This window comes from Cereibacter johrii, assembly GCF_001720585.1.
Classification (GTDB): domain Bacteria; phylum Pseudomonadota; class Alphaproteobacteria; order Rhodobacterales; family Rhodobacteraceae; genus Cereibacter_A; species Cereibacter_A johrii.
In genome coordinates this window covers 1-42,002 of record NZ_MABH01000242.1, presented here as the reverse complement: position 1 = coordinate 42,002, position 42,002 = coordinate 1, and the positions used below count along the sequence as shown (strand labels likewise).

The following is a 42,002-nucleotide window of genomic DNA, read 5'->3' as shown; positions in this document are numbered from 1 at the left end:
GGCCTCGGCGGCACCGTCGGCCGGGCGGGGGCGCGGCGTCGGCGGGTCGGTCTGCGGCCGGCCCGACCAGGGCTGCGGATATTCCAGCCACTTCTGGATGAAGTTCCACGACTGCAGATAGCCGTCGTGCGGCAGCGTGCAGGACGAGCAGTCCTTGCGCACCAGCCCGTTGCGGTCGGTGTAGGTCTGGTAGGGCCCGGGGCATTCATAGGCGATCAGCGGGCAGTAGCAGAACAGGCAGTTGAACGCGCGCTTCACGCCCGGATGACAGGGCAGGAAGGGACAGTCGCGGTTGGTGAAGCCCTTGAAGGCCTCGTTGAGGGTGGTGTCTTTCGGCTCCATGGCCACTCCTTCGGTCCTTTGACCGGAAGGCGGAAGGTGGCTGATCCCGGCGCGGAGGCACGGGCCCATGCCTCCGGGCCCGCCGCCCGGGATGGTCGTCAAGGCCCGGCAGGTCTCCTGGCTCGCGGCTCGGACGCCGGCTGCCCCTTCCCGGCCCGGAGGGCCAGTGGCATGGCAGATGGCTCGCCGCTCACAGTTGCGGGGGCAGCGCCGGACTTGCACCGGCTTCCCTCTTCGCCCGCGGGATCACCGCGGGAACCAGGGCCCGCCGACGATGCGGCGCGGCGCCGGCCCTGTCAACCGGAGCCGCGGTGCCCTCGCGCCGCAGTTGACAGCCGGCAACGTCCGGCGGGGCGACCTGTAAGCCGGCAGAGCGGCCGGACCTCCGATGTGTCGCGGATCGAGCCGGGCGGCTCTGTCGGCCCCGTCGCGAGGGAGAAAGCCGCGGGCCCTTCCGGTGCGACACGTCTCGGACCAACCGGAGACGCTCTTGCGCGGTGCGGCCGATCCGCTATTTCTGGGGCCGGGACAGAGGACCCTTGCAACCGATGAAGTCTGCAGACCGAACCTTCTGAATAGGGCTCCGGGCGCGCGCTCGGGGCGATCGTGCGATGGCATCGGCCGTCGCACCGCTTCCGCTTGTGGGCGGACCTTCCCAGACATTCAGAGGTTTGACATGCAGAACCACTTCGACAGCCCCTTTCGGGGCGTGACGCTCGACAAACAGGTCACGAACCCGAACATCCTCGTCGGGCGCTACAGCTATTACTCGGGCTATTACCACGGCCACGGTTTCGACGACTGTGCCCGCTATCTGCTGCCGGACGAGGGCGTGGATCGTCTTGTCATCGGCAGCTTCTGCTCCATCGGATCGGGAGCCGCCTTCATCATGGCCGGCAATCAGGGGCACCGGGCGGACTGGATCAGCACCTTCCCCTTCTTCTGGATGCAGGAGGTGCCGGCCTTCGCCGGGGCCAGGAACGGCTATCATCCCGCCGGGGACACGATCATCGGGAACGACGTCTGGATCGGCGCGGAGGCGGTGATCCTGCCCGGAGTGAGGGTCGGCGATGGGGCGGTCGTGGGCACCCGCGCCGTCGTCACGCGCGACGTCCCGCCCTATGCCATCGTCGCGGGCAATCCGGCGCGGGTCATCCGCCACAGGTTCGAGGAGGAGGAGATCCGGCTGCTCCTCGAGATGCGCTGGTGGGACTGGCCGGAGGAGGCGCTGCGCAAGGCCATGAGCCTGATGACGGCGGGGGATGTAGGGCAGCTCCATGCCCATTGGGTGCGCAGCATCCGGTCTTGACGACCGGCAAGGCCCGCCCCTTGGGCCGGGGCGGGCTCCCTTGCACCGGGCGTTGTCAGGGGGGCGCCTTCAGCGGCCCCGAGCCGCCGCCCGATCTCCCCCAAGGCACGCCGCCCCGGCAGCGATGGGACCGGGCGCTGTCAGGGGCGCCTCCAACGGCCCCGAGCCGCCGCCCGATCTCCCCGAGGCACACCGCCCGGGCCGCGATGGGACCGGGCAGCCGCTTTCGGTCCTTCGGCGTCTCCGTCCCGGACCGGGTGAACGGACCGTCCCGCCGGTCTTCGGGAGGTGGGTTCGTTCGTGTCCGACCGGGCGCCCGGTTCGAGCGCATCGGCCGGTGGCTGCGGCCCATAGCTCTCCGACACCGCCCGATGGCGATCTCCATGAGGCGCGGCCCCCCTTTCCCGCTTGGTGTTCGCCGGCGCGCAGCGCTTGCCCCGGGCCGCAGCACCGGCGGCCCGGGGCAGCGGAGTCAGTTCAGCAGGCGCTTCAGCGCAGGAACCTTCGAGAGCAGCAGCACGTCGAGGGCCATCACCCCGAGCAGGGCGACACCGGCCATCGGAAAGGCCATCGCAAGCGCGAGGGCGACCAGCACCGCGCCTTTCCACAGAGGCATGTCGCGCGGCACGGGCGGCGCGGCCAGCCTGCCGGCCCCCGAAGGACGACGCTTCCACCACATGGCGATCCCCGTCACGCAGGTCGCGATGACCAGAAGCAGGAACAGGAGGTTGAAGACGAAATTCAACGGCCCCACCAGTCCCTTGTGGAGACCGATCCCCCAGGCCATGGCCTTGGCCATCGGCGAATAATCCGCATAACGGACATCCGCCAGCACGTTCCCGGTCAGCCGATCGAGATGCGTCGTCCGGTCTGCCCATGGCATCACGCCATCTTCGTTGCGGACCTCCGCCATGACCGTGAAGACGCCGGTTTCATCCTGCGGAACGGAGATCCTGTACTGGCCCGAGAACCCGTTCCGGTCGGCCCAGGCGCTGACCGTATCGAGCGTAACCCTGTCGGCCACGCCGACGGCACCGGCATGGCTGCCCGAGGCGGGCATCGGCACCTGCTCCATGCCCCATGCCACGTCCTGATGACCCGCATGGTTCATCGAGGCATGGGTCCGGTCGGAGAGGGGAATGCCGGTCCAGGAGATCTCGGCCGGAAAGGACGACCAGGGCTGCACGAACTGCGCTCCCCAGATCCCGGTCCAGGACAGGCCGGACAGGACGAACAGCAGAAGGAAGAGCGAGATCGCGGTCCCCACGCTGGCGTGCAGGGACTTGAGCAGGCTCCGCCCCCGCGCCCGGAGGTCCGGGACGAGGGCGCGGATGCCTGCCTGGGGCAGCCACATCCAGAGCCCGGTGACGATCAGGAGAAGGGTCAGCGAGGCCGCGGTCTCCATGATCCGGTCGCCGGTATCTCCGATCAGGAGGGTTCCGTGGATGCGGTTGGCGATGGCATAGAGCGTCGTGGTCTTGTCCTGACTGTTCAGAACCGCGCCGCTGTAGGGATCCACCGCGACGGACATGACGGCATGGCCCTGCTCGATGGCGAAGAAGGCGGGCCGGCCCGGCGCTTCGGGAGCGACATACTGGTTCAGGATCCCGCCGGGGACCGCAGCGAGCGCGGCTTCGGCCTGAGCGGTCACGGGGATCGCGGCGCCCGTGATCGCGACGTCTGCGACAGTCCCGAGCTGGTTCGATGTCGCGGTCGAGATCATCATGATCGCGCCGGTCACGGCGAGGATCAGCAGGAAGGGCACGACGAAAAGCCCGGCATAGAAATGCCACCGCCATGCGGCAAAATAGAGCTTGTTCCTGTGCGAGCGCGATGTCTCGCTCTGCGGATGGGTGGCTTCGGTCGTCATCTGGTCGGTATCCTCATGAAAGCTGGTCGTGCGCGGCCCGGATCAGGGGGCGGCACATGATCGGGAAAGGTCGGGGGGCGCCTCGGCGCGGAACAGGCAGGCCTGCCGTTCCGCCGCCTCAGACGGTGGCGCCCCGGGTTCGGTCGCAAGGCAGGGCTGCGCTGGCGGGCAGGGACAAGCCGCTCGAGGGCCTCCCGCTCATTGGCGGCTCCCGCCACGATCCGCCGCGGCGGGAAAGCCGCGTTCGGCACCGTTCGGGCCACGCGTCTCCAGCCGCCCCGCGAGGTCTTCGAACCGGCGATCGCCTGCCTTTCCCTCGGGGGTCAGGCGGAAGCCATGCCCCCCGTCGGCAAGGACATGCAGCTCTGCCGGAACGCCCGCCTGCCGCCACACCACGCGGAGGCGCAGGCTGTCATCCGGCGCATCGGAGAGGATGATGACGGGGCCGCGAAGGGAAACCTCCCCGGCGAGAGCAGGTCTGGCGCACGGGGATGGGCTGGCGGGCGGACGCCCGGCCATTCTCAAGGGGTCGTTCATGAGGGTTCCGACATGAGCAAGTCACGTCAGCGGACGGTGTCACGCCGCGGACCTGGGACAGAAAGGACGTCCGGACGAGACGCAGCTCGCCCGGCATGACCGCTTCAGCTCAGTTCGGGTGGGCCTCGTGGGGCATGAGAGTGATCTCGGGCCTGCGCGGCGCGGTAGAGATCGGCGCTCTCCTTCCATCCGGCGCTCGGGCAGAAAACGCGCCAGATGCCCACAGGCGCGGGCGAGGGCGTATCCGGTGTCAAATGGCAGAAGGGGCAGCGATGCTCGTGCTGGGGCGCATCCCCGCAGATGGCGTCGAGAGACAGGCCCAGCGCCGCGACCTCGGCACGGAGGAGCGAATGTTCATCGGGCGCCATCATCCGGGCAGACGCAACGCTGCCCACCGCCAGAAGCAGGACGGCAAACAGCATGGTCACGATATGTCGCGAAAGCGCACCCATGACTGCCTGATACATCAATGGTTCATCTTGTAACATCATTTTCAGACGGCCGCGTCGCGACGAGCAGCGCGCCCCGGCCCGGCGGGCCGGTCAGGCAGACGTGCAACCGGCAGCCCATCGACCCGCCTTGGCGGAACCCGAAACGGCCCGAGGCCGGGCGCGCCTTCCGAAGGGAGGAGCGGGCGCCACCGCCGTTGCCGGTGGCTGTCGGCGCCCGCGCCCCCCGACGAGAGCGCAAGCGAAGCCTCGAGGCAGCGGAGAGGTCCGCTTTCGGACGAGGTGCCGGAGTCTCGAGGCCCTCCCCCACGGCTCGGTCGGGCCCCGTGCGTCCGGCGTCAGCGACGCCCGATGCGATAGGGTCAACGGTTGCGGGCGGCGATGCCCGGGCCCTGCCGGAAGATCGTGAGGCCTTCCGGCAGGGCTTGGGAAAGGGCCCGGCCCGATGCAGGGCCGGTGCCGGTTCCCGCCTGCCTGCGACCGGGGCGAGCCATCCTGCGCGGGGGTCAGTCTTGCAGAGCGGCCTGCCCCATCACGCGCGCGGCCAGCTCCCGCTCGAGGTCGTAGGCCGGCCAGAGGTCGCCCTCGTCCTGAGCGTTCATGCAGGGCTTCAGCCCCTCGCGCAGGCGGCCCCGCACCAGAGCCGCGATGCCCGCGCCCATCTCCAGCGCGCGCTGCAGCACGGCAGCGCCGTCCTCGGCCAGCTCCTGCACCAGACCGATCTGATGAGCCCGCGCGCCCGAGATCGGGTCGCCGGTCAGCACCATCCGCCGGGCCTCTCCCTGCCCCAGCACCTCGGAGGCGATCCGGTAACCGCCGATCGCCCCCACCTTCACCTCGGGCAGGCCCAGCTTCGCGTCGGGGGTGGCGAGGCGGATGTCGCAGGCGCAGGCCAGCATGAAGCCCGAGCCCATCGCCGCCCCGTGGATCGCGGCCAGGGCGGGGATCGGGCTCTCGCGCACCGCGCGCAACCCGTCGCGGACGGCCGCGGTGCCGGCCAGCGTCTCCCCGGGCGAGAGGCGCGCGAACTCGCGGAAGTCGTTGCCGCCGCAGAAGTGGCGCCCGGGCTGGCCCGTGAAGACCACCGCCCCCGCGCCGTCCCGCTCGAGCCCGGCCAGGATCCCGGGCAGCAGCCGCCAGTGGGCGAAGCTCACCGCATTGACCGGCGGATTGTCCAGCCGGATCAGCGCGACCTCGCCCGAGCGCTCGACCCCGAACATCAGCGCGCCGCGTAGGAGGGCTGGCGCTTCTCGAGGAAGGCCATCGCCCCCTCGCGCGCCTCGGGCGTCCGGCGCACCGCGGCGGTGAGGGTGCATTCGAACTCGTAGCCCTCCTTCATGTTCATGTCCTCCGTCCGGTTCAGCCCCAGCTTGGCGAGGCGGATGGCGGGCGGGCTCTTCGAGGCGATCTCCTCGGCGATGGCCATGGCGCGCGGCATCACCTCCTCGGGCGGCACGACCTCATCGACGATGCGGGCGCGCAGGGCCTCGTCGGCGCGGACGCGGCGGCCGGTATACATCATCCAGCGCGTCATCCCCTGCCCCGCGAGCCGCATGACATGGCGCGAGCCGCCGAGCACGCCCACATCGATCTCGGGCAGAGCGAAGACCGCGCGTTCGGACGCGATGCGGATGTCGCAGAGCGAGGCCAGCACGATCCCCGTGCCCACGGCCGCGCCGTTGATGGCGCCCACGACCGGGATCGGGCAATCGTAGAGCGCGTTGAAGGTCAGCCGGACATGGGCCAGATATTCGGTGGCCCGGTCGAATTCGAGATCGACGAAGTCGTTCACGTCGTTGCCGCCGCAGAAGACCTTGCCCGCGCCGGTCAGCACCGCCACACGCATGGCGGGATCCTCGCCCAGCCGGTGGAAGGTGCGGCGGATCTCGTCATAGACCTCGAGGCTTACGGCATTCGCCGGCGGCCGGTCGAGCGTCACGACCGCGAGCCCGCGGTCGACCGAGACCTTCACGAACCTGTTTTCATAGTCCACGGATCTTCCTCCTCAATGTCCCAGATAGCTGGCTTCGACGGCCCCGGACGAGAGCAGCTCGTCCGCAGGCCCCTCGGCGGCGACAGCGCCGCTTTCGAGAACGACGGCATGGCGCGCGATCATCTCGGCCAGCGTCAGGTTCTGTTCGACCAGCAGCACGGCCACGCCGCGGCTGGCGATCCTCGTGACGGCCTGGCCCACCTGGGCCACCGCCTTGGGTGCGAGCCCCTGGCTCGGCTCGTCGAGCAGGAGGACGCGGGGCCGCGCCATCAGCGCCCGCGCCAGGGCGAGCATCTGCTGCTCGCCCCCCGACAGGAGCCCCGCCATCTGGCCCTGCCGCTCGGCGAGGATCGGGAAGAGCTCGGCCACGTCGTCGAACTGGGCCGCGGTCGGCTCGCCATGGACATAGGCGCCGAGGCGCAGGTTCTCGCGCACGGTCATCTCGGGGAAGACCTGCCGCCCCTCGGGCACGAGGGCCACGCCGCGGCGCACCCGCTCGGCCGGATCGCAGCGCGAGATATCCTCGCCGTCGAGCAGGATCGCGCCGGAGCGGAGCGGGATAAGTCCGGTGATCGCGCGGCAGAGCGTGGTCTTGCCCACGCCGTTCGCCCCCATCACCACCGTGGGTCTCCCGGAGACCGCCGAGACGCTCACCCCGTGCAGCACCTCCATCCGGCCATAGCCGGCGCGCAGGTCGCAGACCTCAAGCATCCTCTTTCCTCCGGCCGAGATAGACGTCGATGACCTCGGGGTTGCGCTGGCAGTCGGCGGCCGTGCCCTCGAACAGGAGCCGCCCGCGGTCGAGCACCGCCACCCTGTCGGCGAGCGACATGAGGAAGCGCACATTGTGCTCGATCAGCAGCACGGTGACGCCGCGGAGGTTCCAGTCCCGGATCAGCCGGGCCAGCCGGTCGACCTCGCCGCCCGTCAGGCCCACCGCGGGCTCGTCGAGCAGGAGAAGCCGCGGCTTCAGCGTGAGGGCGAGCGCAATGCCGAGGTGGCGGAGCGTGGCATAGGGCAGGTCGCCCGCCGGCCGGTCGAGGACGGGGCCGAGCCCGAAGGCCTCGATCAGCTCGGCCGCATCCGCGGCCCGGCCCGAGGCGGCGGCCGCGATCCGGAGGTTCTCGCGCACGCTGAGGCCGAGGAAGGCGCGCGTCTGCTGGAAGGTGCGCACGATCCCGCGCGAGACCGCATCCGCGATGGGCCAGGGCCCTCCGGCCTCGCCCGCGAAGCGCAGGCTGCCCGATGTGGGCCGGATCAGCCCGGAGATCATGTTGACGAGCGTGGTCTTGCCCGCCCCGTTGGGCCCGAGGAGGCCGTAGATCTGGCCCTCCTCGACCGCGAGCGACACGTCCTGCACCGCCACGAGCCCGCCGAAGCGCACGCCCAGCTTCTCGAGTTCCAGAAGGCTCATGGCCGCCGCTCCCCGGCCGGTGCGGCGCGGAAGCCGGCCCCGGTCCTCAGCCGGGCGAGACCGGCGGTGGCGAGGCTCGCAAGGCCCCGCGGCGCGAAGATGACGAAGACGAGGAGCAGGACGCCGTAGGCCATCAGGCTGTAGCCCGACGCCACGCGCAGCGCCTCGGGCAGCGCGGTCAGGAGCGCCGCGCCGAGGATCGGGCCCCAGAGCGTGCCCATGCCCCCCACAACCACCAGCGCCACGAGCTGGAAGCCTGCGCCGAGCACGGTGAAGCTTTCGGGCGCCACGAAATTCGAGATGGCGGCGAAGAGCGCACCGGCGAAGCCCGTGAAGATGGCGCTGAAGACGAAGGCCGCGAGACGCGCCTGGCCCACGCGGATGCCGAGCGCCTGGGCCAGGGTCAGATCCTCGCGCACCGCGAGGCAGGCGGCCCCGAGCCGCGAGCGCACGAAGAGCTGCGCGGCGAGGAAGGTCGCAAGAAGCAGCGCGAGGGCGAGCAGGGCGTTCCAGCCGTTCTGGTCGAGCGGCACCCAGTCGGGGCGCCCCGGGCTGGGGATGCCCACGAAGCCGCCCACGCCGCCGGTGAGGCCTGCCAGAACCAGGAACAGCTGGTGGCCGATGAGGCCGATCCCGAGGGTGAGGACCGCGAAGTAAAGGCCGCGGGTGCGGAAGGCGAGCAGCGCGATCACCGCGCCCGCCGCTCCGGCGACGAGGCCCGCGGCGGGCAGCGCCGCCCAGAAGGGCCAGCCGTGATGCGCGGTCAGGATCCCGCAGGCATAGGCGCCCACGCCGAAGAGCGCGCCATGGGCGAGCGAGAGATAGCCCGTGTAGCCCAGAAGCACGTCGAAGGAGACGGCCAGCGTGGCGAAGATGGCGCCCAGCGTCACGACATAGAGCAGATAGTCATCCAGTCGGAGCGCGAGCGTGGCCGCGACGAGGAAGAGGGCGACGGCCGCGACCGTCACGCGGAGGAGATCGGTCCGGGGCATCAGCGTTCCACCTGTGCTTGGCCGAAGAAGCCCTGCGGCCGCAGCAGCAAGACGGCGACGAGGATGGCGAAGGCGCCGATGTCGGACAGTTCGGACGAGATGTAGCCCGCCACCATCACCTCGACGACGCCGAGGAAGAGCCCGCCGAAGACCGCGCCCGGCAGGCTGCCGATGCCGCCGAGGACCAGCACGACGAAGGCCTTGAGCACCGGGTTGACGCCCATGGTCGGATAGATCGGAAAGGTGGCGCCCAGAAGCGCGCCCGCGATGGCGCCCAGCGCCGCGCCGATGGCGAAGGTCGCAAGCCGCACCTGAAACATGCTGATCCCCATCAGGAGCGCCGCGTCGCGGTTCTGCGCCACCGCCCGGATGGCCAGCCCCAGCCGCAAGCGGTTGAGCACGAGCCAGACCCCCGCCGCGGCGAGCAGGAGGCTCGCCATCACGATGAGCTGCATCCAGGTGACGATGAAGAAGGGCGTGCGCAGCACCCCCGTGACCGGAGCGGGAATGGTGCGCGCCTCGCCGCCCCAGATCAGCATCGCGCTCTGCTGCAGGATGATCGAAGCGGCCAGCGCCGAGATCATCATGCTGAGCGGCGGGGCCTGCTCGACCGGCTTGAAGGCCAGCCGGTCCACGAGACAGCCGAGCAGGATCACGGCGCCCACGGCGAGCGCCATGGCCAGCCAGAAGTTCATCCCGGCCAGCACCATCGCATAGGTGAGGAACGCCCCCAGCATGTAGAACTCGCCATGGGCAAAGTTCGGGATCAGCAGCACTCCGAAGATCAGCGTGAGGCCGAGGGCCACGAGGGCATAGGTGCTGCCCAGCGCAAGCCCGTTGACCAGTTGCTGGACGAAGAGGTCGATCATGGTGCGTCCTCCCTCTCGTCCGCTCAGCGGATCACGTCGGTGGCGGGATGCCAGCCCTCGCCCTGCCAGACGCTGACGGCGCTGCGGAGCGTCACCTGGCCCTTGTCGTCGAAGAGCTGCCCGCCCTCGCCCGGCACATAGTCCGAGATGAGCTGCGGCACCTCCTCGACGGTCAGGTCGGCCAGCGCCGCATTCACCGCCGCATTCTCGAGACTGCCCGCCTTCTCGATGGCGGCCTTGAGGATGTGGACCGCATCGTAGCTGAGCACGCTCAGCTCGCCCGCGGGCTCGTTGAAGCGGGCGCGGTAGGCCTCTTCCAGCGCGATGGCCTTCTCGTTGCCGAGCGCGATGTAATCCTCGGTCGTGGCGGGGATGCAGTTGTAGACCCCCTCCATCTCGGCCGCCGAGATGTTCTTCAGCACCGTCGAGGGCGGCGAGACCATCTCCCAGACGACCTGCCCCTCGAAGCCGAGCTGGCGGGCCTGCTTGGTGATGAGCGCGCCCTCGGCCGGATAGCCGCGGATCAGGAGCACGTCGGGGTTGCGGCTCGCCACGCGGGTCAGCGTGGCCGAGAAGTCGGTGTCGCCGAGCTTGTAGCCCTCCTCGCCCGCGATCTCGGCCCCGAGCTCCTTCAGGCTCGCGGCGAGCGCGGGCTGGGTGCCCACGAAGCCCGCGTGGAAACGGTCGGTCATCATCGTGACCGAGCCGTAGCCCTTGGCCTTGAAGAGAGCGACGACCGAGACGTCGTACTGGCTGACGGTCGCCTGATTGCGGAAGATGTTGCGCCCGTTGGTGACGCCCTCGGCGATGGTGCCGTCGATGATCTGGGTGATCGCGTCCGACCGGTCGATGATCGGAAAGAGCGCGGGCCCCACGCCGCTCGAGAGCGGGCCGATCACGAAGCGCACGTCCGACGAGACGAGCTTCTTCAGCGCCGAGACCCCGACGGTGGGGTTGGCCTGCGTATCCTCGGTCTGGATGCGGAAGGTGTGACTTTCGCCCCCCACGGAGAGACCGCCCGCGGCATTGATCTCCTCGACCGCGAGCTGGATCGCCCGGCTCTCGGGCAGGCCGTAGAAATTCGCAGGCCCGGTGATGGGATGCAGGTCGCCCACCACGATCTCGTCCGCCCAGAGGGGCGTCGCGAGCATTGCAAGGGCGCATGCGGCGCCAATGCCAGAAAATGGCTTCATGGTCTTCCTCCCTTGGTCGATGTCTTCCGTCCGTGGACTGCCGGCGCCTCTACGCGCGCTCGGCAGCGATCGCTTTTCTGACTTCGTGCTTCTTGATCTTGCCGGCCGGCGTCTTCGGCAGCTCGCGCACGAAGATCACCTGCCGGGGCGCCTTGAACCCCGCGAGCCGGTCGCGGACGAAGCGCCTCACCTCCGCCTCGGCCAGATCGGTGCCCGGTTCGGCCACCACCACCGCCACCACCCGCTCGCCGTAATCGTCGTCGGGCAGCCCCACCACCGCGCAGTCGCGGATGGCGGGATGGGTCACGAGGATCTGCTCCACCTCCTTGGCGAAGACATTCTCGCCGCCGGTGCGGATCATGTCCTTCTTGCGGTCGACGAGATGGACGAAGCCCTCCTCATCCACCCGGCCCAGATCGCCCGTGTGCAGCCAGCCCCCGGCGAAAGCCTCGGCCGTGGCCTCGGGGCGGTTCAGATAGCCGCTCATGAGCGCGGGCCCCCGCACGCAGATCTCGCCCAGCGCGCCCCGAGGCACCTCGCGCAGATCCTCGTCGAGCAGCGCCACCTGCACCCCCGGCACCGGCTGGCCGATGGAGAGCGGCTTGCCCATCGCCGTCTCGGGCCGGTTGATGCAGATGTAGGGGCCGCCCTCGGTGAGCCCGTAGGCATTGGCGATGCGCAGCCCCTCCGCCCCACGTTCGCGGAAGGCCTCGACGATGCGCAGGATCAGCGCCGACGGATCGTAGTTCGCATAGGCGATGAGGCGCATCGAGGACATGTCGGAGGTGGCCCAGGCCTGCGACTCGACCATCTGGCGCAGGACCAGCGGCACGCCGAACATGCCGTTGCAGCGGTGCGCCTCGATCTCGGCCACGGCCGCGTCGGCCTCGAACCGCTCGGCGATCACGGCGGCACCGCGGCGCATGAAATAAAGCTTCAGGTAATCCCAGGCGCCGGTGTGAAAGAGGGGCATGTAGCAGAAGAACCGCTCGTGCTGGCCGATGCCGAAGACGGGCAGCGCGGCCAGCGCGTCGAGCACCGTGCGCCGGTGCGAGATCAGCGCGCCCTTGGGCCGCCCGGTCGTCCCCGACGTATAGAGCACGAGGTGGGGGTCGTCCCAGCTTTCAGGGCGCGAGACGGGCGCGCGGCCTCCGCCGGCCGCGATCTCGGCCCAGGGGATCGTGCCGGGCGCCTCCTCCCCGCGCAGGACCAGCGCCGGAGGGTCGGCGAGCGGCGCAATGGCCTCGCGGGCGGCCCCGAGGAACTCCGCGCTCGTCACGAGGAGGAGCGGCTGACAGTTGCCGAGGATGTAACCCAGCTCGGCCGGACGCAGCCACATGTTGACCGGGGCAAGCACCGCGCCCATGCCGGCCAGCGCATAGCCGAGCAGGACGTAATCGTCGGAGTTGCGGTCGAGCACCGCCACCCGGCTGCCCCGGCGCACGCCCTGCGCCGCAAGACCCTGCTGGATGCGCGCCATGTCGGCCGCGAACTCGGCCCAGCTCCGGGTGCGGCCGCGGAAGATCAGCGCGGCGCTGTCGGGCGCCCAGCGCAGGTTGTCCGCCACCACATCCCCCAGAAGGAACGGGAGCCCCCCGCGGTCAGGCTGCACTGAAGCCTCCGTCGACGACGACGGTGGCGGCGGTGGTGAAGCCGGACCGGTCCGAGCAGAGGAAGGCCGCGGTATGGGCGATGTCGCGCGGATGGCCGAGGCGCCCGATGGGCAGCACGTCGGGCTGCGAATAGGCCAGCACCTTCTCGGTCATCGGCGTCTCGATCACGCCCGGGCAGATGCAGTTCACGCGGATGTTCTTGGGCCCGCATTCAATGGCGAGCGCCCGGCTGAGCGAGAGCACCCCGCCCTTCGAGGCGGAATAGGCGTTCAGCTTCTCCCAGCCGGTGATCGCCACGACAGAGGCGATGGTCACGATGCTGCCGTGGCCCTGCGCCTCCATCACGCGCACCGCCTCGCGGCAGACGTTGAAGGTGCCGGTGAGATTGACGGCGATGATCCTGTCCCAGGTCTCGTCCGAGACGGCGGTGATCGGCCCGTCGCTGCGCGGCCGCCAGACGCCCGCGCAATTGACCACCGCATCGACCCGCCCGAAGGCCTCGCGCGCCGCGGCGAAGGCCCGCTCGACCGCGGCCGGGTCGGTCACGTCGCAGTTCAGCGCAACCTGCCCCTCCGGTGCCTCGCCCGGGACGAGATCGCAGATCGCGGTCCGCGCGCCCAGTTCGACACAGACCTCCGCCACGCTGCGGCCGATGCCGCTGGCCCCGCCGGTGACGAGCACCACCTTGCCGTCCAGATAGTCGCCTGACACGTTCATCCTCCCGATATGGTCTGATCCGGCCGATGCCGCCCCGCATCCTCCGGCCCGAACTGCGCTCAGGGCACGGAGGCCCCCCCGCCGGGCTCCCGCAGGAGCCCGCGCACGATCATGTCCGACAGCGTCTCGGCCACCGTTTCCGGAGACTGGCCCACATAGGGCGACCAGCGGTGGACGGCCGAGAGCATCCCGAGGATTCCGAAGGTCGCCACATCCACCTCGACTTCGCGGAAGATGCCTGCTGCGCAGCCGTCCACGAGGATCTTGCGCACCCAGCCCTCGAATTCGCGCTCGCGTTCGGCCAGACTGCGGCGGTCCTCCTGCTCGATCACATGGCGCTCGCGCCAGAAGACCGTCAGGAAGCGGCGGTGGCTGATGTTGTAGAGCGACTGGTAGCGGATGAGGCGGCGGAGCCGTTCCTCGGGGCCGCCGGTGTCGAAGGCGATGTTCTGGATCGCGTCGAAGAAGTTGCGCGTGATGTCCGCGTAGAGCGTCTCGAGCAGGTGCGACTTGTTGCGGAAATAGTGGTAGATCGCGGGCTTGCTGACGCCGCAGGCGCTCGCGATCTCGTTCATCGACGTGCCCGCAAAGCCCTTGGTCTCGAAGAGCGCGAGAGCGCGCTCATAGATCACGCGCCGCACCTCGTCCGCACGCTCGCCGCCATTGGCGGGTTTCGGCATCTCCTTGATGGTGGCGGTCTTGCGGGTCATCTCTGTCTCCTGCCCTCACCTTACTTACCGGTCGGTAACATAGTCAACGGAATTGTTGGAAGGGCTTGCGGCTCGAGGTCCGCCAGAGATGAATCCCTTGCATTCAGTGCATTAGCCGGACTGCATGAGCAGGCTCACCGCCTTGCCGGCAATGTGGCACCGGCCCGATGCCATGCGCTCAAGCGCCGTGGCCCGCTGACGATCCGGTTCGAACCGGAGATGACTCGGGAAGCATGGCAATCTCCCGAGCCAGCGATCCGGGCGCGCGGATCGTCATGGGGCGTCTGCTCCTCCGGCGGAGCGGGGTGCCGGCGAACTCGGTCGAATTGCAGGCCTTGGGGGCGGCGGGGCGAGGGCCCGGTTTCTCGGCCGGGCCCGGCTGGCGGCTGCGGGAGCGGCCTCGGCCCGGCCCGCAGGCGGTGTCAGGAAAAGCGGCCGCCGCGGAACAGGCTGAGGGGGCCGATCCCGATCAGAGGGCGCGGCGGGCCGTCTCCCGGGCGCGGTCCCAGATGGCGCAGAGGCGCGCGTAGCGTTCGGCCATCCGGTCGGTGGCCTCCGCATCGTCGATGGTGCCGGCAAGCCAGCCCTGCGCGACCTCGCCGAAGATCGTGCGCCCGATGGCGAAGCCCCGCACCAGATCGAACTCTGCCGCGACCTCGAAACTGGCGGCGAGGTCCGCCTCGGACGCATCGAGCCCCAGAACCACGATGCCGCGGGTATGGCGGTCGTGCGCCTCGATGGCCGCAATCGCATTCGCCCAGGCCGTGCGCGTGACCATCGGTTCGAGCTTCCACCAGTCGGGATAGATGCCCGCGGCATAGAACTGCCCGATCAGCGTCGCCGTCGTCCCGTCATCGACCGGCGCCACCTTGGAGGGGATGACCTCCAGCAGGAACTCGAGCCCGTTGCGCCGGGCAGCGGTGAAGAGGCGCTTCACCGTGGCCTCCTGATCGCGGCGCGTTTCGGCATCGTCGTCCGGGTGGCAGAAGCACAGCACCTTCACCACATTCTCGCGCGCCCATTCCTGCAGCCCGCCGCAGTCGGGGCCGAGCTCGGGCTCGAGCTGCAGGGGCCGCGAGCCGGGCCATTCGCAGGGGCGCCCGATCCAGAGGCCCGTGCCGCTGGCCGCATGGAGCGCCGCGCGCCCGATCCGGTTGTCGCAGAGGATGCCGTAGCCCGGCCGGCCACGGGCCACCTTCAGCGCGGCCTTCAGGCAGAGCTCCTTGAAGGCGCCTCCCCTGGCCGGCGTATAGCCCGCCATCTGCTCCAGCTGGATCCGGTGATCGAAGGCGAAGACGCGCATCGTCGACCAGTCGCCGCCCATCCGGCCCTGCCGGTTGGTGGCCCAATGGATCTGCTCGAGCGCCTCGTCATTGCGCAGATCCGGTCGGATCACGCCGCGCTCGAGGAAGAACTCCATCTCGGCAAGGCTCGGATAGGCCGGGGTGCAGCCATGCCGGCTGACCGCGAAGGCGCCGCAGGCATTGGCATATTTGAGCGCGGTCGGCCAGTCGGCGCCCTCGAGCCAGCCCTTGAGCAGCCCCGAGAAGAAGCCGTCGCCGGCGCCCAGCACGTTGAAGACCTCGATGGGAAAGCCGGGGCCGGTCTGGCCCTCGTCGAGACTGTCCGGGATCGCGCCCTCGAAGGCCACCGCCCCCTTCGCGCCCCGCTTGCAGACCAGCGTGGCCTCCGACACCGCCCGCACCGCGCGCAGCGCGGCCAGCGTGTCCGTCGTGCCGCCCGCGATGTGGAACTCCTCCTCGGTGCCCACGATCAGGTCGAAGAGATGGAGCGTGCCCTGCAGCTTGGTCGTGACCTTGCCGCTTTCGACGAAGCGGCTCTCGCCGTCGCCGTGCCCCGCGACCCCCCAGAGGTTCGGGCGATAATCGATGTCGAGCGCGGTCTTCGCCCCGTGCAGGCGCGCGAGCGTCAGCGCCTTGAGCACGGCGGCCTCGGTGCGCGGATGGCTCAGATGGGTGCCGGTGGCAAGCACGGCGCGCGCCTCGGCGATGAAATCCTCGTCGATATCCTCCTCCGAGAGGGCCATGTCGGCGCAATTCTCGCGGTAGAAGATCAGCGGAAAGCTCGCCTCGTCGCGGATGCCGAGCAGGACGAGCGCGGTCAGCCGGTCCGGGTCGGTCGCCACACCGCGGACATCCACCCCCTCGCGCACCAGCTGCTCGCGGATGAAGCGGCCCATATGCTCGTCACCGACGCGGGTGATGACGGCCGTCTTCAGTCCCAGACGGGCGGTGCCGCAGGCGATGTTGGTGGGCGATCCGCCGATATATTTGGCGAAGGAGCCCATGTCCTCGAGCCTGCCGCCGATCTGCGTCCCGTAGAGATCGACCGAGCTGCGCCCGATCGTGATCACATCCAGCGTCTTGCCCATGCCCACGCGTCTCCCCATCGCCGAAGCCCTCCCCGCCCGCATCCGCGGCAGGGAACGGTCGATGTGAAACTATGGTTCTAAAAAAATGTCAACACGGAACGTTCATTCCATATCGCCCGTCAGGCTCCGCTCCGGCCGAGACGGCGATGTTCTGCCGTGGCGACGCTCAGCGCCATGACGAGCGTCATGGCCGCGGTCGAGGTGCGAAAGCCCGCATAATCCGCCTCGGCCAGCAGGAGCCGGGCCGCGGCCCCGGTGCAGAGCGGTGACAGGCGCGAGTCGGTGATGGCCACGATGGGCACCTCCTGCGCGCGCAGCTGCTCGGCCGCCTCGATGGTCTGGGCGGTGTAGGGGGCGAAGCTGATGAGGATCGCGGCATCTCCGGGCCCTGCGAAGGCCAGAAGGTCGTTGTCGATCCCGTTGACCGAGCCGCAGATCTCGCTGCGGATGCCGAGCTTGGCCAGGGCATAGCGCAGCTGGATCAGCGGCGGGAAGGCGCGGCGGCGCGCGACCAGATAGACGGTCCCCGCCCGCGCCAGCAAGGCCGCCGCCGCGTCGAACTGGTCGAGATCCATGTCGCGCTGCAGCCACGCAAGCGATTCCTGTCCGGCCGCGATGAAGCCGTTCAGCACCGCGCGCGAGGGCACCTGATCCGCATCCTGCCCGAGGGTGGCGAGCCTGCTGTCGTAGGACTGGTTCCTGTCGCGCAGCCGCTCGCGGAACAGCAGTTGCAGGTCGCTGAAGCCCTCGAACCCGTTGGCCTTGGCAAAGCGGATCAGCGTCGAAGGCTGCACGCCCGCCCCCTCGGCGATGCTGGCCGTGGTGCCGAAGGCCACCTCATCGGGATGGGCGACGAGATAGCTCGCGGTCTGGGCGAGGCGCTTGGGCATCGTCTCGAGGTCGGCTGCGAGCCGCGTGCAGAGGTCGTCGTAGCTGGTGGGGCGGTCGTCCCTGACGCTCATCGCAATGTCTGTCCCTGTCCTGTCTTGCGCGGGAGCCTACCGCCAGAGCCCGAAGCTGACCAGCGGGGCGCGGGTCCGGCCCCTCGGATGCAATGTATATTTTCTTCTTGAAAGAAATGGAACATTCATTCTATCTACCTGACGGGACGAGGGGGATCCGGGAGGGGAATCGCCATGCGCGCTTGTGTCATCCGTGCCGCAAGGGATCTGAGCATAGAGCCGTGGGCCGAGCCCGCGCTGCGGGCGGGAGAGGTCCGCCTCGATCTCGCCTGGGGTGGGATCTGCGGCTCGGACCTGCATTATTTCCAGCATGGGCGGGTGGCGAACTCGATCCTGCGCGAGCCGATGATCCTCGGCCACGAGTTCAGCGGCCGGATCCGCGAGGTGGGTCCGGGCGTCGAGGGGCTCGAGCCGGGGATGGCCGTGGCGGTCAATCCCTCGCGGCCCTGCGGCACCTGCGACCAGTGCCGAGCGGGGCTCACGCACCTCTGCCGCTCCATGCGCTTCATGGGCAGCGCCGCGCATTTCCCCCATACCCACGGCGGGTTTGCCGAGCGTCCGGTGGTGCAGGCCTCGCAATGCGTGGCCCTGCCCGAAACGGTCGATCTGGCCCTCGCCGCGCTGAGCGAGCCCTATGCGGTGGCGCTTCATGCGGTGGCGCTGGCCCAGATCGCGCCGGGCGCGTCGGTGCTGGTGACGGGTGCGGGCACCATCGGCAGTCTGGTGGCCGTGGCCGCACGGCAGGCGGGCGCGGGCCGGCTGATCGTGACCGACATTGCCGAGCCTGCGCTGGCCCGCGTCCGTGCGGTGACAGGCGCCGAGACGCATCTGGTGGGCGATCCCGAGGCCACCCGTGCCGCCGAGGCCGCCATCGGCGAGGTCGATGTGGTGCTCGAGGCCTCGGGCGTGTCGGCGGCGCTCGACATGGCGATCCGCTGCATCCGCCCGCGCGGCCGCATCGTGCAGGTGGGCTTCCTGCCCCCCGAGGCCAGGCTCTCTCTGGCCGGCCTCCTGATCCGCGAGGCCGCGCTGATCGGTGCCTACCGCTTCCTCGGCGAATTCGACGAGGCGGTGCGGCAGATCTCGACCGGCGCGGTGGATCTCGCGCCCTTCGTGACCGCGCGCTTCGGCATGGAGGCGGCCGAAGAGGCCTTCGCCGCCGCCGCCGACCGGACGCACAACGTCAAGGTCCTGTTGAGCTTCGGGAGCTGACCCCATGACTTCACCCACGATCCTGCATCTGAGCCCCGGGGCTTTCCATCGCGCGCATCAGGCGGTCTATGCCGAGGCGCTGATCCGCGCGGGCCATCCCGAGGCGGGGATCCGCGACATCTGCCTGTTCCCGCCGCTGATCGGCGCGGCCCATGCCGCGCAGGGCGGCGTCTATCATGTCCTCCTGCGCGACCAGACGCGCGAGGACCTGCTGCGGATCACGGCGATCCGCGAGGTTCTGGACCGGCCCCACCCCGACATGCTCTGCGATCCGGCGCTGCGGCTGGTCACCATGACCCTGACCGAGAAGGGCTACTGCCATGTTCCGGGCACGGACCGGCTCGATCCGGCCGCGGTGGCGCAGGATCTGGCCGATCCGCAGCATCCGCGCACGGCGCTCGGCTGGCTGGCCCTTGCGCTGGTGCGCCGCCGCGCGGCCGGGCTGCCGGGGATCACGCTGGCAAGCTGCGACAATATCCCGGTCAACGGACGGCTTCTGGAAGCTGTCCTCACGGCCTATGTGGCCGAGGCCTTCCCGGATCTCCTCGACTGGATGGCCGCGAACGTGACCTTCCCCGTGTCGATGGTGGACCGCATCGTGCCGCGCGTGGATGCCGCCGCGGCGGAGAGCATCGCCGCGCTGGCCGGGGCGCCGGATGCGCTCGGCGTCGTGGCCGAGCCCTTCGGTCAGTGGGTGATCGAGGATCGCTTCGCCCTGCCGATCCCTCCGCTGGACAAGGTGGGGGTGCAGATCGTGGCCGATGTCGCGCCCTACGAGCGGATGAAACACCGGATCCTCAACGGGGCGCAGACGGCCATCGCCCATCTGGGCGCGCTCTCGGGCTTCGCCACCAGCTTCGACGCGGCCTCGGACCCGGTGATGGGCGCCTGGCTCGAGCGGTTCTGCGCGGCCCAGGCCCGGACGCTCGCCTGCCCGCCCGGCGAGGATCTGGCGGCCTATTGCCGGGCCACGATGGAGCGGCTTCGCAACCCCCATATCCGCCACCCCCTCACCCAGATCGGCACCGACAGCTCGTTCAAGCTGGGGCAGCGGATCGTCGAGGCGGCGGAGCACCATCTGGAAGGGCCCGAGGCCAGGCTCTATGCCCTGACCATCGCGGCCTGGATGCGCTACAACACCGGCCGGGATGCGGCGGGGCGGCCGATCCCGGTCGAGGATCCGCTGGCGCCCGTCTTCCGGGACATCGACCTTGCCGCAGGCGGCGACCCGTCGGCGCTGGTGGCGGGCTATCTGCGGCTCGACCTGTTCGAGGGCCCGCTGCGGCAGAACGAGCTGTTCCGCCGCCGGCTGGTCGCGCTCTGCGCCGCGCTGGAGACCCGCAAGCCACGCGACATCATTCTGGCCTCGCTGAACCATGCGGAGGCGGAGGAGGAACTATGTTGACTATGATCAGGGGTCGCTCCCCCGAGGAGTGGCTGGGCGTCCTCCTCATGACGCTCGTGCTGGTGCTTCTCAGCATGCAGGTGATCGGCCGCTACGTCCTCGGCTGGTCCTTCGCCTGGATCGAGGAAGTGTCGCGCTTCGCCTTCGTCTGGGCGGTCTATTTCGGCTTTGCCGTCGCGGCCGAGAAGGACCGCCACATCCGCGTCTCGGTGCAGATCGCCTTCCTGCCCCCGCGCGCGCAGAAGATCCTTCTGACCGTGGCCGACCTGATCTGGCTCGGCTTCAACGCGCTCGTGATCTGGTTCGGCACGATCTACATCGCCGACATGTTCGAATTCCCGATGGTCTCGCAGACGACGGGCATCAACATCGCCTGGGTCCAGATGATCGTGCCCCTCGGGTTCCTGCTGCTCAGCTTCCGGGTCATCCAGGTCATGATCCGGCGCTGGAAAAACGACGAGGGTGTCATCGACACCCGCATGGACGAGTGAGGGCCCGATGAGCGCACCCATTATTCTGACGCTGGCCTTCCTCCTGTTCCTGATCCTGGGCGTGCCGGTCGCCGTGTCGATCGGGCTCGCCGCGGTGGCGGGGATGATCGTGGCCGGGATCCCGCTCTCCTATGTGGTTCAGGCGGCCTATTCGGCGGTCAACGACTTCCTCATCATCGCCGTGCCGATGTTCGTTCTGGCGGGCGTCCTGATGGAGAAGGGCGGCCTCACGCAACGGCTGATCGCCTTCTCGCGGACGCTCGTGGGCAGATCGCCCGGGGGGCTGGCGAGCGTGACCATCGTCGCCTGCACCTTCTTCGCCGCGATCTCGGGCTCGGGCCCCGCGACGGCGGCGGCGATCGGGTCGATCATGATCCCCACCATGATCAAGGAGGGCTACCACAAGTCCTTCGCCGCCGCGATCACCTCGAATGCGGGCGGCATCGGCGTCGTCATCCCGCCCTCGATCCCGATGATCATCTACGGCATCACCGCCGAGGTCTCGATCACCGGCCTCTTCATCGCGGGCGTGATCCCGGGGCTGATGCTGGCCGTGGCCCTCACGGCCGTGTCGCGCTACATCTCGGCCCGGCGCGGCTATGCGGTGGCCAACCCCGAAGGCCGCAGCCTGAAACGGATCGGCGCCGCCGCATGGGAGGCCCGCTGGGCGCTGCTCGCCCCGGTCATCATCCTCGGCGGCATCTATACCGGCATCTTCACGGTGACCGAGGCCTCCGTCGTGGCCGTGCTCTATGCGCTCTTCGTCGGCATCTTCATCTATCGCACGATCACCCTGCCCGGCTTCATCGACTCGATGTCCTATGCGGTGCGCCTGACCGGGGTCGTGCTGTTCGTGCTGGTCAGCGGCCGCCTTCTGGGCCGCGTGCTCACGATCTTCCAGGTGCCGCAGGAATTCTCCGCCTTCATGATCGCCACCTTCGAGGATCCGGTGGTGCTGGTCCTGCTCATCATCGCGCTGCTGATCTTCGTCGGCATGTGGATGGAGACCCTGACCCAGCTCATCATCCTGACGCCGCTGCTGCTGCCCGTGGCGGTCAGCGCCGGGATCGATCCGATCCAGTTCGGGATCATGTTCGTCATCGCCTGCGAGATCGGCTATTCGACGCCGCCGCTCGGGGTGAACCTGTTCGTCGCGAGCGAGATCAGCAACGAGACGGTCGAGCGCGTGAGCAAGGCGGCGCTGCCGCTGATCGCCGCCGAGATCGTGGTGCTGCTCCTCGTGACCTTCATCCCGCAGCTGTCGCTGTTCCTGCCCCGGCTCATGGGCCTCGTGCAGTGACCGCGCGCAACCCAATCCAGAGGAGGAAAACATGCTGAAGAAAACACTGGTGGCCTCGGCCCTGTGCCTGATGATGGCGCCTGCCGCCTTCGCGCAGGATTACACCATCCGGCTGTCGCACGGCGACAACGAGAGCAATCCGACCCACCTGACAGCGGTGAAGTTCCAGGAGCTGGTGAAGGAATATACCGACGGAAAGGCCGAGGTTCAGATCTTCCCGAGCAACTCGCTGGGCACCGAGACCGAGGTGGCGCAGGCGCTGCGGATGGGCTCCATCGAGGCCGAGATCCTCTATACCGGCAATCTCGTGCCGCTCGCGCCTTCGGCCGGCGTGCTGATGCTGCCTTACGCCTATACCTCGACCGAGCAGGCGCACAAGGCGATGGACGCGCTGATCGATCCGCTGAACGAGCGCCTGACCAAGGAGGCGGGCGTGCGCGCGCTCGGGCTGATGGAGAAGGGCTTCCGGGTCCTGACCACCAACAGGCCCGTGACCACGCTCGATGATCTGAAGGGCCTCAAGATCCGTGTGTCGCCCAACGACATCGCGATCAAGACCTTCCGCGCCTGGGGGATCGAGCCCTTGCCGATGGACTGGGCCGAGGTCTTCCCGGCGCTGCAGCAGCGCGTCATCGACGGTCAGGAGAACCCCTACACCACGGCCATCTCCTCGCGCTTCTTCGAGGTCCAGAGCGACATCACCGAGATCCACTACATGATGTGGACCGGCCCGCTTTTGATCAGCGAGCGCGCCTTCCAGAAGTATCCCGAGGATATCCAGCAGGCGCTGCTGCGCGCCGGCCGTGAGGCGGTGGATTACGGGCGGCAGGTGTCGGCCGAGCTCACCGAACAGTCGAAGGCCGAGCTGGTCAAGAACGGCATGACCCTCCACGGCGCGCCGAAGGACGAGGAGAAGTGGGAGGCGGCCGCCGCAGCCCTCTGGCCTGAGTTCTACGACCAGATCGGCGGCGAGGAATGGGTCACGCAGGCCATCGAGATCATCAAGGCCACCGGAAAGTAAGCCTGACACACGGAGCGGACCGGCCCCCGGCCGGTCTGCTCCCCCACCACCCCGGGTCCGAGCGGCCGGACCTGCCCCTGCCCCTGCCCCTGCCCCTGCCCCTGAGGGCGGTCAGACGTCTCGCCGCGGCCGGCAAGCGGCTTTGCCCCCGCCGGGGCCGATCCTCCCCTCATCCCCTTTTCCCCGCGCGTTCCCGCCTGCGCTCCGCGCCGCCGGAGAAGCCGCTCCCCCTCCTCACGATGATCCGGCACGAGACCGACCCCGCCGCCTTCAGGACAGGGGCCGCGACCGTCGAGGGCTGGACGAGCGACGGAGCGGAGGCTGCACCCCTGCGGCTCAGCCGAGATCGCGCAGAAGATCCAGCGCCCGGCGTGCGGCATCCCCGTCCGCTTCCTCCTGCCGCAGGAGCCGCCGGCCCTCGAGCGCCACGCCCTCGGGCAGATCCTCTGCGAACCGCTCCGCACAGGCGTCCGGCGACAGGTCGAGCGCCACGCCGGACGGCCCCGCGCTGACCCGCTCGATCCCCAGGCTCCGCGCCAGCGCCCGGATCTCTGCCGCGACGAGGAGACCCGCGGCCGCAGCCGGCGGCGGGCCGAAACGATCCTCGATCTCGTCGGCCAGAAGCGCGACCTCGCGCGGGTCGGCGGCCCGGGCAAGCCTGCGGTAGAGGCCGAGACGGAGGCCCGCCTCGGGAATGTAGTCGGCGGGCAGCGCCCCATCCCCGTCCATCGCGAGGGTGACATGCCGGGCCGTCGGCGGCTCGCCTCGGGCGGCGCGCACCGCCTGCGCAAGGAGATGCTGGTAGAGCGGCAGGCCGATGAGCCTGACGTGACCCGACTGCCGCTCTCCGAACAGCTCTCCCGCTCCGCGCTGGTCGAGGTCTTCGGCGGCGATCGCCGCACCCGCGCCCAGCCGGTCGAAGGCCTGAAGCGTGCCGAGCCGCCGCAGGGCCGCCTCGTCAAGGTCGTCTCCCGGCCCGTGCATCAGATAGCAATAGGCCTGCCGCGCCCCGCGACCCACGCGGCCGCGCAACTGGTGGAGCTGCGCAAGACCGAAAAGCTGCGGATGCATGACGATCATCGTATTCGCGCGCGGAACGTCGAGCCCGGTCTCGACGATGCTCGTGGCGAGAAGGATGTCGCCCCGACCGGCGGCGAACTCCACCATCGCGCGGTCGAGCTCTTCCGGCGGGAGGTCGCCATGCGCGACGCGGAGCCGCGCCTCCGGCAGGAGGTCGCGGAGGCGCGCCTCCGTGGCATCGATCTCCGCGATGCGCGGCACGATCACGAAGCTCTGGCCACCCCGCCGCCGCTCGCGCAGGAGCGCCTGCCGCAGGACGGCCGCATCGTCCTCGGCGGACAGGGTGCGCACGGCCCGCCGCCGGGCGGGCGGCGTCGCGATCTCGCTCAGGTCCTGCAAGCCCACGAGGGCCGTCTGCAGCGTCCGCGGGATCGGCGTGGCCGTCATCGTCAGCACATGCAGGTCGGCGCCGAGCGCCCGGAGCCGCGCCTTGTGGGCTGCACCGAACCGTTGCTCCTCATCCACGATCAGGAGGCCGAGATCGGCGAAGACCACGCCCTTGCCGAGCAGCGCATGGGTGCCGACGACGATGCGGATCGACCCGTCGCGGAGCCCGTCGCGCGCGGCCTTCGCCTCGCGGGCGGGCACGAGGCGCGAGAGATGGGCCACCGTGATGCCGAAGCCCTCGAACCGGCGGCGGAAGGTCTCGGCATGCTGCCGGGCGAGGACGGTGCTCGGCGCCACGAGCGCGACCTGGGCGCCGGAGAGCGCCACGGCGGCCGCCGCGCGGAGCGCGATCTCGGTCTTCCCGAACCCCACATCGCCGAGGACGAGCCGGTTCATCGGCCGCTCTGCCACGAGATCGTCCAGAACCTCGGCGATGGCGCGGCGCTGATCGGGAGAGAGGGCGAAGGGGAAGCGCCCGGCGAAGCGCTCGTAGATGTCGGACGGCGGCCGGAAGGCCCGCGCGGACCTGGCCGCCCGCTCCTTCGCCGCGGCCACCAGCGCGCGCGCCGCCTCGGCGATCCCTTCGTCGAGCTTTCTCTTCCGGTTCGTCCATGCCGCACCGTTGAGCCGATCGAGGGTGACGTCGGCGCCGGTGCCATACCGCCAGATCCGGCCGGCCTCCTCGACGGGCACGAGGAGGTGCTGGTCCGCCGCATAGCCGATGCGGATCGCCTCGCGGCCCTCCGCGCCGGGCAGCGGCGCGAGGCCTTCGAGGCGCCCCAGCCCCCTGTCCTCATGCACGACGAGGTCCCCTTCGGCGAGGGCGTCCGGCGCCACCTGCCATGCGGATACCGCCGACACGGCCGCATCTTCCGCGGCCCGGCTGCCCAGCACATCCCGCGCCGTGACGACGGCCGTCCGCCCCGGAAGGTCGACGAAGCCGCGGGTCAGAGTGGAGAGGATCGACGCGGGGACATCCTCCGGCGTGGCGCGCGCTTCCTGCCAGTCCTGCGCTGGATCCGCCGCCCCGGTGGCCCGCCCAAGCGCCCGAAGGTCGCGTGCGGTCGCGGCAAGAAGAACGACCCGGCGCCCCTCCTCCGTCTGGCTGCGCGCAAAGCGGGCGAGGGCCGCGCGCGGTCGCCGGTCTTCCGCGAAGGCGGGAACGGGCTCCCAGCCCGAAAGATCGAGCGTCTCGGCCTGCGCGAGGATCCCCGCCAGATCCTCCTCTCCGAGGTAGAGCGCCTCGGGCGGCAGCGCCTCGCCCTCGCCAAGGCTCTCGCGGTCGCGATGCGCTTCCTCGATCTGCGCGCGGGCCCGGCGGAGCGCCGCGAGCGCGCCGGGGGTCACGGAGATCCCGCCCTGCCCGAGATGGTCCGGCAGCGCAGCGAGGGAGGGCCATGCCCGGGGCAGAAGATGTTCGGCCCCCCGCGGCGGAAGCCCCTCGGCGAAGGCGCTTTCGGGCAGTTCGGTCACGGGCAGCAGATCGATCCCGGGCACGTCCTCCAACGAGCGCAGCGACACGGGATCGTAGCGGCGGATCCCGGTCACGAGGTCTCCCTGAAGGCCGATCCGCACGGGCCGGTCCGCGCCCGCCGCAAAGACCTCGACCACCTCGGCGCGGAACGCGATCTCGCCCGGCTCGTCGATACGGTCATCCTCCACATATCCCGCGCAGGCGGCGAAGGAGCGCAAGGCGCCGAGATCTAGCGTCTCGCCAGCGCGTACCGCAAAGCGGCGCATCGCCTCGACCGGCGGCACCCGCTGCAGAAGACCCGACGGACCCACGATGACGAGCCGGACGTCTCGCGCGCGCACCGCATCGAGCAGGGCCATGCGACGTCCCATGGCATCGGGCGTGGGCGAGGCGCCGTCGTAGGGAAGGCAGTCCCAGCACGGGAAGACGTCCGGCCGAAGCGTGGGCGCGATCTCCCGGAGGAAGCGGACGAGATCCTCCGCGCGCGCATCGTCGGAGGTGATGTGAAGATGGGCTGCCTTCGAGAGGCCGAGATCCAGAAGCCGCAGGGCCTCGAGGCCGATCGGTGGTTCCATCAGCCTTTACCTGTCAGGCAACCCGCGCCACTGTTGCGCGGGGGACAATGACGAAGCGGACGGCTTGTTCCGCGCTCGCGGACGCGGCCTCAGGACGCGACGGTCATCTGCGCGAGGCCTGCCGCAAGGGCGTGGAGAAAGGGCGCCTGAGTGCCAGATGCCTGCGTTGAAGGGTCCGCATCCTTGAGGCTCACCTCGCCACGCGCCCCCGCGGCGCCGTCCGCGCACCTGTCCGCGACGCGATGCCCTTGCCCGGGAGACCCGCGTCTCCTTCGGAGCGGGGCCGGCCCCCCCGCCCGAGCCGCCGCAGCGTTCGCGCGCCGCTCGCGGGATGTCAGGGACGTCAGGCGGAGAACACTGCGGGAGAGGCGACCGATCCGATCGGGTCACCGGCGAGGAAGAGTCTCGCGGATCGCCGCCAGGGCCAGGGGCTTGGCGGTTCTCCCCGAGACCCGACCTCACCCCTGGCGGCGCCTTGGATCGGTCCAGCCCGTCACTTACTGCGGCAGCGCATAGGCGATCATCCAGTCGCCGACGCCGGTCTCCATGAAGTGATGGCCGACGGCGGCGATCATCACATACTGGCGGCCGTCGACCTCGTAAGTGATCGGGTTGGCCTGTGCTCCCGCCGGCAGGACATCCTGCCAGAGCGTCTCGCCCGTCTCCACATCGATCGCCCGGAAGAGGTTGTCGGTCGCGGCGCCCATGAAGATCACCCCGCCGGCGGTCACGACCGAGCCGCCGTTGTTGGGCGTGCCGATGTCGAACGGCAGGTAGGACGGAATGCCGAAGGGGCCGTTGCGGCGCGCGGTGCCGAAGGGGCGATCCCAGACCGTCTCACCCGTTTCCAGATCGATCGCGCGGATATGGCCGTAGGGAGGCCGCACGCAGGGAATGCCCGTCATCTCGTTGCGCCAGCCGGCATTGACGCTGATCCCATAGGGAGATCCCGCCTGAGGGTCGGCCGCGCCTTCGGCATTCTCGCCGGCCTGCGCGCCGCTCTCCTGCTCGTGGATCGGCACACTCTCGACCTCGTCGCGCGGAACGAGCCGGTTGTAGTTCGGCACATCGTTGTAGTTCGCGATGATGAGGCCCCGCTGGCTGTCCACCGCGACCGATCCCCAGTCGGACCCGCCGTTGTAGCCCGGATACTGGATCCACGGCCGGTCGCTGGAGGGGGGCGTGAAATAGCCCTCGTAATTGGCGCGGTGGAACTGGATGCGGCACCAGAGCTGGTCGATCGCGGTGAAGCCCCAGGCGTCCCTGGGCTCGAGCGGCGGCATCCGCAGCGTGGCCCAGGCCGAGGCAGGCTGGGTCGGCGAGATGTAGTCGGGCTCCACATCGCCCTGCGGCAGGCCGGTCAGCTCTTCCATCGGCGTCAACGGCTCTCCGGTGGCCCGGTCGAGGATATAGAGATCGCCCTGTTTCGAGGGCAGGAGGATCGCCGGCGTGCCCTGCCAGTCGAGGAGCGTGGGCTGGCTGCCGAGATCGTAGTCCCAGACATCGTGCCGGACCGTCTGGAAGTGCCAGACCTCCTCGCCCGTCGTGGCGTCGAGGGCCACCAGCGAGGTGGCGAAGGCATTCTCCGCCTCCGACCGGTTCGAGCCGTAATAGTCCACCGAGGAATTGCCAAGCGGCAGGTAGACATATCCCAGCTCTTCGTCGGCGACGGCGGTCGTCCACATGTTGGGCGTGCCGCGCGTATAGACCTCTCCTGCGGGCGGGCCGGCGCGATTGGCCTCGGGAGCCGCAAGGTCCCAGGCCCAGACGAGATCGCCGGTGACCGCGTCATAGCCGCGGACCACTCCCGAGGGTGCGTCCTCGGCCTGACCGTCCTTCACCTGAGCGCCGGTCACGAGGATTCCGCGCACCACGGCGGGCGGGGCCGTGACCGAATACCAGCCGGGCACCCGCTCGCCGATATCCTGCCAGAGATCCACCGTGCCGTTCTCGCCGAACCCCTCGCACGGGTCGCCCGTGAAGGCGTCGACGGCGACGAGTTTGGCGTCGAGCGTGCCCTCGATCACCCGCGTCGCGCAGAGCGTCCCCTCCGCGGCCGCCGGATCGGTGTAGATCGAGACCCCGCGGCACGAGGCGCCGTAGGGAATGGCTTCTGCGGGCACGCCGGGATCGTAGCGCCAGTTCTCCTCTCCGGTCGCCGCATCGATGGAGATGAGGATGTTCATGGCGGAACACATCAGGAGGTCATCGCCGATCTTGAGAGGCGTGGTCTCCGGCGAGTATTTGCCGTCCGCCTCGGCGCTCGGCATGTCGCCGGTGCGGTAGACGAAGGCCCGCTCGAGGCCCGCCACATTCTCCGGAGTGATCTCGTCCAGCGGCGAATATCGCGTGGCCTGCGCATCGCCGCCCCAGAAGGGCCAGTCCGCCCCCACCTCGGGCTGCGGCTGCGCAGGCCGCTCCACAAGGGCCTGAGCCTCGGCCTCCGCTTGCGCGACACTGGTGCCCGCGGGCGCCGCTTCCGTGCCGGCCTCCGGAGAGGCTGCCCCCTCCGGCGCTGCCTGCTCGGTCTGCCCCTGCGGGGCGTCGCCTGCGCCTCCGGGTTGCGCGTCCGGCGAAGGCTCGGCTTGCTGTGGCGCCACATCGGCTTCCGGCAGACCTTGGGCGGGCTGCACCTGCGCGGCGAGGGGGGTTGCGGCGATCAACGCCAGAAGGGGGAGGGAACGAAGGGGATGGATCGGCATGGCCAGCTCCCGTCAGCGGCGCCGAAGCGCGGGAATGCAGAGAAGGACGAGGATGAGGATGAGCGTCGGCCCGACCAGGCGCGGCATTTGTGCCCACCAGTCGGTTCCGACCTCCCAGAAGGCCCAGAGGACCGTGCCCGCCCAGACTGCAAGATAGAGCCATACGGCCGCGAAAGAGCGTCGGAACAAGAGAACTCCAACCAGCAGAAGGCCCAGCCCGGCGATGCCGTAATACCAGCTGCCGCCGAGCACGATGAGCCAGACGCCTCCGGCGAGAAGCGTGATGCCCAGCAAGAGGCAGACGATGGCGAGCGTCGTCAGCGCCCAGTTGCCCCGTCGACGAGGATGATGAATCTCATGTGCAGTCATTCCGCCTCCGTAACTCTGTCGCACCACAGGGAGTCTTTACCGAACACCTGCAGTCCGCCGATGTTCCTTCCGCCTCGCCCCCAAGCGTTGCCTCGTGCGGCCCACTGGCCCGCCCGGCGCGGCCCACAAGGCGCGGCTCCGGGCGCCCGGCGCCGACCTGCAGGCCCTGGCGATGACGGCCACTCCGATCTCGCAGAGGCGGCGGATGGCACTCCTGAGCCTGCAGGATCTGGGCGAGAGCACATCGACGTCCGGCCCATCCGCGGCGCGCCACTCGCGCCCGAGGCGGAGCCACCGGTCCTGCCGCGACGCGGACGCGCAGAGTCGCGCTTTCTGAAGATGCGGCAAAAGAAAACCGCCGGAGGGGCGGCGTATCCCGGATAGCTGAGGTGGCTTGAACGGGTTGCGGGGGCGCACAATCGCCGTGCTCACCCGAGCTCAGGTGCGCGGTCTAACCGAGGAAACGCCACCCATCACCACGAAGGGCTGGCAGCGCTCTCTCGGCGTTGCGGCGTGGAAACTGCCGCAAAGCCCGAGAGCGGCCGTCCGAACGAACCGCATCGCGATCGATCGCTGGTTCCACCGCTTCCGGCGGCAAAGGAGTAGCCGAGGCGCCGTCCGATGCGCGTCACAGCTCGGCTTGCACGAGCGGGATGTCAACCGTGCCGAAGACCCTTCCGGAGGGTCGGCCCGTCGGCGACCCGCCGGGAGGCTCCTCGGAGACACCCAGCGTCAGGACACCCTGCACTGCAGCAATCTCGGCAGGCAGCCGAAGGCGCACACTGTCGCCCTCCGGCCAGAGACCGACGGATTGCGCGGGCTCGTCCGGCCCATGGGCCCAGACCTGCAGGATACGCCCTTCGGGTGCCGCGCCGGCGGTTCGGGCGAGGATGACCTCCTCCGACTGCAGGTCGACCAGCGCAACGACGCGGAAATCCCCCTCGTTCGAGGCGATCTCGGCAGAGTAGAGCGCCGTTGCCCTGGTCCGCTCGTTCGGCTGGAAGGCCACGAACGCCAGAACGAGGGCCGCCGTGATCGCGCCACCGGCGAGGGCCTGCCACAATCCCAGCCGCTGCCAGAGGGGAAGCCGCCGCGGAGCGGGGAAAAGACGTGCCATCAGTGCGGCACGGGCGGCCTGGGGCGCGGCAATCGGGTCCAGATCCGCCATCTGCGACAGCTGCGCCTCCCATTCGGTCACCCGTGCGGCGAAACCCGGATCGCGCGCCACGCGCGCGCGGACTGCGCGATGCTCGTCGCCCTCCAACAGGCCCATCGCATATTCGGCCGCGAGCATGTCATCGTCGGGCGTGGCGCTTTCCGAAAGATCGCTCATCTGGCCACGCAGTCCTTGAGCGCCATGAGGCCGCGTCTCAGCCATGTGCGCATGGTGTTCAGCGGAATTCCGGCGCGCTCCGCCAGTTCCGCATAGCTCAACCCGTCCAGATAGGCCCCGGTGATGGCGCGGCGACGGTCTGCGCCCAGCTCCTCCAGACAGGCCCGGATGCGCCCCGCCTCGGCACGCGCCAGCATCCTGGTCTCCGGGTTGGATCCGGCGGCAGGGTGGATGTCGTGATATTCGGTGACATCGCCGCCCCTGCGCTGAGCCCGCAGACGATCGATGGCCGTGTTGCGCGCGATCGTGATGAGCCAGGTCATCGGCGAGTGGCCTGTCACGCGATACCGACCGGCATGGGTCCAGATCTTGACGTAGGCGTCCTGCATTGCATCCTCGGCCCCCTGTCCACGCCCCAGGATACGACAGCAGGCCGCATGAAGTTTCCCGCTGGTGGCATCATAGAGCGATTCAAACGCGCCCCGGTCACCCATGGCGCACCGGGCGATCAGTGCCTCGAGGTCGGTCCGGGGCGTGCTCGGCCCCGTCGCCGCCGCGCGCCCGGAGCGGTTACCGGAGGTCTCGTCCGTCAGGCTGTCTATCGCTCTCACCGTCGAAAAAAATCGTCCCGCGCTGAAACTCCGATGCCACCTGCACCGTGACTTCGACGAGTTGGCCCACAGGGAGTGGTCCAACGCAAGCAGAAAAGGACGTTACCGATGGCCTGCAAGAACACTCTCGCCCTGACCGCCGCGACGCTCACCTTCGGCACTGCCGCACTGGCCGACGACCATGCCGGCGTCATGGGCTATGCCCTTGCCGAGAAGGGCAGCACGCTGGTCACCATGGCGGACATCGCCATGCCCGGCACCGTGAAGACCCATGCGCTTTCGGCGCCGCTGCGCGCGATCGCCTATCGCCCCGTCACCGGGCAGCTGCTGGGCTATGCCGACGGCATGATCTACGAGGTCGATCCGGCCACCGGCACGCTGACCGACCTCGGCGCCCGCTTCATGGACGATGCCATGATCGGTGACGGCGCCGTGGCCTTCGACTTCAACAACCAGATCGACGCCGTGCGCGCGGTCGGGGCGGATGGCTCGAACCTCGTGTATTTCCCTGACGGGTTTGGCGACAAGGACGAGCGCGCAAATTCCGTTCGCCGCTTCACCGACGCCTATTATGCCGAGGGTGACATGTCGGCCGGCCGCGAGCCGCTGATCTTCGCCAATGCCTATACCAATGCCATTTCCGGGGCCAAGGCGTCGTCGACCGCGCAATATGCGCTCGATGCCAATGCCGATGCTCTGGTGACGCTCGCCAACAACGACGGCACGCTGGCCTCCGTGGGCCAGCTGACGGTCGATGGCGCGCCGATCGACGTGAGCTATTGGGGCGGGTTCGACATCGTCTCGCCGGAAGAGGGCTCGGACATGGCCTATGCCATCCTGCAGATCGAGGGCGAAGAGACCGCGGGCCTCTACTCGATCGACCTGGCCAGCGGTGCCGCAAGCGAGCTCGCCGATCTGGGCATGGGCGGCTTCAGCGGCTTTGCTCTCTCGCGGGGCATGTAATCCGCTTCGGACGAAAGCGGAAGACCAACGAGCCTCTCGACCCTCGCGTCGGGAGGCTTTTCCGGGAGAGCGACAGCCCGACCGAAGGGACAGGATCGGTCGTTGCCAGGGATCTCGGTCATGGGCGAGCCGGCCCACTGGGTAATTGCGTAGGCCCGGTCCATCGCGGTCGTGACCGGAAAAGGCCGACCGTCCAACGGGTCTTTCAGCGCAAGAACTGGCAGCTCCGCAAGCGCCGGATCGGACTACGACCCCCGTATCGAGGCGGTTCCCATTCCTGGGGTACGCTGCCCATGACCTCTGGTCGACCGGTCTCTGTCGGCTTTCCCAAACCCATCCCCTCTCGCCCCCGGCCGCGGCCGAGAGGAGGACCCCTCGACGCTCCCCCGATGCCGCGGGGCGATGTTCGCGGCCGGACTGATCTCTGCGCTGATGCTGGCGACCGGCCTGTCGATCGCCGTCTCGATCACTGCGCGCCGGCGCGGCTATCCGCCCGAGCGCGACCGCCGCCCGACCCTGGCCGAGGCCGGCCACGCCTTCCGCGGCGGCTCGTGGGCGCTACTCTTTCCGGTCATCCTGCTAGTGGGGCTGCGCAGTGGGGTCTTCACCCTCTCCGAGATCGGAGCCGCGGCGGTCGTCTATGCGCTCTTCGTGGGCGTCGCCATCTATCGCCGGCTGACGGGGAGAAGCTTCATTGAGGCGCTCGAGGTCAGCCTCGGCGATATCGGCGCGGTGATCTTCCTCGTCGCGCTTTCGGCGATCTTCGGCTACGGCATCGTGCTCGAGCGGATCCCGGAGCTGGTCTCGAGCGCCATGCTGGGGCTGACCGACAACCTATACGCCGTGATGGCGCTGATCGCGACCTTCACCATCCTCGCGGGTTTCGTGGTGGATGCGACGGTGCTGATCATCATGCTGACGCCAATCTTCCTACCGCTCATTCGCAACCTTGGGGGCGATCCCGTCCATTTTGGCATCGTCTTCATTATCGCGGCCACGATCGGTAACTTCACCCCGCCCATTGGGACGGCGATGTACACCGTCTGCTCGATCCTGAAGGTCAAGGTTGGCGCCTACACGCGCGAGTCCCTGCCGCTGCTGCTTTCGGTCTTCCTCGTCACGCTGCTGCTCGTCTTCCTGCCCGGGGTCGTGCTGTTCCTGCCGAAACTAATGTTCCGCTGAAGGAGAAGTAATGAATCGCCGATCCATCCACAGCTACACATGGCTTCCCCGCTGGAGCAGCGAGGGCGGCGAGCGGGCGGCGGCCCGCGCGGCGGCCCACGGCTACGGCCATCTGGTGATCCCCCTGCGCGACCCCGAGACGATCGATCCCGCCCGCATCGCCCGCTTTTGCGCCGCCGAAGGCGTGGTTCCACTAACGACCTCGCCGCTCGGGCCCGACACCGACATCTCCAGCACCGATGCCGAGGTGGCGGCGCGCGGGCTTGCACGGCATCGGGTGGCTCTGGCGCTGGCGCGAGACATGGGGGCGCCACGAATGGGCGGCATTCTCTACGGCGCCTTCGGCAAGGCCGCGCAGGCCCCGGTGGCCGGCCAGTTCGAAGCTTCTGCCGAGGGGCTGGCCCGCTTGGCCGACGAGGCGGCAGCAAGCGGCATGCTGCTGACGCTGGAGGTGGTAAATCGATACGAATCGAATCTCGTGAACACCGCGGCCGAGGGGGTGCGGCTTGTCGAGGCAATCGGCAGGCCAAACGTGGGGCTGCATCTCGACACGTTCCACATGAACATCGAGGAGGACGACATGCTCGCCGCCCTCGGCACCGCGCTCCCGCATCTGGCGTACTTTGAGATCGACCAGAACCACCGCGGAAGGCTTTCTGCCGGGACGATCCGCTTCGAGCCCCTGTTCGCATGGCTGAAGGACGCGGGATACGCGGGCCTGGTGGGAGTGGAGGCCTTCTCCTCGGCCGTTTCCCATCCCGACGTCGCCGCCGGCGTGGCCAGCTGGCGTCCGCTTTTTGCCGATGGTTGCGAGGTTGCGGAAGAGGGCCGGGCACTGTTCGACCGCTGCGGGTTCTGATGCACGGCCGGACGGATCCGCGAAAGAGGCAACGACGGTGCGCCGAAGGTCATGGCGTACCATCCGTCGAGGGCGGGCGATCGCTCGGGGCAAAGTGCCGAGGCCCTTAGCGCAGGGCGTTCGCGCGGCAGTTCTCGCGGGCAGCATCAGGTCAGGATGACCTGGTGCCGGAGATGTCCTCTCCAACCGCGCGCTTTCGCAACCGGCCGCCGAACTGCGCTGCGAGCCCATAGCCGCCGCGCCAAGCCCGACCAAGCTCATCCCAGGTGCTTCGCGATGTATCCCCCTGATGCCTGCGCCGATTGCGCTGAGTCATCAGGGCCTCACCCAAGGCTGCCTCCAACTCCGCCGTTACGACATCGACGTTCCATTCGGGCTCCTCGGCGCAGACCGGACGCGGAAGAGGGATAGAGAGCTCGTTTGAGATCGCGTGCATCGCCTCGGAGAGACGGGTGCGGTCAGTCGGTGGCAGCCAGCCTTCCGGCGCGTCCCGGACGGAAACAAGGCGGTCGGCGAAGGTCGCGATGGCGACGATCCGTGCGAACCGCCGGTTGGGCTGCGAGGCGCACAGTGTCTGGAACGCCTGCATCAGCGCGGCATCCGGCGCCCGTGCGGGCCGATCGGCGCGAACCGCCCACAGGACGAGATCGGACTGCATCATCTCGGCCGCGACCCGGTCCCGAACGCCTGCAGAGCCGTCGAGACCCATCGTGTCGAGCAGGCGGCACGGCACACCGGCTATCTCGACATCGTAGGCAATCAGGCGATCCGTGGTCGGCGCCATATCGGTCTCAGTCAGGTTCTCGCGCAGGATCGCGTTGACCAGCGTCGACTTGCCGGCACTGATCTGCCCGACCACGAGGATACGCACCGGCTCGTCGGGCCGGGCAAGGCTCTCTCGATCCCGGCCGCTGGTCTCCAACTCCATTCCCAGCAGCTCGGCATCCGAGAAGCGCATCCGACCCGAGTAGAGCTGGACGGCCGCATGGGCCACTTCTTCGAGCAGAAGTTCCCGCAGTTCCCGCTGGAAGCTTTCCGAGAGCGTCTCGCTAACGCCGGAGTGGAGGAACCCGCTCAGTTCCTGAAGCATCCCGGCTGGCGGATTGGAGAGAAGGCGGTAGATCCTCCAGCCGCGCATGCCCCAGGTACCGAGAGCCTTCGCCACGTTCCGATGTCTGTAGGCCCAGAAGGCCGTTCCGACGTTGAGCTGATCCACGAAAGGCACATGGCTGCGCAGGATGGCGCGGTAGCGGATGATGACCGTGTCCGCGAGGAGCAACGCCTCGGGAACGGAAAAGTCGAGGGCGGAGCGTTTCCCGTCCGAGAGGGTGACCGCGACATGCTCGACCACCTGCAGAGCCTGCCGGGGAAGATCCGGCCAAGAGGACGTGGCGGGTGCCTTGCGGATCATCCGGCGTGCCGTATCGAAGGCCGCGCGCTCCTGGGCCGTCCAGTCCGGCTCGGCCCGGATCTCGGGCAGGGTCGGAGGCGGTGCGTCGGTCTTGCGCGGCCGCAGGATCAGGCGGGCCAGGCTTCGGACCACAACGAAGATCGCGCCGACCCCGGCCACGGCGGCCAGGAATGGCAGAAGCAGCTGGCGTTCCCGCAGCCAGAGAAAGCCCAGGGCCGAGGTCGTGAGCGTCGGCAGGACGAGGAGCAGGACCAGGCCAAGGCGGTCCCAACGCAGCAGACGGCGCAGAATGTCAGGAACGCGCAAGCATCGCCCTCCCCAAGGCATCGCGGTAGCGTTGCTGCAGGTCCGCGGGCGACATCGGCTCGCCTCGCGCCTCATGGTGCAGCCATGCGGCGGCAGCCCGGCCGAGGGCAAGCGTCGTGGAAAAGCTGATCGTGGCGGCCGATGCGGCCCCGACGGTCTGTCCATAGGCTGGCACCAGCTTCACTGCCTGCCGGAGCAGGAGTTCAACACCCGCCCGCAGAACGACTGAGGTGCCAAGGGCCGCAGCAAAGGCTGCCATGCGAGCCTTGTTCCATTCGATACCATAGGCTGCAGCGAGCCGATGCAGCAACGCTCCTTGCAGACCCGGCACGGTGACGAGGCCGACGACAGGAGCCGCGTCCGTGGCGGCCGCCGCAGCGGCGAACCACAGCACCATCGCCCTATTCCTGGAGAACGCCCGGCTCTCCGCATCCTTCGCGTCCTCATCCATCAGGATGAGCGCGGTCTCGGGCAGGATCTTCGACAGCGCCTCGACCAGGTCCGCCGGAGGCGCATCCTGCAGCGTGGACGGGGACAAGGCTGTCTCCACCGAGGGCAAAGGTTCGCCAACGGCGGCGTCGAGCCGGGCCTGTGTCGTCGCCCGTGCCCTTGCCCGTGCCTCGGCATCCTCGACGAGGTCGGCGCCGGTATGGATCACGAGGATCGGGATTTCCGGGCGCCGGCGGCGGACGGTTGCAAGCACCTCGGCCAGTTCTCCCTGAACCGGATCGTCCAGCCGTGCGATCGCCAGGATCGCGTGGCTGCCCTTTTCGCAAGCCGCCAGGTCCTCCGCGGGATCGTACCCCACCTCGGCCAGACCCCTTGTATCGAGAAACCGCAGCACAGGCGTCTCGACTGGATGGTCGTAGGCCACGGCCGTTCTCGTGCAGGAGGTGAAGCCGTTGCCGACCTGGGCAGCGCTCGCCCCCGTGAGGGCCTGCACGAGCGACGACTTGCCGGCACCCGTCCGCCCGAGGAGCCAGAGGGTCAAAGCCGGCACCGTTGCCGTCTTCATCAGCTTCTCGCTCTCGCCCGAACGGGCGAGATCCACCACGGCGTTGAGATAGGAGCTTACGGCGGGATCACCCGCCACAGCCCTGCCCCTGAACGTCCAGCCGGAGATCAGGCTGCCCGCGCGCGACAGGAGGCCCCTGTTGGCGTCGCGGAAGATGGCGTCGACCCGGGCAATGGCCGACGCCTCGCCCTTGTCGATCCGCCCGTCCGCCTCGGCCACCTCGGTGAGGAAGAGGATCAGGTCGGCATGCATCGCCTGTGCGTTGCAATCCGGGTTGTCGCGCTGAAACTGCGCCAGGGAGCGGGCGAGGTCTTCGAGGGTCCGACCGGCGACGGCGTCCTCGACCACCGGAAGGGCATACGCGACATAGTGCGGATCGAAGCCCCACTCCTTGATGAAAATCTCGCGGATAATCGCCCGCTCCTCTTCGTCGATGCCGTCGCCGGCCTCGCAGAGCTTCAGCGCGAGCCCCGCCATGAGGTCGAAAAGGCTCATCCCCAGCACGTCGAGCGGCGTGTTGATGAAGGCTGGGATCGCATGCACCCGTGAGCGCTCGTAGGTTCGCCACAGCCGGGTGACACCGAGAGCGACGCCACCCGTAACCATGGCCGCGCCCACCACCCAGCCGACGGGCGTCACTGCCGTCCCGAGGCCCAGGGCGGGGAGCAGCCCGCCGCCGAAGAAGGTGCCGGCCACCGTCGAGGACGCGGCAATGGCTCCGCCCGCAGCAGCGCTTCCTCCCGCCACGGCAAGGTCGGAGGCACTCCTGATCACTCTCATCGAGGCGTAGGCGTCTTCCCCGATGGCCAGTTTGTGCTTCAGGCGGAGCGGCTCGGCAATGACTTGGTGGACGCCCTCGAAATCGAGATCAGAAGCCGTCGCGGCGATTTCAGGCATTCGCCAGCACCGTGGCTACAGACCGCTCGAGGGCGTCGATGCGTCGGCGGACTCCCCCATCCTTGAGATCCTCCAGCGCGCCCAGCGTCAGACCGAAGGCAGAGAGAAGTGGCGTCAGGATGGGGCCGAGCAGCGGCCCGAGCAGTGGAATGCCGGCAACAAGCGTTCCCACGATCAGCCCGGTGGCGAGACCGAAGGTGGTGCTGGGATAGGACTTCACCAGTTCGAAGGCGAAATCGATGATCTTGCGCCCGATGGAGACCACGGCCTCGCCCACGCGAAGCGTGATCCTGGCCAGGTCCCGCAGCAGGGCCTTCACGTCGGCCGAAACGTTCAGACGCTCGATCCTGCCCAGCATCAAACGGAGCGGTTGCGATCTGGACACTTCGGCGAGAGCAGCCGCAAGCTCTTCATTCGGAACAGTGGTGGACAATGGTGGCTCCAAAACTCTTTGGCGTTCGGCAAGTCCAACGTAGGACGCCGATACCGCAATTTGCAATGCTCCCGTTGGACCATGGGAGGGACAGAACGTCGGGCACTAGTGTTCTGCACCTGACATAGGATTCCGGACTGTGCCGCTCTGTAGCATGGTCGGCGGATGAGACGCGCCGACATCTGCCTTTACCTTGGCCCCGCCGACCGCGCCGAGCTTCAAGCTTTGCTGAGCAACCGCAACACGCCGCGCAAGCTTGGCTGGCGTGCCGCGATCGTGCTGGCGACGGCGGAAGGTCAGGGCACCATCGAGATCATGCGGCGGACGGGCCTGTCGAAGCAGACGGTCTGGCGCTGGCAGGAGCGGTATCATGACGAAGGCGTGCCGGGGCTCAATCGGGACAAGACGCGGCCCTCTGGAGAGCCGCCCCTGCCCAGGGAGGTTCGGCTGAGGGTGATCGCGAAGACCGTGCAGGAAACGCCGTTCAATGCCACGCACTGGAGCCGCGCGACGATGTCCGAGGCGGTGGGCATATCGCCCTCGAGCGTGGGGCGCATATCGTGAAGGGGTTCAAGGTCTCGAACGACCCGATGCTCGAGGAGAAGGTCACCGAGATCGTGGGGCTCTACCTCGATCCGCCGGACCGGGCGGTTGTGCTCTGCGTCGACGAGAAATCTCAGATCCAGCCGCTCGACCGGACCCAGCCGCGGCTGCCGCTGAAGAAGGGCCGAGCGGCCAACATGAGTGGAGCCGCTGGAGTGCTCGCTGGGGACGAGGCCGAGCCAGGCCATCAGCTGCCGGGGCGTCTCGAACCACCCGAAGTCTCCGACCTCGGCCACCACCGTCGCCGGGATGGTAGTGTTGACGCCGCGAAGCGCGCGCAGCGCCTCGGCGTCAGCTCGCCCGCGCGCCATAGGCGTGCGAGCATCTCGGCATCACGCCGGTTGGTCTTGACCCGGTCGCCCGCACGCCGGGGAATGTGCGCGGGCGCCACGACGGCGCATTCGAAGCCGAGCTTCGTCAGCAGCCGGTGCAGGCCGTAGCCGCAGGGGCCCGCTTCGTAGCAGAAGGCCGGATTCGATCCGCCGCCTTCAGCCTCTTCGTCAGACGCAGCACGGCGTCGGCCGTGTTCGGGATCACCCCGTGAAACCGGACTTCTCCGTCGCGGCCCTCGTCTGCAGTGGCTACGGCGATCGTGTCGGCGTGGACATCCAGCCCGACGTAGGTCGTCTTCGTCATCAGCGTTCTCCTTCGCAAACCGGTTCAGGTTCGCCAAGGAAACCAAATGACCAAAGAGCCGACGCCGCTCATCGGGTCTTGAAGCGTCGCAGAGCAATAGCATCACTATGCCAACGGATCAGGGCGAGCATCGTGGGTTCTGCCCCCTCCAGCATGAGACCCCTCTATAGGCTGACAGCCATCCACCCTCGTGGCCGTGATCGCCTTCCACCCCCAGGTTCCCTTCATCTTGTCCAAGTTGCGTATTGCCAGGCCTTCGACATTACATGCGCGCCCCGGCGCGCCTTGACCCGCTTGTAAAAGGAGCGGAGCGGTCCGGGGCTCCGAACGGCCTGCCAGGCTGCCTCGACCAGGAGATGACGCGCATCGCTCCGACCGCGCTTGGTGATCCGCCCATGATAGGCCGGGCCATCGCCGGACTGCCGCACACTCGGGTGCAGTCCCAGGTAAGCCGATAGCTGATCCGCCGATGCGAAGCGGCTCACGCAACCGATCGCTGCCATGACCCCGACCGCCACAACCATGTCGACACCCGGGATCGTCATCAGCCGCCTGACATCCGCATCGGGCATGGCTGCTCGGGCGATATCCTGCTCGACCAGCCGCTGCGCCGCGGTCTGCCTGTCATACTCCTCGATGTGCCTGGCGATCGCTGCGCGCTCATCCGTCGGCACGTCCTGGGCCAGAACCCAGGCGCGACCCTTGATCCCGAAGAGATCCAGATGCGGATAGCGGGGCACGAGATGTGCGTGAAGGATGGACTGCACGATGGCCTTCAAGCGCACGCGACTCTTCACCAGCTGATTGCGCCGCCTGACCTGTCTGCGCCGTACCTGGGTCTCCGCATCCGGGCTCCAGACCTCGGGCAGGAATCCTGCCGCGTAGAGCTGCGCCAGGACACGTGCATCGATCTTGTCCGTCTTGGTCTTTGCCCGCGCGATGAGGTGGACCTGCAGCGGGTTGGCTACCGCAACCCGCGCCACCTTCGGCGCGAGGATCTCAACGAGGGTCGCGGCAATACCGGTCGCCTCGACCACCAAGTGATCGGTCGGACGCAGGCTCGATGCGAAGGCCATCAGCTTGTCTCTGGCCATGTCGACGCGCCCAAGGCGTCGCATGGCCCCGTCTTCCAGTACCACCGCTTCCGCAAAGACGCGATGGATGTCCATTCCAATGATGCGCATTGCGACCTCCTCCTGTTGCTAGGAGGGAGCAGACGGGCACGCGGCATTTACAGATCCGTGCTCTCGGCACATCCGGGCAAGCCGCAGGGGCGACCATATAACGGAACGGGCTCTCGGCCCACTGTTGTAGCTCGGTCTGCCCGCACTCATGTGCTCCCGATGCCCCAAGATCCGGATGCCATGAGGAGAGCAGATCCAGGGCCCCGAGCACCGACCTCATCATGCCGGATAACGGCATGGTGGAGCGCGTCATCCGGACCCTCAAGGAGCCGTGCATCCATCGCTAACGCTTCAACAGCATCCAGCACGCCACACGCACAATCGGCGACTGGATCATCTTCTACAGCCACCGCCGCCCACATCAGGCGTTGGACATGAAAACCCCGCTGAGGCATTCGCATTAGCGGCTTAACCTGTGCAGATTCCGCTGGGTCGATACGCGCGCGCCTCTTCAACCAGTCCGCCTCGGCGCACTGCATTTCCGTTCTACGACCCGAACGGCGTCGCCGGCAACTTCTTGGACGCCACGAACAGGGCGTTCCCGCCAGTGGCCGGCGCTGCGGCTAGGTGTCGGAAGCAATCGAAGCTCTTCCCGATGATCGACTACGGCTCACACCACAAGCGCGCGCTGGCCCTCATCGTCCGCCTCCTTTGGCCTCGCCTTGTTAGCTGCCAAGATCGGCAAGAGTGGCTCGCGGCGGCAATACCGGCTCCTGAGCGGACAGGAGCACAGCAGATTGCTCGCCGCCTTTCCGTACACGCTTCTCTGAACCGCAAGGGGGGACTGATGGAGAGGCTCGCCGAGGGCATGTTCGGCACCGGGCCTTCACCGGCCAGGCTGTCATCATCAGTCAGCCGCGCCCGGGCACGTGACCGAGCTTTTCGGGGAACCGGGGGCGCTTTTGCCGTTGTGCCGCAAGGGGCTGGGGACAACGACAAAAGCCCGCAGCGAAGCTACGGGCTTGGTTGTATGAACTGGTTGCGGGGGCAGGATTTGAACCTGCGGCCTTCAGGTTATGAGCCTGACGAGGCGGCCTTCAGGTTATGAGCCTGACGAGCTACCGGGCTGCTCCACCCCGCGTCGGTTTTGATTTGATCGTTTTGAGGGATATTCGTTTCTTTTCAGGTCTGGCGGCGACCTACTCTCCCACGTCTTGAGACGCAGTACCATTGGCGCGACGGCACTTAACT

Annotated in this window: 36 protein-coding genes, 1 tRNA gene, 4 pseudogenes and 1 riboswitch; of the genes and pseudogenes, 12 read left to right on the top strand and 29 right to left on the bottom strand. The window is 68.8% G+C overall.

All coding sequences use genetic code 11. The features are described from left to right. A partial coding sequence (locus A9O63_RS20285) for a cysteine-rich small domain-containing protein (RefSeq protein WP_069333514.1) occupies nt 1-342 on the bottom strand: 342 nt, incomplete at its 3' end. A gap of 90 nt (nt 343-432) precedes the next feature. Then, nucleotides 433-620, bottom strand: a riboswitch (cobalamin riboswitch). Between the two features lie 398 nt (nt 621-1,018). On the opposite strand from A9O63_RS20285, the gene catB reads away from it, so the two are divergent. Next, nucleotides 1,019-1,651 (top strand): type B chloramphenicol O-acetyltransferase, encoded by a 633-nt coding sequence (gene catB, locus A9O63_RS20280; protein ID WP_069333513.1) that lies wholly within the window; start codon nt 1,019-1,021, stop codon nt 1,649-1,651. Between the two features lie 472 nt (nt 1,652-2,123). Here the strand turns inward: catB and A9O63_RS20275 are convergent, their stop codons facing one another. The 15 genes from A9O63_RS20275 to A9O63_RS20210 all read right to left on the bottom strand — a co-directional run bounded on the left by A9O63_RS20275 (nt 2,124) and on the right by A9O63_RS20210 (nt 17,362). Continuing rightward, nucleotides 2,124-3,521 carry a PepSY-associated TM helix domain-containing protein gene (locus tag A9O63_RS20275; RefSeq protein WP_069333512.1) on the bottom strand — a complete coding sequence of 466 codons (1,398 nt, stop codon included), beginning with the start codon at nt 3,519-3,521 and terminating at the stop codon, nt 2,124-2,126. Nucleotides 3,522-3,719: 198 nt separating this feature from the next. Continuing rightward, on the bottom strand, nt 3,720-4,058 hold the full coding sequence (locus A9O63_RS23005) for an alpha/beta hydrolase family protein (RefSeq protein ID WP_141703131.1): 339 nt from the start codon (nt 4,056-4,058) through the stop codon (nt 3,720-3,722). Nucleotides 4,059-4,162: 104 nt separating this feature from the next. Next, nucleotides 4,163-4,525 carry a hypothetical protein gene (locus A9O63_RS20270; RefSeq protein WP_235837013.1) on the bottom strand — a complete coding sequence of 121 codons (363 nt, stop codon included), beginning with the start codon at nt 4,523-4,525 and terminating at the stop codon, nt 4,163-4,165. Nucleotides 4,526-5,013: 488 nt separating this feature from the next. Next, nucleotides 5,014-5,727, bottom strand: coding sequence for an enoyl-CoA hydratase/isomerase family protein (locus A9O63_RS20265; RefSeq protein WP_069333510.1), 714 nt, complete (start codon nt 5,725-5,727; stop codon nt 5,014-5,016). After that, complete coding sequence (locus A9O63_RS20260) at nt 5,727-6,500, bottom strand: enoyl-CoA hydratase-related protein (RefSeq protein ID WP_069333509.1); 774 nt, start codon at nt 6,498-6,500, stop codon at nt 5,727-5,729. The genes A9O63_RS20265 and A9O63_RS20260 overlap by 1 nt, the downstream gene beginning before the upstream one ends. 12 nt (nt 6,501-6,512) lie before the next feature. After that, entirely contained in the window at nt 6,513-7,211 is a 699-nt protein-coding gene (locus A9O63_RS20255) for an ABC transporter ATP-binding protein (RefSeq protein WP_069333508.1), read from the bottom strand. After that, entirely contained in the window at nt 7,204-7,914 is a 711-nt protein-coding gene (locus A9O63_RS20250; protein WP_069333507.1) for an ABC transporter ATP-binding protein, read from the bottom strand. The genes A9O63_RS20255 and A9O63_RS20250 overlap by 8 nt, the downstream gene beginning before the upstream one ends. Beyond that, complete coding sequence (locus tag A9O63_RS20245) at nt 7,911-8,906, bottom strand: branched-chain amino acid ABC transporter permease (protein ID WP_069333506.1); 996 nt, start codon at nt 8,904-8,906, stop codon at nt 7,911-7,913. The genes A9O63_RS20250 and A9O63_RS20245 overlap by 4 nt, the downstream gene beginning before the upstream one ends. Then, entirely contained in the window at nt 8,906-9,775 is an 870-nt protein-coding gene (locus A9O63_RS20240; RefSeq protein ID WP_069333505.1) for a branched-chain amino acid ABC transporter permease, read from the bottom strand. The genes A9O63_RS20245 and A9O63_RS20240 overlap by 1 nt, the downstream gene beginning before the upstream one ends. A gap of 23 nt (nt 9,776-9,798) precedes the next feature. Continuing rightward, on the bottom strand, nt 9,799-10,926 hold the full coding sequence (locus A9O63_RS20235; protein ID WP_235837012.1) for an ABC transporter substrate-binding protein: 1,128 nt from the start codon (nt 10,924-10,926) through the stop codon (nt 9,799-9,801). A gap of 91 nt (nt 10,927-11,017) precedes the next feature. Continuing rightward, complete coding sequence (locus A9O63_RS20230) at nt 11,018-12,580, bottom strand: class I adenylate-forming enzyme family protein (RefSeq protein WP_069333503.1); 1,563 nt, start codon at nt 12,578-12,580, stop codon at nt 11,018-11,020. Next, complete coding sequence (locus A9O63_RS20225) at nt 12,570-13,298, bottom strand: SDR family NAD(P)-dependent oxidoreductase (protein WP_227471845.1); 729 nt, start codon at nt 13,296-13,298, stop codon at nt 12,570-12,572. Before A9O63_RS20225 ends, A9O63_RS20230 begins: the two co-directional genes overlap by 11 nt. A 59-nt stretch (nt 13,299-13,357) precedes the next feature. After that, complete coding sequence (locus tag A9O63_RS20220) at nt 13,358-14,008, bottom strand: TetR/AcrR family transcriptional regulator (RefSeq protein ID WP_069333502.1); 651 nt, start codon at nt 14,006-14,008, stop codon at nt 13,358-13,360. A gap of 469 nt (nt 14,009-14,477) precedes the next feature. Beyond that, a complete protein-coding gene (locus A9O63_RS20215; RefSeq protein WP_069333501.1) occupies nt 14,478-16,400 on the bottom strand; it encodes a bifunctional 5-dehydro-2-deoxygluconokinase/5-dehydro-2-deoxyphosphogluconate aldolase in 1,923 nt (640 codons plus the stop codon). A 119-nt stretch (nt 16,401-16,519) separates the two neighbouring features. Next, entirely contained in the window at nt 16,520-17,362 is an 843-nt protein-coding gene (locus A9O63_RS20210; protein WP_069333500.1) for a MurR/RpiR family transcriptional regulator, read from the bottom strand. A 174-nt stretch (nt 17,363-17,536) separates the two neighbouring features. On the opposite strand from A9O63_RS20210, the gene A9O63_RS20205 reads away from it, so the two are divergent. From A9O63_RS20205 to A9O63_RS20185, 5 genes are read left to right on the top strand one after another with little or no spacing between them, the layout of a single operon-like run. Then, complete coding sequence (locus tag A9O63_RS20205; protein ID WP_069333499.1) at nt 17,537-18,574, top strand: L-idonate 5-dehydrogenase; 1,038 nt, start codon at nt 17,537-17,539, stop codon at nt 18,572-18,574. Nucleotides 18,575-18,578: 4 nt separating this feature from the next. Further along, nucleotides 18,579-19,979: a mannitol dehydrogenase family protein gene (locus tag A9O63_RS20200; protein ID WP_069333498.1), complete on the top strand. Its 1,401-nt coding sequence runs from the start codon at nt 18,579-18,581 to the stop codon at nt 19,977-19,979. Further along, nucleotides 19,973-20,470 carry a TRAP transporter small permease gene (locus tag A9O63_RS20195; protein ID WP_011842436.1) on the top strand — a complete coding sequence of 166 codons (498 nt, stop codon included), beginning with the start codon at nt 19,973-19,975 and terminating at the stop codon, nt 20,468-20,470. The genes A9O63_RS20200 and A9O63_RS20195 overlap by 7 nt, the downstream gene beginning before the upstream one ends. 7 nt (nt 20,471-20,477) lie before the next feature. Beyond that, nucleotides 20,478-21,770 carry a TRAP transporter large permease gene (locus A9O63_RS20190; RefSeq protein ID WP_069333497.1) on the top strand — a complete coding sequence of 431 codons (1,293 nt, stop codon included), beginning with the start codon at nt 20,478-20,480 and terminating at the stop codon, nt 21,768-21,770. A 31-nt stretch (nt 21,771-21,801) separates the two neighbouring features. Continuing rightward, the gene (locus tag A9O63_RS20185) at nt 21,802-22,791 is read left to right on the top strand and encodes a TRAP transporter substrate-binding protein (RefSeq protein ID WP_069333496.1); all 990 of its coding nucleotides are present in this window, start codon (nt 21,802-21,804) and stop codon (nt 22,789-22,791) included. A gap of 336 nt (nt 22,792-23,127) precedes the next feature. Here the strand turns inward: A9O63_RS20185 and A9O63_RS20180 are convergent, their stop codons facing one another. The 5 genes from A9O63_RS20180 to A9O63_RS20160 form a co-directional block, all read right to left on the bottom strand. Then, nucleotides 23,128-26,307 carry a DEAD/DEAH box helicase gene (locus tag A9O63_RS20180; protein WP_069333495.1) on the bottom strand — a complete coding sequence of 1,060 codons (3,180 nt, stop codon included), beginning with the start codon at nt 26,305-26,307 and terminating at the stop codon, nt 23,128-23,130. A gap of 497 nt (nt 26,308-26,804) precedes the next feature. Next, complete coding sequence (locus A9O63_RS20175; protein WP_069333494.1) at nt 26,805-29,009, bottom strand: pyrroloquinoline quinone-dependent dehydrogenase; 2,205 nt, start codon at nt 29,007-29,009, stop codon at nt 26,805-26,807. A gap of 12 nt (nt 29,010-29,021) precedes the next feature. Further along, the gene (locus tag A9O63_RS20170) at nt 29,022-29,378 is read right to left on the bottom strand and encodes a glucose dehydrogenase (RefSeq protein ID WP_069333493.1); all 357 of its coding nucleotides are present in this window, start codon (nt 29,376-29,378) and stop codon (nt 29,022-29,024) included. Nucleotides 29,379-30,006: 628 nt separating this feature from the next. Then, entirely contained in the window at nt 30,007-30,711 is a 705-nt protein-coding gene (locus A9O63_RS20165; protein ID WP_069333492.1) for an anti-sigma factor, read from the bottom strand. Continuing rightward, nucleotides 30,708-31,205, bottom strand: coding sequence for a sigma-70 family RNA polymerase sigma factor (locus A9O63_RS20160; RefSeq protein ID WP_069333491.1), 498 nt, complete (start codon nt 31,203-31,205; stop codon nt 30,708-30,710). The genes A9O63_RS20165 and A9O63_RS20160 overlap by 4 nt, the downstream gene beginning before the upstream one ends. A gap of 225 nt (nt 31,206-31,430) precedes the next feature. Between A9O63_RS20160 and A9O63_RS20155 the strand changes: the two genes are divergently transcribed. From A9O63_RS20155 to A9O63_RS20145, 3 genes are all read left to right on the top strand, one after another. Continuing rightward, on the top strand, nt 31,431-32,285 hold the full coding sequence (locus tag A9O63_RS20155; RefSeq protein ID WP_069333490.1) for a DUF4394 domain-containing protein: 855 nt from the start codon (nt 31,431-31,433) through the stop codon (nt 32,283-32,285). Between the two features lie 402 nt (nt 32,286-32,687). Continuing rightward, nucleotides 32,688-33,467, top strand: a complete 780-nt coding sequence (locus tag A9O63_RS20150) for a TRAP transporter large permease subunit (protein WP_235837010.1) — start codon at nt 32,688-32,690, stop codon at nt 33,465-33,467. A gap of 10 nt (nt 33,468-33,477) precedes the next feature. Then, nucleotides 33,478-34,326 carry a sugar phosphate isomerase/epimerase family protein gene (locus A9O63_RS20145; RefSeq protein ID WP_069333489.1) on the top strand — a complete coding sequence of 283 codons (849 nt, stop codon included), beginning with the start codon at nt 33,478-33,480 and terminating at the stop codon, nt 34,324-34,326. A gap of 151 nt (nt 34,327-34,477) precedes the next feature. Here the strand turns inward: A9O63_RS20145 and A9O63_RS20140 are convergent, their stop codons facing one another. From A9O63_RS20140 to A9O63_RS20130, 3 genes are read right to left on the bottom strand one after another with little or no spacing between them, the layout of a single operon-like run. Next, entirely contained in the window at nt 34,478-36,043 is a 1,566-nt protein-coding gene (locus tag A9O63_RS20140) for a GTPase family protein (protein ID WP_069333488.1), read from the bottom strand. Further along, nucleotides 36,030-37,955, bottom strand: coding sequence for a TerB family tellurite resistance protein (locus A9O63_RS22455; protein WP_084296090.1), 1,926 nt, complete (start codon nt 37,953-37,955; stop codon nt 36,030-36,032). The genes A9O63_RS20140 and A9O63_RS22455 overlap by 14 nt, the downstream gene beginning before the upstream one ends. Further along, nucleotides 37,948-38,388 (bottom strand): hypothetical protein, encoded by a 441-nt coding sequence (locus A9O63_RS20130; protein WP_141703130.1) that lies wholly within the window; start codon nt 38,386-38,388, stop codon nt 37,948-37,950. Before A9O63_RS20130 ends, A9O63_RS22455 begins: the two co-directional genes overlap by 8 nt. A 165-nt stretch (nt 38,389-38,553) precedes the next feature. Here A9O63_RS20130 and A9O63_RS22450 point away from each other — a divergent pair. Both A9O63_RS22450 and A9O63_RS23780 read left to right on the top strand, forming a co-directional pair. Further along, nucleotides 38,554-38,886: pseudogene (locus A9O63_RS22450) on the top strand (helix-turn-helix domain-containing protein); the annotation flags it as partial. Further along, nucleotides 38,860-39,134: pseudogene (locus A9O63_RS23780) on the top strand (IS630 family transposase); the annotation flags it as partial. The pseudogenes A9O63_RS22450 and A9O63_RS23780, both read left to right, overlap by 27 nt. On the opposite strand, the pseudogene A9O63_RS23775 reads toward A9O63_RS23780, so the two are convergent. The 4 genes and pseudogenes from A9O63_RS23775 to A9O63_RS20115 all read right to left on the bottom strand — a co-directional run. Next, nucleotides 39,132-39,451 (bottom strand): annotated as a pseudogene (locus A9O63_RS23775) (transposase); the annotation flags it as partial. The pseudogenes A9O63_RS23780 and A9O63_RS23775 sit on opposite strands and share 3 nt — an antisense overlap. Then, the gene (locus tag A9O63_RS23210) at nt 39,409-39,627 is read right to left on the bottom strand and encodes a hypothetical protein (protein ID WP_069333485.1); all 219 of its coding nucleotides are present in this window, start codon (nt 39,625-39,627) and stop codon (nt 39,409-39,411) included. The pseudogene A9O63_RS23775 and the gene A9O63_RS23210, both read right to left, overlap by 43 nt. Nucleotides 39,628-39,732: 105 nt before the next feature. After that, entirely contained in the window at nt 39,733-39,873 is a 141-nt protein-coding gene (locus tag A9O63_RS23745) for a hypothetical protein (protein WP_412841995.1), read from the bottom strand. 5 nt (nt 39,874-39,878) lie between these two features. Next, nucleotides 39,879-40,811: pseudogene (locus A9O63_RS20115) on the bottom strand (IS110 family RNA-guided transposase); the annotation flags it as partial. Nucleotides 40,812-41,110: 299 nt separating this feature from the next. Between A9O63_RS20115 and A9O63_RS23740 the strand changes: the two are divergent. Then, nucleotides 41,111-41,215: an integrase core domain-containing protein gene (locus tag A9O63_RS23740; RefSeq protein WP_205631861.1), complete on the top strand. Its 105-nt coding sequence runs from the start codon at nt 41,111-41,113 to the stop codon at nt 41,213-41,215. 572 nt (nt 41,216-41,787) lie between these two features. On the opposite strand, the gene A9O63_RS20110 is transcribed toward A9O63_RS23740, so the two are convergent. After that, nucleotides 41,788-41,892, bottom strand: a tRNA-OTHER gene (locus A9O63_RS20110). Nucleotides 41,893-42,002: the final 110 nt, after the last annotated feature.

Excerpts from the sequence above, each read along its gene's own strand:
- A9O63_RS20155 (WP_069333490.1), top strand. The coding sequence starts at position 31,431 with ATGGCCTGCAAGAACACTCTCGCCCTGACCGCCGCGACGCTCACCTTC.
- A9O63_RS23005 (WP_141703131.1), bottom strand. The coding sequence starts at position 4,058 with ATGAACGACCCCTTGAGAATGGCCGGGCGTCCGCCCGCCAGCCCATCC.
- A9O63_RS22455 (WP_084296090.1), bottom strand. The coding sequence starts at position 37,955 with ATGCCTGAAATCGCCGCGACGGCTTCTGATCTCGATTTCGAGGGCGTC.
- catB (WP_069333513.1), top strand. The coding sequence starts at position 1,019 with ATGCAGAACCACTTCGACAGCCCCTTTCGGGGCGTGACGCTCGACAAA.
- A9O63_RS20165 (WP_069333492.1), bottom strand. The coding sequence starts at position 30,711 with ATGAGCGATCTTTCGGAAAGCGCCACGCCCGACGATGACATGCTCGCG.
- A9O63_RS20220 (WP_069333502.1), bottom strand. The coding sequence starts at position 14,008 with ATGACCCGCAAGACCGCCACCATCAAGGAGATGCCGAAACCCGCCAAT.
- A9O63_RS20150 (WP_235837010.1), top strand. The coding sequence starts at position 32,688 with ATGTTCGCGGCCGGACTGATCTCTGCGCTGATGCTGGCGACCGGCCTG.
- A9O63_RS20270 (WP_235837013.1), bottom strand. The coding sequence starts at position 4,525 with ATGTATCAGGCAGTCATGGGTGCGCTTTCGCGACATATCGTGACCATG.
- A9O63_RS20265 (WP_069333510.1), bottom strand. The coding sequence starts at position 5,727 with ATGTTCGGGGTCGAGCGCTCGGGCGAGGTCGCGCTGATCCGGCTGGAC.
- A9O63_RS20225 (WP_227471845.1), bottom strand. The coding sequence starts at position 13,298 with ATGAACGTGTCAGGCGACTATCTGGACGGCAAGGTGGTGCTCGTCACC.
- A9O63_RS20250 (WP_069333507.1), bottom strand. The coding sequence starts at position 7,914 with ATGAGCCTTCTGGAACTCGAGAAGCTGGGCGTGCGCTTCGGCGGGCTC.
- A9O63_RS20145 (WP_069333489.1), top strand. The coding sequence starts at position 33,478 with ATGAATCGCCGATCCATCCACAGCTACACATGGCTTCCCCGCTGGAGC.
- A9O63_RS20190 (WP_069333497.1), top strand. The coding sequence starts at position 20,478 with ATGAGCGCACCCATTATTCTGACGCTGGCCTTCCTCCTGTTCCTGATC.
- A9O63_RS20210 (WP_069333500.1), bottom strand. The coding sequence starts at position 17,362 with ATGAGCGTCAGGGACGACCGCCCCACCAGCTACGACGACCTCTGCACG.
- A9O63_RS20255 (WP_069333508.1), bottom strand. The coding sequence starts at position 7,211 with ATGCTTGAGGTCTGCGACCTGCGCGCCGGCTATGGCCGGATGGAGGTG.
- A9O63_RS23210 (WP_069333485.1), bottom strand. The coding sequence starts at position 39,627 with ATGACGAAGACGACCTACGTCGGGCTGGATGTCCACGCCGACACGATC.
- A9O63_RS20185 (WP_069333496.1), top strand. The coding sequence starts at position 21,802 with ATGCTGAAGAAAACACTGGTGGCCTCGGCCCTGTGCCTGATGATGGCG.
- A9O63_RS20160 (WP_069333491.1), bottom strand. The coding sequence starts at position 31,205 with ATGGGTGACCGGGGCGCGTTTGAATCGCTCTATGATGCCACCAGCGGG.
- A9O63_RS20240 (WP_069333505.1), bottom strand. The coding sequence starts at position 9,775 with ATGATCGACCTCTTCGTCCAGCAACTGGTCAACGGGCTTGCGCTGGGC.
- A9O63_RS20180 (WP_069333495.1), bottom strand. The coding sequence starts at position 26,307 with ATGGAACCACCGATCGGCCTCGAGGCCCTGCGGCTTCTGGATCTCGGC.
- A9O63_RS20235 (WP_235837012.1), bottom strand. The coding sequence starts at position 10,926 with ATGCTCGCGACGCCCCTCTGGGCGGACGAGATCGTGGTGGGCGACCTG.
- A9O63_RS20275 (WP_069333512.1), bottom strand. The coding sequence starts at position 3,521 with ATGACGACCGAAGCCACCCATCCGCAGAGCGAGACATCGCGCTCGCAC.
- A9O63_RS20200 (WP_069333498.1), top strand. The coding sequence starts at position 18,579 with ATGACTTCACCCACGATCCTGCATCTGAGCCCCGGGGCTTTCCATCGC.
- A9O63_RS20170 (WP_069333493.1), bottom strand. The coding sequence starts at position 29,378 with ATGACTGCACATGAGATTCATCATCCTCGTCGACGGGGCAACTGGGCG.
- A9O63_RS20205 (WP_069333499.1), top strand. The coding sequence starts at position 17,537 with ATGCGCGCTTGTGTCATCCGTGCCGCAAGGGATCTGAGCATAGAGCCG.
- A9O63_RS20245 (WP_069333506.1), bottom strand. The coding sequence starts at position 8,906 with ATGCCCCGGACCGATCTCCTCCGCGTGACGGTCGCGGCCGTCGCCCTC.
- A9O63_RS20175 (WP_069333494.1), bottom strand. The coding sequence starts at position 29,009 with ATGCCGATCCATCCCCTTCGTTCCCTCCCCCTTCTGGCGTTGATCGCC.
- A9O63_RS20215 (WP_069333501.1), bottom strand. The coding sequence starts at position 16,400 with ATGGGCAAGACGCTGGATGTGATCACGATCGGGCGCAGCTCGGTCGAT.
- A9O63_RS20195 (WP_011842436.1), top strand. The coding sequence starts at position 19,973 with ATGTTGACTATGATCAGGGGTCGCTCCCCCGAGGAGTGGCTGGGCGTC.